52 protein-coding genes and 1 tRNA gene (1 of these 53 only partly in view) are annotated in these 55,875 nt (G+C 71.5%); 28 read left to right on the top strand and 25 right to left on the bottom strand.

What is annotated here, in order from left to right:
- A protein-coding gene (gene glgC, locus Vau01_RS51990; protein WP_204008852.1) for a glucose-1-phosphate adenylyltransferase crosses the window boundary here: on the bottom strand, positions 1–719 show its 5' portion. It extends 514 nt beyond the left edge of the window; only the first 719 of its 1,233 coding nucleotides appear in the window; the start codon lies at positions 717–719; its stop codon lies beyond the left edge, outside the window.
- 194 nt (positions 720–913) lie between these two features.
- On the opposite strand from glgC, the gene glgA reads away from it, so the two are divergent.
- Positions 914–2,098 (top strand): glycogen synthase, encoded by a 1,185-nt coding sequence (glgA, locus tag Vau01_RS51985; protein ID WP_204008910.1) that lies wholly within the window; start codon positions 914–916, stop codon positions 2,096–2,098.
- Between the two features lie 39 nt (positions 2,099–2,137).
- On the opposite strand, the gene Vau01_RS51980 is transcribed toward glgA, so the two are convergent.
- Both Vau01_RS51980 and Vau01_RS51975 read right to left on the bottom strand, forming a co-directional pair.
- Entirely contained in the window at positions 2,138–2,662 is a 525-nt protein-coding gene (locus Vau01_RS51980; protein ID WP_204008851.1) for a hypothetical protein, read from the bottom strand.
- 92 nt (positions 2,663–2,754) lie between these two features.
- Positions 2,755–3,741, bottom strand: coding sequence for a Kelch repeat-containing protein (locus tag Vau01_RS51975; protein ID WP_204008850.1), 987 nt, complete (start codon positions 3,739–3,741; stop codon positions 2,755–2,757).
- A 53-nt stretch (positions 3,742–3,794) separates the two neighbouring features.
- Between Vau01_RS51975 and ppgK the strand changes: the two genes are divergently transcribed.
- The gene (gene ppgK, locus Vau01_RS51970) at positions 3,795–4,532 is read left to right on the top strand and encodes a polyphosphate--glucose phosphotransferase (RefSeq protein WP_204008849.1); all 738 of its coding nucleotides are present in this window, start codon (positions 3,795–3,797) and stop codon (positions 4,530–4,532) included.
- Between the two features lie 21 nt (positions 4,533–4,553).
- On the opposite strand, the gene Vau01_RS51965 is transcribed toward ppgK, so the two are convergent.
- Together Vau01_RS51965 and Vau01_RS51960 are read right to left on the bottom strand one after the other, a co-directional pair.
- Positions 4,554–5,057 carry a hypothetical protein gene (locus tag Vau01_RS51965; RefSeq protein ID WP_204008848.1) on the bottom strand — a complete coding sequence of 168 codons (504 nt, stop codon included), beginning with the start codon at positions 5,055–5,057 and terminating at the stop codon, positions 4,554–4,556.
- The gene (locus Vau01_RS51960) at positions 5,042–6,325 is read right to left on the bottom strand and encodes an FAD-binding protein (protein WP_204008847.1); all 1,284 of its coding nucleotides are present in this window, start codon (positions 6,323–6,325) and stop codon (positions 5,042–5,044) included. The genes Vau01_RS51965 and Vau01_RS51960 overlap by 16 nt, the downstream gene beginning before the upstream one ends.
- A gap of 54 nt (positions 6,326–6,379) precedes the next feature.
- Here Vau01_RS51960 and Vau01_RS51955 point away from each other — a divergent pair, with 54 nt between their 5' ends.
- From Vau01_RS51955 to Vau01_RS51945, 3 genes are read left to right on the top strand one after another with little or no spacing between them, the layout of a single operon-like run.
- On the top strand, positions 6,380–6,814 hold the full coding sequence (locus Vau01_RS51955) for a hypothetical protein (protein WP_204008846.1): 435 nt from the start codon (positions 6,380–6,382) through the stop codon (positions 6,812–6,814).
- Positions 6,798–7,769: an ATP-binding cassette domain-containing protein gene (locus Vau01_RS51950; RefSeq protein WP_239152665.1), complete on the top strand. Its 972-nt coding sequence runs from the start codon at positions 6,798–6,800 to the stop codon at positions 7,767–7,769. Before Vau01_RS51955 ends, Vau01_RS51950 begins: the two co-directional genes overlap by 17 nt.
- Positions 7,766–8,617 (top strand): ABC transporter permease, encoded by an 852-nt coding sequence (locus tag Vau01_RS51945; protein ID WP_204008842.1) that lies wholly within the window; start codon positions 7,766–7,768, stop codon positions 8,615–8,617. The genes Vau01_RS51950 and Vau01_RS51945 overlap by 4 nt, the downstream gene beginning before the upstream one ends.
- Before the next feature lie 55 nt (positions 8,618–8,672).
- On the opposite strand, the gene Vau01_RS51940 is transcribed toward Vau01_RS51945, so the two are convergent.
- Both Vau01_RS51940 and Vau01_RS51935 read right to left on the bottom strand, forming a co-directional pair.
- Complete coding sequence (locus Vau01_RS51940; RefSeq protein WP_204008840.1) at positions 8,673–9,848, bottom strand: Fic family protein; 1,176 nt, start codon at positions 9,846–9,848, stop codon at positions 8,673–8,675.
- A gap of 132 nt (positions 9,849–9,980) precedes the next feature.
- Positions 9,981–10,592 carry a TetR/AcrR family transcriptional regulator gene (locus Vau01_RS51935; RefSeq protein ID WP_204008839.1) on the bottom strand — a complete coding sequence of 204 codons (612 nt, stop codon included), beginning with the start codon at positions 10,590–10,592 and terminating at the stop codon, positions 9,981–9,983.
- A gap of 104 nt (positions 10,593–10,696) precedes the next feature.
- On the opposite strand from Vau01_RS51935, the gene Vau01_RS51930 reads away from it, so the two are divergent.
- Entirely contained in the window at positions 10,697–11,671 is a 975-nt protein-coding gene (locus tag Vau01_RS51930) for a zinc-binding dehydrogenase (RefSeq protein WP_204008838.1), read from the top strand.
- Between the two features lie 82 nt (positions 11,672–11,753).
- A complete protein-coding gene (locus Vau01_RS51925) occupies positions 11,754–12,413 on the top strand; it encodes an HNH endonuclease family protein (protein WP_204008837.1) in 660 nt (219 codons plus the stop codon).
- On the opposite strand, the gene Vau01_RS51920 is transcribed toward Vau01_RS51925, so the two are convergent.
- Positions 12,360–13,436, bottom strand: a complete 1,077-nt coding sequence (locus Vau01_RS51920; RefSeq protein ID WP_204008836.1) for a DNA polymerase IV — start codon at positions 13,434–13,436, stop codon at positions 12,360–12,362. The genes Vau01_RS51925 and Vau01_RS51920 overlap by 54 nt on opposite strands.
- 30 nt (positions 13,437–13,466) lie before the next feature.
- Here Vau01_RS51920 and Vau01_RS51915 point away from each other — a divergent pair, with 30 nt between their 5' ends.
- Genes Vau01_RS51915 through Vau01_RS64090 form a run of 4 tightly spaced genes read left to right on the top strand, consistent with a single transcriptional unit; the run spans position 13,467 to position 20,460 of the window.
- Positions 13,467–15,191, top strand: coding sequence for an Hsp70 family protein (locus Vau01_RS51915; protein ID WP_204008835.1), 1,725 nt, complete (start codon positions 13,467–13,469; stop codon positions 15,189–15,191).
- A 19-nt stretch (positions 15,192–15,210) separates the two neighbouring features.
- Positions 15,211–15,969: a PIG-L deacetylase family protein gene (locus tag Vau01_RS51910; RefSeq protein ID WP_204008834.1), complete on the top strand. Its 759-nt coding sequence runs from the start codon at positions 15,211–15,213 to the stop codon at positions 15,967–15,969.
- 30 nt (positions 15,970–15,999) lie between these two features.
- On the top strand, positions 16,000–17,187 hold the full coding sequence (locus tag Vau01_RS51905) for an FAD-dependent oxidoreductase (protein ID WP_204008909.1): 1,188 nt from the start codon (positions 16,000–16,002) through the stop codon (positions 17,185–17,187).
- A 39-nt stretch (positions 17,188–17,226) separates the two neighbouring features.
- On the top strand, positions 17,227–20,460 hold the full coding sequence (locus Vau01_RS64090; RefSeq protein WP_275424043.1) for an ATP-binding protein: 3,234 nt from the start codon (positions 17,227–17,229) through the stop codon (positions 20,458–20,460).
- A 36-nt stretch (positions 20,461–20,496) separates the two neighbouring features.
- Here the strand turns inward: Vau01_RS64090 and Vau01_RS51895 are convergent.
- From Vau01_RS51895 to Vau01_RS51885, 3 genes are all read right to left on the bottom strand, one after another.
- Positions 20,497–20,571 (bottom strand) — tRNA-Lys (locus Vau01_RS51895).
- A 59-nt stretch (positions 20,572–20,630) separates the two neighbouring features.
- The gene (locus Vau01_RS51890) at positions 20,631–20,870 is read right to left on the bottom strand and encodes a glutaredoxin family protein (RefSeq protein WP_204008833.1); all 240 of its coding nucleotides are present in this window, start codon (positions 20,868–20,870) and stop codon (positions 20,631–20,633) included.
- A 14-nt stretch (positions 20,871–20,884) separates the two neighbouring features.
- A complete protein-coding gene (locus tag Vau01_RS51885; RefSeq protein WP_204008831.1) occupies positions 20,885–21,514 on the bottom strand; it encodes an SMI1/KNR4 family protein in 630 nt (209 codons plus the stop codon).
- A gap of 128 nt (positions 21,515–21,642) precedes the next feature.
- On the opposite strand from Vau01_RS51885, the gene Vau01_RS51880 reads away from it, so the two are divergent.
- From Vau01_RS51880 to Vau01_RS51850, 7 genes are read left to right on the top strand one after another with little or no spacing between them, the layout of a single operon-like run.
- Positions 21,643–21,930 carry an antibiotic biosynthesis monooxygenase family protein gene (locus Vau01_RS51880; RefSeq protein WP_204008830.1) on the top strand — a complete coding sequence of 96 codons (288 nt, stop codon included), beginning with the start codon at positions 21,643–21,645 and terminating at the stop codon, positions 21,928–21,930.
- 2 nt (positions 21,931–21,932) lie between these two features.
- The gene (locus tag Vau01_RS51875) at positions 21,933–22,700 is read left to right on the top strand and encodes an ABC transporter ATP-binding protein (protein ID WP_204008829.1); all 768 of its coding nucleotides are present in this window, start codon (positions 21,933–21,935) and stop codon (positions 22,698–22,700) included.
- Positions 22,697–25,795: an FtsX-like permease family protein gene (locus Vau01_RS51870; protein ID WP_204008828.1), complete on the top strand. Its 3,099-nt coding sequence runs from the start codon at positions 22,697–22,699 to the stop codon at positions 25,793–25,795. Before Vau01_RS51875 ends, Vau01_RS51870 begins: the two co-directional genes overlap by 4 nt.
- Entirely contained in the window at positions 25,792–28,779 is a 2,988-nt protein-coding gene (locus Vau01_RS51865; RefSeq protein ID WP_204008827.1) for an FtsX-like permease family protein, read from the top strand. Before Vau01_RS51870 ends, Vau01_RS51865 begins: the two co-directional genes overlap by 4 nt.
- Positions 28,776–29,618, top strand: a complete 843-nt coding sequence (locus tag Vau01_RS51860; protein WP_204008826.1) for an ABC transporter ATP-binding protein — start codon at positions 28,776–28,778, stop codon at positions 29,616–29,618. Before Vau01_RS51865 ends, Vau01_RS51860 begins: the two co-directional genes overlap by 4 nt.
- A gap of 10 nt (positions 29,619–29,628) precedes the next feature.
- The gene (locus tag Vau01_RS51855) at positions 29,629–30,054 is read left to right on the top strand and encodes a nitroreductase family deazaflavin-dependent oxidoreductase (protein WP_204008825.1); all 426 of its coding nucleotides are present in this window, start codon (positions 29,629–29,631) and stop codon (positions 30,052–30,054) included.
- A gap of 9 nt (positions 30,055–30,063) precedes the next feature.
- A complete protein-coding gene (locus Vau01_RS51850) occupies positions 30,064–30,783 on the top strand; it encodes a helical backbone metal receptor (RefSeq protein WP_204008824.1) in 720 nt (239 codons plus the stop codon).
- Here Vau01_RS51850 and Vau01_RS51845 read toward each other — a convergent pair.
- Together Vau01_RS51845 and Vau01_RS51840 are read right to left on the bottom strand one after the other, a co-directional pair.
- Positions 30,771–31,442: a response regulator gene (locus Vau01_RS51845; protein ID WP_204008822.1), complete on the bottom strand. Its 672-nt coding sequence runs from the start codon at positions 31,440–31,442 to the stop codon at positions 30,771–30,773. The two genes, Vau01_RS51850 and Vau01_RS51845, sit on opposite strands and share 13 nt — an antisense overlap.
- Complete coding sequence (locus Vau01_RS51840; RefSeq protein ID WP_204008820.1) at positions 31,439–33,934, bottom strand: sensor histidine kinase; 2,496 nt, start codon at positions 33,932–33,934, stop codon at positions 31,439–31,441. The genes Vau01_RS51845 and Vau01_RS51840 overlap by 4 nt, the downstream gene beginning before the upstream one ends.
- Before the next feature lie 101 nt (positions 33,935–34,035).
- On the opposite strand from Vau01_RS51840, the gene Vau01_RS51835 reads away from it, so the two are divergent.
- Positions 34,036–35,013: a cation diffusion facilitator family transporter gene (locus Vau01_RS51835; RefSeq protein ID WP_204008818.1), complete on the top strand. Its 978-nt coding sequence runs from the start codon at positions 34,036–34,038 to the stop codon at positions 35,011–35,013.
- Here the strand turns inward: Vau01_RS51835 and Vau01_RS51830 are convergent.
- Positions 35,010–36,782 (bottom strand): trypsin-like serine protease, encoded by a 1,773-nt coding sequence (locus Vau01_RS51830; RefSeq protein ID WP_204008817.1) that lies wholly within the window; start codon positions 36,780–36,782, stop codon positions 35,010–35,012. The two genes, Vau01_RS51835 and Vau01_RS51830, sit on opposite strands and share 4 nt — an antisense overlap.
- 161 nt (positions 36,783–36,943) lie before the next feature.
- Between Vau01_RS51830 and Vau01_RS51825 the strand changes: the two genes are divergently transcribed.
- On the top strand, positions 36,944–37,636 hold the full coding sequence (locus Vau01_RS51825; protein WP_204008815.1) for a YcnI family copper-binding membrane protein: 693 nt from the start codon (positions 36,944–36,946) through the stop codon (positions 37,634–37,636).
- A 76-nt stretch (positions 37,637–37,712) separates the two neighbouring features.
- On the opposite strand, the gene Vau01_RS51820 is transcribed toward Vau01_RS51825, so the two are convergent.
- Positions 37,713–38,552 (bottom strand): spermidine synthase, encoded by an 840-nt coding sequence (locus tag Vau01_RS51820; RefSeq protein ID WP_204008813.1) that lies wholly within the window; start codon positions 38,550–38,552, stop codon positions 37,713–37,715.
- Positions 38,553–38,662: 110 nt separating this feature from the next.
- On the opposite strand from Vau01_RS51820, the gene Vau01_RS51815 reads away from it, so the two are divergent.
- From Vau01_RS51815 to Vau01_RS51805, 3 genes are read left to right on the top strand one after another with little or no spacing between them, the layout of a single operon-like run.
- Positions 38,663–39,091 (top strand): GntR family transcriptional regulator, encoded by a 429-nt coding sequence (locus tag Vau01_RS51815; RefSeq protein WP_204008907.1) that lies wholly within the window; start codon positions 38,663–38,665, stop codon positions 39,089–39,091.
- The gene (locus Vau01_RS51810) at positions 39,088–39,966 is read left to right on the top strand and encodes an ABC transporter ATP-binding protein (protein ID WP_204008812.1); all 879 of its coding nucleotides are present in this window, start codon (positions 39,088–39,090) and stop codon (positions 39,964–39,966) included. Before Vau01_RS51815 ends, Vau01_RS51810 begins: the two co-directional genes overlap by 4 nt.
- Positions 39,963–40,946, top strand: a complete 984-nt coding sequence (locus Vau01_RS51805) for an ABC transporter permease (protein WP_204008810.1) — start codon at positions 39,963–39,965, stop codon at positions 40,944–40,946. Before Vau01_RS51810 ends, Vau01_RS51805 begins: the two co-directional genes overlap by 4 nt.
- Here Vau01_RS51805 and Vau01_RS51800 read toward each other — a convergent pair.
- The 6 genes from Vau01_RS51800 to Vau01_RS64080 all read right to left on the bottom strand — a co-directional run bounded on the left by Vau01_RS51800 (position 40,917) and on the right by Vau01_RS64080 (position 45,352).
- Positions 40,917–41,834: a phosphotransferase enzyme family protein gene (locus tag Vau01_RS51800; RefSeq protein ID WP_204008808.1), complete on the bottom strand. Its 918-nt coding sequence runs from the start codon at positions 41,832–41,834 to the stop codon at positions 40,917–40,919. The genes Vau01_RS51805 and Vau01_RS51800 overlap by 30 nt on opposite strands.
- The gene (locus Vau01_RS51795; protein WP_204008806.1) at positions 41,815–42,165 is read right to left on the bottom strand and encodes a hypothetical protein; all 351 of its coding nucleotides are present in this window, start codon (positions 42,163–42,165) and stop codon (positions 41,815–41,817) included. Before Vau01_RS51795 ends, Vau01_RS51800 begins: the two co-directional genes overlap by 20 nt.
- A gap of 48 nt (positions 42,166–42,213) precedes the next feature.
- On the bottom strand, positions 42,214–43,722 hold the full coding sequence (locus Vau01_RS51790) for a M28 family peptidase (protein WP_204008805.1): 1,509 nt from the start codon (positions 43,720–43,722) through the stop codon (positions 42,214–42,216).
- A 72-nt stretch (positions 43,723–43,794) separates the two neighbouring features.
- Entirely contained in the window at positions 43,795–44,055 is a 261-nt protein-coding gene (locus Vau01_RS51785; RefSeq protein WP_204008803.1) for a DUF6510 family protein, read from the bottom strand.
- Positions 44,055–44,783 (bottom strand): ferredoxin reductase, encoded by a 729-nt coding sequence (locus Vau01_RS64085; RefSeq protein WP_373320445.1) that lies wholly within the window; start codon positions 44,781–44,783, stop codon positions 44,055–44,057. The genes Vau01_RS51785 and Vau01_RS64085 overlap by 1 nt, the downstream gene beginning before the upstream one ends.
- Positions 44,753–45,352, bottom strand: a complete 600-nt coding sequence (locus tag Vau01_RS64080; RefSeq protein WP_239152660.1) for a sulfite oxidase-like oxidoreductase — start codon at positions 45,350–45,352, stop codon at positions 44,753–44,755. Before Vau01_RS64080 ends, Vau01_RS64085 begins: the two co-directional genes overlap by 31 nt.
- Before the next feature lie 96 nt (positions 45,353–45,448).
- Here Vau01_RS64080 and Vau01_RS51775 point away from each other — a divergent pair, with 96 nt between their 5' ends.
- A complete protein-coding gene (locus tag Vau01_RS51775) occupies positions 45,449–47,320 on the top strand; it encodes an ABC transporter ATP-binding protein (protein WP_204008799.1) in 1,872 nt (623 codons plus the stop codon).
- A gap of 32 nt (positions 47,321–47,352) precedes the next feature.
- Here Vau01_RS51775 and Vau01_RS51770 read toward each other — a convergent pair whose 3' ends face one another.
- A complete protein-coding gene (locus Vau01_RS51770) occupies positions 47,353–47,895 on the bottom strand; it encodes a TetR/AcrR family transcriptional regulator (protein ID WP_204008797.1) in 543 nt (180 codons plus the stop codon).
- A gap of 49 nt (positions 47,896–47,944) precedes the next feature.
- Here Vau01_RS51770 and Vau01_RS51765 point away from each other — a divergent pair, with 49 nt between their 5' ends.
- Entirely contained in the window at positions 47,945–49,048 is a 1,104-nt protein-coding gene (locus Vau01_RS51765) for an FAD-dependent monooxygenase (RefSeq protein WP_204008795.1), read from the top strand.
- Here Vau01_RS51765 and Vau01_RS51760 read toward each other — a convergent pair.
- Positions 49,025–49,987: a helix-turn-helix transcriptional regulator gene (locus Vau01_RS51760; RefSeq protein ID WP_204008794.1), complete on the bottom strand. Its 963-nt coding sequence runs from the start codon at positions 49,985–49,987 to the stop codon at positions 49,025–49,027. The two genes, Vau01_RS51765 and Vau01_RS51760, sit on opposite strands and share 24 nt — an antisense overlap.
- A gap of 63 nt (positions 49,988–50,050) precedes the next feature.
- Between Vau01_RS51760 and Vau01_RS51755 the strand changes: the two genes are divergently transcribed.
- The 3 genes from Vau01_RS51755 to Vau01_RS51745 all read left to right on the top strand — a co-directional run bounded on the left by Vau01_RS51755 (position 50,051) and on the right by Vau01_RS51745 (position 53,503).
- Entirely contained in the window at positions 50,051–50,794 is a 744-nt protein-coding gene (locus Vau01_RS51755) for a PP2C family protein-serine/threonine phosphatase (protein ID WP_204008793.1), read from the top strand.
- 10 nt (positions 50,795–50,804) lie between these two features.
- Positions 50,805–53,099: an accessory Sec system translocase SecA2 gene (secA2, locus tag Vau01_RS51750; RefSeq protein WP_204008792.1), complete on the top strand. Its 2,295-nt coding sequence runs from the start codon at positions 50,805–50,807 to the stop codon at positions 53,097–53,099.
- Positions 53,100–53,245: 146 nt separating this feature from the next.
- On the top strand, positions 53,246–53,503 hold the full coding sequence (locus Vau01_RS51745) for a hypothetical protein (RefSeq protein ID WP_204008791.1): 258 nt from the start codon (positions 53,246–53,248) through the stop codon (positions 53,501–53,503).
- A 36-nt stretch (positions 53,504–53,539) separates the two neighbouring features.
- On the opposite strand, the gene Vau01_RS51740 is transcribed toward Vau01_RS51745, so the two are convergent.
- Both Vau01_RS51740 and Vau01_RS65485 read right to left on the bottom strand, forming a co-directional pair.
- Positions 53,540–55,732: a putative bifunctional diguanylate cyclase/phosphodiesterase gene (locus tag Vau01_RS51740; protein WP_373320444.1), complete on the bottom strand. Its 2,193-nt coding sequence runs from the start codon at positions 55,730–55,732 to the stop codon at positions 53,540–53,542.
- Positions 55,733–55,736: 4 nt separating this feature from the next.
- Positions 55,737–55,875: SAM-dependent methyltransferase (locus Vau01_RS65485; RefSeq protein WP_204008903.1), on the bottom strand; the 139-nt coding region annotated here is incomplete at its 5' end.

Below are 55,875 nucleotides of genomic sequence, written 5' to 3'. Positions count from 1 at the left end.
ACGTTGGCCAGGCCGCGCTCGACCAGCATCGGAATGATGCTGCCGCCCATGTCGTGCTTGCTGTCGGAGTTCTTGGCGTCTTCGGTGATGACCTCGACCAGCAGGTCGGTGGAGAAGACGTAGTTGCCCATCGAGGCGTAGATCTCGTCGGGCGCGTCGGGCAGGCCCACGGCGTCGGTGGGCTTCTCGCGGAACGCGCGGATCTGCCGGCCGTCGGGCCCGACCTCGATGACGCCGAACTGGTCGGCCGTCGACAACGGCTGCCGGATGCCGGCGACGGTGACCCCGGCGCCGGACGCGATGTGGTCGGCCACCATCTGCGCCGGGTCCATGCGGTAGATGTGGTCGGCCCCGAACACGATGACGTAGTCGGGCTTCTCGTCGTTGATGAGGTTGAAGCTCTGGTAGATCGCGTCGGCCGACCCGGCGAACCAGCGGGGCCCGAGGCGCTGCTGCGCCGGCACCGGTGCCACGTAGTTGCCCAGCAACGTCGACATCCGCCAGGTCTTCGTGATGTGCCGGTCGAGCGAGTGCGACTTGTACTGGGTGAGCACGACTATCTTCAGGTACCCGGCGTTGGCCAGGTTGGACAGGACGAAGTCGATCATTCGGTAGATTCCGCCGAATGGGACTCCGGGCTTCGCCCGGTCTGCGGTGAGCGGCATCAAACGCTTGCCCTCGCCGCCGGCGAGCACGATCGACAGCACCTTCGGAGCCATGAAATGACGCTAACCACCTTCGGAGGTTGGCACCAGCGGGACGCCGCAACTTGCGGGCGAACCCTTTGCGAACCCCTACGGACCGGTCGGAGGTGGAACCTCGGGCGGACCGCGCGTCGGCGACCAGGTATGTTCGTGGCAACCCGCCCACTCGCCTCCCCCGTGGTAAGTGGGCGGGCCCTATTGTTTGCGTCATGCGTGTTGACCTGCTGACCCGTGAGTATCCGCCCGAGGTCTACGGCGGTGCCGGGGTCCACGTGGAGTACCTCGCCGAGCGGCTGCGGCCGCTGGCCGACGTCCGGGTGCACTGTTTCGGCGGCCCGCGCGACGAGCCCGGCGTGCTGGCGTACGGCGACCCGCCCGGCCTCAGTGGCGCCAACGCCGCCCTCCGCACCATGGGGGTCGACCTCGAGATGGTCGCCGGCTGCGCCGGAACCGACGTGGTGCACTCCCACACCTGGTACGCCAACTTCGCCGGGCACGTCGCGAAGCTGCTGCACGGTGTTCCACACATAGTCACCACGCACAGCCTGGAACCGCTCCGGCCGTGGAAGGCCGAACAGCTCGGCGGCGGCTACGCGCTGTCGTCATGGGTCGAGCGCACGGCGCTGGAGGCCGCCGACGCGGTGATCGCGGTTTCGGAGGGCATGAAGCGCGACGTGACGACCGCTTACCCGGCGGTGGATCCGGCCAGGATCCGGGTGGTGCACAACGGCATCGACACCGAACAGTACAAACCCGACCGGCAAACCGACGTCGTCACCCGGCTTGGAATCGATCCGGAAATACCCAGCGTGACGTTTGTCGGGCGAATCACGCGGCAGAAGGGACTGCCGTACCTGTTACGCGCTGCGAAGTCGCTTCCGCCGGAGGTGCAACTGGTGCTCCTTGCGGGCGCGCCCGACACACCGGAAATCGCGGCAGAAGTAGAGACATTGATCGATGAATTGCGAGCCACCCGGGAACGTGTGGTATGGGTCGCGGCGATGCTTCCCAAGCCCGAGGTCATCCAGGTGCTCACACACAGCACGGTGTTCGTGTGCCCGTCGATCTACGAGCCGATGGGCATCGTGAACCTCGAGGCGATGGCGTGTGAAACCGCCGTGGTGGCCACCGCCACCGGTGGCATTCCCGAAGTCGTCGCCGACGGCGAAACCGGCCTGCTGGTACCGATCGAACAGGTCGCCGACGGCACCGGCACACCGCTCGATCCAGACCGCTTCGTCGCGGATCTCGCGGCGGCGATCAACGAGTTGATCGCCGATCCGGCGAAGGCCACGGCCATGGGCGAGGCGGGGCGCCGCCGGGCGGTTGCGCATTTCTCGTGGACGGCCATTGCGGAGCAGACGATGGACGTGTATCGCTCCGCCGCGCGGTAGCGGTGATTCGCCCGGCCGAACCACCGCTACCGGAACGGGTCAGGACGACTCGATGACGCCCATCTGGCGCAGGCGCCGCAGCCAACCCGTGGCGGTGTGGCGCGGGACGCCGAAGTGGTTGGCCACCTGCGTGGCGCTGCGGGTTTCATTCCACGCGGCGAGCACTTCCTCCTGCGCGGGCATGCGGCGGTAGGCGCGGCCGGCCTTCGCCGGTGCCTCGGCGGCGGCAGCGCTACGACGACGGCCGCGGGTGGCCTTCTTCGGTGCCTCGGCGGCGGCTTTGCGTCCCCGCCGTCCCCGCGTGGCCGGTGCCGGTGCGGCCTGCGTGGCGACCGGTGCGCTCGGTGCGGCGGTGAGCGCCGGTGCGGCCGATCCCGGTGCGAGCGCGGCCACCAGAGCCGCGAGGTCGATCACCGGAAGTTCCTGCGGGGCGAGTCCGGAACCGCCGGCGCGAACGGTGAGTTCGGTGACCCGGGCGGCCCCGCTCGTGGTGTCGACCTGAATGGTCGTCTGCGGACCGGATTGCCCGCCGGACGGCGTGATAGTGACCGTGTATCCACTCATTGTTGCTCTCCGGTGTGTCGTGAGCGGTTCTCGATAATCGCCCGAAGTGTGTCATGGAATCTGTCTAAGTAAACCCCAGGGTGGTGGTGTTCTCACTGGCAGACCCCGCCGGTCTCAATCGCCTCCGTCGTATCCGCAACATGCAATCCTGGCTCCGGACCACCCGCTAGCGCATAAATGGTATTCCGAATCGCGACAATGCCAAGCCCGTGCCGGGGAGTGGGTAACGGCGGGAGTGCTTTCCAGGTAGCCGTTCCAATGTCGAACACCTCGGCTTCGCCGAACGTGGCGCGTGCTTCGCCGCCGACCGCGACGATCTGGCCGGCGCACGTGGCGGTGGCCGCGAGACCGCCGCGTGGGGTGGGCAGATCGGGCAGGCGGGTCCAGGCGCCGGAGCGTGGATCGTACGCCTCGAACGCGGCGAGATTCGTGTCGAGCCCGCCGGTGCGGCCGCCGACGGTGTAGACGAGCCCGCCGAATCCGGCACCACCGAGGTGTTCGCGGCGGGTGGGTGGGCCGGGGGCGGTGGTCCATCGGTCGGTGGCGGTGTCGTAGACGAGCATCTCGGCGGCCAGCCCCGACGGTCCGATGCCACCCGCCACATACACCGTGCCGCCGGCCGCCACCGCGGTCGCCGCGGCGCGCGGCCGGGGCATCGGGGCGAGCCGGCGCCACTCGGCACCGTCGAGCACGAATGTGGTGTCGGTGGGTCGGTTTTCGGGAAGGTACCCGCCGAACACGTAGACCCGGTTGTCGATCGCGACCGACATGGCGTGGTTCACCGGGAGCGGCAACGACGGGCCGGCTTCCCAGCGACCGGTGGCGGTGTCGAGGATCTCCACTGTGGACACCGTTGCCCCGTCGGCGCGGTAGCCGCCGGTCACCACGATTCTGCCGCCCATGGCGGCCGCCGCGACCTCCGTGCGTTGCGACGGCGCCGCGGCCAGCGTGCGCCAGGCGCCGGCGGCCACGGTGGGAAGATCGGTGGGACGATCGGCCGCCGGCTCGTCGTCCCCGCCCGTGCACCCGGACGCGACGAAAACCGTGAGAAGCGCCAACAGCGCATACCGGACCCGCATCCATTCAGTGTCCACCCATGTAAACGGGATGCCGACGGGGTAGAAGTAGAGCCATGACCACTGTGGGAATCGACGTCGGCGGCTCAGGGGTCAAGGGCGCGCCGGTCGACGTGTCGACGGGAACCTTGACCGGTGAACGCTACCGGCTCGACACACCGCGTCCGGCCGACGTGACGAACCTGGTGGAGACGATCGCCGCGGTTGCCGCCGAGGTCGGGCCGGCCGAGCACTGGGGCATCACGTTTCCCGGCGTGATCCTGCACGGCGACGTGCGCACCGCGGCGAACCTCGATCCGTCGTGGATCGGTGTGCGGGGGGAACACCTCCTGTCGGAGGCGGTCGGCGGGCCGGTGACGCTCCTCAACGACGCCGACGCGGCCGGCCTCGCCGAGGTGCGCTTCGGCGCCGGGCGCGGCCAGGACGGGGTGACGCTCATGCTGACGTTCGGCACCGGCATCGGCAGCGCGTTGTTTGTCGACGGCACACTGGTGCCCAACACCGAACTCGGGCACCTCGAACTCGACGGGTTCGACGCCGAGGAGCGGGCCTCCGATCGCGCGCGGGAGACCGAGGAACTCGACTGGGCCGACTGGGCGGAGCGCGTCCAGCGGTATTTGTCGCACGTGGAGAACCTGTTGTGGCCCGATCTCATCGTGATCGGCGGTGGGGTGAGCAAGAAGACCGACAAGTGGTTGCCGCACGTCGACATCCGCACGCCGATCGTTCCCGCGACCCTGCAGAACCACGCCGGAATCATCGGTGCCGCCGTGGCGGCGGCGGCCCGAACTTAGTGCACTATCTACTGTGGATGGTCAGGAACCGCCGCCCGGGTATCCGGGTGGCGTGTCCTGATCGCTGAAGGCCTCGCGCAGGTCGCGCAGCGACGCCTTGACCGCCTCGTCGACTCCGGCCGATGCCAGCACCGTGTCGAGCGCGGCGGCCCACCGGTCGATGGTCTCGAGCCGCACGTCGGTGTGACGGGAGCGGGTGCCCCAGTTGACCCCGATGAAGGCGCCGGATTCCCGCTCCCATCGCGGCACGCTGTGATGGCCGAAGCCGGGGGGCACGAACGGCCCGTGCTGGATCGGCCCGCCCGCCCGGCGCATCGGGGGGAGATTCGGAGGCCCCTGCGGTCCCGGATACGGATAGGCGGCCGGGCCGCGCCCGTCGTGGACCAGAACGTCGATGCGGTTCGGACCGGAGCTCTGCTCCAGCGGTTGCTCGGGTTGAGCGCCCGCGGCGCGTACCGCGTCGGCGAAGCGGAGCAGGTCGCCGCAGGTCGAGCCGATCACGTCGAAGGTCAGCCGGATTGCCATGCGTCATATTGTGACCGCAGCTTGCCACCGGGGTCGTAGGTCGCGGCGAGCCGCTGGAAGTCGTCCCAGCGCTCGTAGCGGGCGGCCACGGCATCGAGCGGCGTCGTGAAGATCTTGCCCCAGTGCGGCCGCGGCGCGAACGGCGCGAGCACCTCCTCGACGGCCGCCACCACCGGGAGCACCGCGGCGGTGTCGGGGATCCAGGTGAAGTGGATGCCGATCGTCTCGCGCCGGTAGCTCGGGCTCAGCCACAGCTCGTCGGCCGCGACGCTGCGGAGCTCGGAGATCTGCAGCACCGGCGCGATCCGGTCGCGGATCCCGTCGACGGCCGTGAGCGCCGCGACGGCGTGCTCGCGCGGAACGAGGAACTCCGACTGGAGCTCGTCGCCGGCGCTCGGGGTGAACTCGAGCCGGAAGTGCGGGAGCCGCTCGTGCCAGGGGCCGGGCGCGCCGAGTTGCGCGGTGCAGTTGTCGGCCGGCATCGAGCGGATCGGGTGCAGCGGCCCGGTTGCCGGAACCGCCCCGAACCAGTCGCCGCCGGGCGGCGCCGGCTCGTCGGTGCGCTTCTTGCGCCACACCTGGTCGACCACGGGGCCGGACCACGAGGTGAACAGGCTCGTGCTGTACGCGTCCCGGAGGATCTCGTCGAAGCTCTCGACGAGCCGCGACCACGGCAGCCGTTCGAAGACGAACTGGCGCACCTCGAACGCGGGCTCGATCGCGAGCGTCACGTCGACGACGACGCCGAGCAGGCCGAGCGCGACCACCGCGCCGTCGAACCCGGCCTCGCCGCGGCGCAGCGTCACCAGATCACCGTCGGCCGTGACCATCCGGAGCGCCCGGACGGCGGTAGCGAGGTTGCCGTTGCGGTCGCCCGAACCGTGCGTGCCGGTCGCGACCGCGCCGGCGATCGAGATGTGCGGCAGCGAACCCAGGTTGTGCAGGGCGTATCCGGCGGCGTACAGGTGGCTGGCGAGGTCGCCGTACCGCACCGCGCCACCGACGGTGACGGTCGCCGCTTTGGCATCGATCGCGATGGACGGCCGCAGGCCGGCGACGGACACCAGGTCGCCGGTGGAGTCGGCGATGCGGTTGAACGAGTGGGCGGTGCCGATCGCGCGAATGTGTTCGGCGTCGGCCATCACAGTGCGTAGTTCGTCGACCGTGGACGGGCGGTGCCGGCGGGCGGCCCGGAACGTGATGTTGCCGGCCCAGTTCCGGCCGGCGTCGTTGCTAGGGGCGGTCACGCGTCCAGTTTCGCAGGCCATCGCGGTTCGCGAGATCGCGTCTAGCGGGCGATCTAGCGCCCATCGGATGTGACGATGCAGCGCTTGCGGGTGGCGGTGGTGACGCAGGAGGGCCCGGTGGGCACCTGGGTCGCCGGCCAGGGTCGCCGGCGGACCGGGCTCGAGGTCGGCGTGATCGACCTCGCGGGCCCCGCGGTTGCCGCGCGACTGGCGGCGGCCGAGGCGTTCGTGCTGGTGACGCCGGAGGACGAGGCGTCGGAGGCGCTGCTGCGGCGGGCGGCCGGGTCCGGGTGCGTCGGGTGGCGGGCCAAGCCGGTCGCGTTCGTCGGTTCCGGCCGTGCGGTCGAGACGCTGCGCGCCGTGTTCGCGGGGCTTCACGTGGTGATCGTGACCGTGGTGGTGGCGGCGTTCGACGCGGCCGCCGCCACCGCGATGTTCGAGCAGCTCGAGTGGTGGGGTCGCGCACTGCGCGACCCGGTGAATGGAGGAACTCATGAATCTGGCCATTGAGGCAACCGGCCTCGTGAAGGTGTTCGGCAAGAACCGCGCGGTCGACGGGCTCGACCTGCGGGTGCCGGCCGGTTCGGTGTACGGCGTGCTCGGCCCGAACGGCGCCGGCAAGACGACGGCCGTGAAGATGCTGGCCACGCTGCTGCGGCCGGACGGCGGGCGGGCCACCGTGTTCGGGCACGACGTGCTGAAGCAGCCCAACGAGGTGCGGGCGCGGGTGAGCCTGACCGGGCAGTACGCGTCGGTCGACGAGGATCTCACCGGTCTGGAGAACCTGGTGCTGCTGGGGCGGCTGCTCGGTCACCGGAAGCGCCCGGCGCGGATCCGGGCCGACCAGTTGCTCGACGCGTTCGGCCTGACCGACGCCGGCAACCGGCAGGTCAAGACGTACTCCGGCGGCATGCGCCGGCGGCTCGACATCGCCGCGAGCATTCTCAACACGCCGGACCTGCTGTTCCTGGACGAGCCCACCACCGGTCTCGACCCGCGCAGCCGCAACCAGGTGTGGGAGATCGTGCGGGCCGTGGTGGCACAGGGCACCACCGTGCTGCTGACCACCCAGTACCTCGACGAGGCCGACCGGTTGGCCAGCCGGATCGCGGTGATCGACCACGGCAAGGTGATCGCCGAGGGCACGCCGGGCCAGCTCAAGTCGTCGGTCGGCGCGGGCACCGTGCACGTCCGGCTGCGCGACGCGGGCCGGCGCGAAGAGGCCGAGCGGGTGCTCGGCCGGGTGCTGGCGGCACCGGTGCAGCGCGACGCCGACGCGTTCGGCCTGACCGTGCGGGTCGGCACCGGCGGCAGCGAATCCGGTGCGGCCGAGCAGGCCTCGCGCACCCTGTCCGAACTGGCGGCGGCGGGCATCGTCGTCGACGACTTCTCCCTCGGCCAGCCGAGCCTCGACGAGGTCTTCATGGCCCTGACCGACACTGTTACGAAGGAGCCCGTGGCATGACCACCGCGACCGTCGACATCGAAACGGGCCGGGACTACAAGCCCGCGCCGGAGAGCCTTGCCGCCGTGATGGCGCCGGGCCAGCGTCCGAAGCGTCCCAATGCCCTGTCGGCATCGGTGACGTTCGGCTGGCGGGCGATGCTGAAGATCAAGCACGTCCCCGAGCAGCTGTTCGACGTCACCGCGTTCCCGATCATCATGACGCTGATGTTCACGTACCTCTTCGGCGGTGCGCTGGCCGGTTCGCCGCGGGAGTACCTGCAGTACCTGCTGCCGGGCATCATGGTCACCAGCGTCGTGATGATCACGATGTACACCGGGGTCGGCCTCAACACCGACATCGAGAAGGGCGTCTTCGACCGCTTCCGCACCCTGCCCGTGTGGCGACCGGCCGCCCTGGTCGGCATGATCTTCGGTGACCTGCTCCGCTACGTCCTGGCGGCGACCGTGATCACCGGCGTCGGGCTGGTGCTGGGCTACCGCCCCGGCGGTGGGCTGCCCGGCGTGGTGGCGGGGATCGTCCTGCTGGTGGTGTTCTCGTTCGCGTTCTCGTGGATCTGGACCCTGCTCGGCCTGATCCTGCGCACCGAGAAGTCGGTGATGGGAGTCAGCATGCTGGTGCTGTTCCCGCTGACGTTCCTGAGCAACGTGTTCGTGCAACCCACCACGATGCCGGGTTGGCTGCAGGCATTCGTCGACGTCAACCCGATCACCCACCTGGTGGCCGCCGTGCGGGCCATGATGGACGGCGACTGGGACAGCGGCGAGACGGTGTGGGTCCTGGTGGCCTCGGTCGTGATCACCGCCATCTTCGGGACCCTGACAATGCGCGCCTACAACCGCAAGTAACCGTCCCAGACGAACGTGGCCTCCCATCGCGGAGGCCACGTTTCGCTGTCCGTTGCTACGGGTTGTTGATGATGTTCAGCACGCTTCGTGCGGCGAACACCCGGCCGTATCGTCTCCCGGTCCGTTCCTCCAGGACACCTAGCTCCATGAGTCGTCCGATCGCCGTGTTGGCGGCCTGGTTGGAGACGTGGAAGCGTGCGGCGGCAATCTTCACGGTGATAAGGGGATATCCGATGAGGTCCTCGGTGATTCGCGCTGCCACGCCTCGGACACCCGCGTCCAGCAACCGGTTGAGTGCGCTGTCGCGCCAGTCGTGCAGAGCATCGATTTTCTCAACGCCGCGAATCGCCTGAGCCCGGACTGCCTCTGAGAAGAACCGGATCCACGGCTCGAAGTCGCCGGTGGCACTGATGGCCAGGAGGTGATCTTGATATTCGCGTCGACGGCTTTCCAGCCAGGGCGAGAGATTCAGGATCGGGACGCGCAACTCGCCCCGATGGGCCAACTGGAGGACGCAGACCAGGCGGCCGAGGCGGCCGTTGCCGTCGTTGAAGGGGTGCAGCGTCTCGAACTGATAGTGGCCGAGCGCCATTTTGATGACGAGGGGAATGGTGTCTTCGGCCATGAGCCAGTCGGCCCATGCGTCCACGCCGGCACGGAGTTGGTCGCCGGGTGGCGACGGAACGAACCGCGCATCACCCACGCGTCCACCGCTGCCACCGATGAAGACCTGACTCGTTCGGATGCGGCCGGAGTCATGCGAATCGCCGCGTGTGCCGCGAACGAGGATCTTCTGGAGGTGTTCCAGCAGGCCCACGGTGATCGGTTTGTCCTTGACCCATTCGAACGCCAACTCGGCTGCCTCGACATAGTTGTGGACCTCGGCCACCGATGCCGACAGCTGGTCGCGGTTGAGGAAGTCCGCTTCGAGCACGTCATCGAGGGCGGCGTAGGTTCCCTCCAGGGCGGACGTGCTCACGGCTTCCTGGCGGATCGCCGGGCGGGCCAGCAGCCCGGCGTTCGGAAGCCTGAATGCCGCCTGGTCAAGGCGGGCGACAGCGACGGCGGCCTCCGTCACCGCGTGATACGTCTCCTGGGCCAGTTCGAGCTTGCTGGGTAGCGGTTCGGGCAGATATGCCGAGCATTCGTAGGGCTCGTTGTAACGCGGGTCCCATCCACTGATGCGGACAAGTGACCCCACAGGTGACGATTGGAACGTTACGTCGTCCATGATCTCAAGTAGAGCATAGGAAACTTGAAAAGCTCGACCAAGATCTCAAGTTGGCGGAGATGGCGAGCCAAGATCGCAAATTTCTCGTCGAATGCTTGAAATTGCAGGGCTGAAATTCAAGTGCTGCGTGGGTCAGGGTGCGGACGTGAGGGTGTCCCAGGCGGCCATTGCACAGGTGATGACGGTTTCCAGATCGGCTCTCGTGGCGCCGTCACGGGCTTGGATCGACAGGCCCTGCACCACGGTGGTGTAGTAGCGGGCGACGGCGTCCAGGGTGTCGGGTGACGTGGTCAGGTCGCCGTCGGTTCGGGCCTGGGTCAGCCGGGCCTTGATTGTGGCGTGCATGTCGCGGCGGCGGTCGGCCAGGAACTCGCGGACCGGGTGGTTTTCCACGGCGCCGGTTGGTGCGGCGAGAATCAGCATGCAGTAGTGCGGCGTGTCCGGGCCGGTGATCTGGTCGGCGGTGGCGCGGAGCATGGCCTGGATCGCGGCGCGGGCGGTCGGGTGTTCGCGGAGCGCGCGCCGCGGTGGCTCGCCCGACGTCGCGCCGTAGAGCGCCATGACCTTGCGGAACAGGTCTTCCTTGCTGCCGAAGCAGGCGTAGATGCTGCCGGACGCGATTCCCATGGCCTGGGCCAGGTCGTTGAGCGACGTCCCCTCGTAGCCGCGCTCCCAGAACAGGTCCAGCGCCTGGCGCAGGGCGATGTCCGGGTCGAAGGTGCGCGGCCGGCCGCGAGTCGCCATCGGGATCCTCACTTGTTTGTCGATCGACCAACTTTACCTTGACCGGCGGCGAAGAGCCGTGACAGGGTTTGTTGGTCGTTCGATTAACAAAGGAGACAGAGACGATGCGTGCGCTGCAGCAGAGGTCCTTCGACGGCCCGCGGGATCTGGGCCTGGTCACCGACGTACCGGTGCCGAGCCCCGGCCCGGGCGAGGTCCTGGTCCGGGTCACCGCGGCCGGGGTCAACTTCGTCGACGTCGCCCAGTCGCGAGGCACGTTCGCGGGCGGCCCGCAGCCGCCGTATCTGGCCGGCATCGAGGGCGCCGGCGAGGTCGTCGCCGTCGGTGCGGGGGTGACCGGCCCGGAGCCCGGCGACCATGTCGTCGGTGCCGCGATCGCGGGCGGCGCGTTCGCCGAGTACATGGTGCTGCCCGCGGCGGCGGCGGTTCCCGTTCCGGCGGGCTGGGCCGACGAGCAGGCGCTGGGCCTGGTGGTGAACTGGCCGACCGCGCTCGCGGCGCTCAGACCACTGGGCGGCATCGCCGCCGGCCAGACCGTGCTGATCCACGCGGCGGCCGGCGGGACCGGACAGGCCGCGGTAACCATGGCCAAGCACTACGGCGCGACGGTGATCGCCGCGGCGTCGCCGGAGAAGCACGAGGTGGTGCGGGCGCTGGGCGCCGACCACGTCGTCGATTCCCGCGAAAGCGGAGCCGACCTCGCCGCCGAGGTCCTGCGGCTGACCGCCGGCGCGGGCGTCGACCTCGTGCTGGAGTCGGTCGGTGGCGCCACCTTCGACGCCAGCCTGGCCGCGACCAAGCGGGTCACCGGCCGGGTCGTCGTCTACGGCCTGGCCGGCGGCGAAGCCGCGATCACCAACTGGGACCTCGTCTACCGGCACCAGGTCCACGTGGTCGGCCTGAACATCGGCGTCCTGATCGGTGCGGCGCCGCAGATCTTCGGAGAGCTGTTCGGGCTCATCGCCGCCGGCGTGCTCGGCCCCGGCCGGCCGACCGGCTACGACCTGGCCCAGGGGCCGAAGGCGCTCGCGGAACTGGAGGCGCGGGCAACTGTCGGAAAGCTGGCCCTGAAACCATAACGTCTGCCAGAGTTCAGCTTTGGAATCTATCCAGCGCGATCCCCCCGTCGTTTGATCGATTGACACCGATGGAGGAGTAGCAATGGGATCACGAGTCCGGATACTGGGTGCCGCCGTCGTCTCGGCGGTGGCCGTCCTCGCGTTCACGCCGACCCCCGCGTTCGCCGCCACCTACTCCGCACCGCTGCGGACCGCCGTGGCCAACCTCGCCGTCGCCACCGAGGTGCGCACCGGCTACGACCGCGACCTGTTCCCGCACTGGATCGACGCCGACGGCGACGGCTGCAACACCCGCTACGAGGTACTGATCGCCGAGGCCACCACCAAGCCGACCGTCAGCGGCACCTGCACGCTCACCGGCGGCCGCTGGTTCTCGTACTACGACGGCGCCACCTGGACCCTGCCCGCCGACCTCGACATCGACCACATGGTGGCGCTCGCCGAGGCATGGGACAGCGGCGCCCGGACCTGGCCGACCAGCCGGCGGCAGGCGTACGCCAACGACCTCGGTGACGGCCGCTCGCTGGCCGCGGTGACCGACAACGTCAACCAGTCGAAGGGCGACAAGGACCCGGCCGAGTGGATGCCGTCGGTGACCTCGGTGCACTGCCGCTACATCACGGAGTGGGTCGCCACCAAGATCCGCTGGCGGCTGACCGTCAACACCGCGGAGAAGACGAAGTTGACGTCAGTCGCCGCCGGCTGCACCAACACCACCCTCACCATCACCTACGCCTGGTAACGCGAGAAGGTCGACCCGCACGCCGACCAGCCGCACCGGCCGGTTGAGCTCGATCTTTCCCAGCACCACGACGGCGGCCGCCGACACCACATCAGGGTCGGCGGTCGCCCCGTCGCGCAGTTTCATGCTCCGGAGGTTCGTGAAGAACGGCGTGAACCGCACCTTCACCGCCACATGCGTCACGAGCCGACCATCGGCAACAACGTCACGGGTCAGGGCCGACGCCATGGCGGAAACGTGCGACGCGACCTCGACGGGATCGGTGATGTCGACCTCGAACGTGGTCTCGCGGCTCTTCGAGCGCGCGATCCACGGTTCGGTGGTCAGGGAAACGTCGCCGTGCCCGGCCGCCGCGAGCGGCAGCCACGACGACATGCGCGGTCCGAACACGGGCAGCAGCACCGCGGCGTCGCACCCGGCCAGCTGACCCACGGTGGAAATGCTCAGCGCGTCCAATTTCTTTGTGGTTCTGGGCCCGACCCCCCATAGCGCCGACACCGGCCGCGCGAACATCAGCCCGGGCCAGGAATCAAAGGTGATCCGGAAGATCCCGCCCGGCTTCGCGTACTGCGCCGCGATCTTCGCCTGCAGCTTGTTCTCGCCGATGCCGATCGACGCCGACAGCCCGCTCGCCGCGAACACCGCCGCGCGTACCTCGCGCGCCAGCAGGAAAGGGTCGGCGACCGCGCCGCCGAAGTACGCCTCGTCCCAACCCCACACCTCCACCGGCACGTCGAAGGTGCGGAGCGCGGCCATCACCGTGACCGAGGCCGCGTCGTAGACCGCCGGGTCGGTCGGCAGGAAAACCGCGTCGGGACAGCGCCGGGCCGCGGTGCGCAGGGGCATTCCCGAGCGGACGCCGAAAGCGCGCGCCTCGTACGACGCGCTGGCCACCACCTGGCGCGGCCGGGCCGGGTCGCCGTTGCCGCCGACAACCACCGGCAGCCCGGTGAGTTCGGGGTGCCGCAACACCTCTACGGCCACAATGAACTGATCCATGTCGAGATGGAGCAGCCACGTCATGTGTACCAGTGTGGTCGTATTGTTGCGGCCGTGAGGACCGTTCGCCTCGGCGTCGATTTCGGGACATCGAACACCGTCGCCGTCCTCGAACTGCCGAATCGCGAGCCGCGGCCGTTGCTGTTCGACGGCTCGCCGCTGCTGCCCAGCGCGGTCGCGGCCGACGCCGGCGGCCATCTCGTGGTCGGGCGCGACGCGCTGCACACGGCCACCATCGATCCGGGCGCCTTCGAGCCGCACCCCAAACGGTGCATCGACGACGAGACCGTGCTGCTCGGCGACCGGTCGGTGCCGGTGGCCGACCTGATCGCGGCGGTGCTGCACCGGGTCGCCGGTGAGGCCGCGCGGGCCGCGGGCGGCGCACCGACCGACATCGTCCTCACCTGCCCCGCCGGGTGGGCGACCGGTCGCCGCGACCTGCTCCGCCACGCGGCCGCGACGGCGTTGCCCGACGCCCGCCTGGTCGAGGAGCCGGTGGCCGCCGCCAACCACTTCATCGCCGTCGGCGGTGACCTGGCGGTGGGCGACACGGCCGTGGTGTACGACTTCGGCGCCGGCACGTTCGACGCGTCGGTGATCCGCCGCACCGCCGCCGGCATCGAGGTGCTCGCCACCGAGGGTCTCAACGACTGCGGCGGGCTCGACATCGACGCCGCGATCGTCGAGAGCCTCGGTGCCGCCCTGGGGGAGAAGCCGGGCTGGAGTCGCCTCGTCGAGCCGAAGACCACCGCCGACCGGCGCGCCAGCCGCCAACTCTGGGACAACGTGCGCCAGGCCAAGGAGATGCTGTCGCGGGCGGCGACCACGCTGGTCCACGTGCCGCTGGTCGACGTCGAGGTGCCGATCGGCCGCGAGCAGCTCGACGCGGCCGCCGCGCCGGTGCTCGACCGGACCGTCACCGCGGTGCGGGCGGCGTTGCGCACCGCCGAGGTTCCGGCGGCCGGCGCGATCTTCCTGTGCGGCGGGTCGAGCCGGATGCCGGTCGTCACCACCGTGCTGCACCGCGCGTTCGGCATCGAGCCGACGGTCGTCGACCAGCCCGAACTCGCCGTGGCCGAGGGCAGCATCCAGAGCCCGGCCGCGGTCGCCGCACCCGAACCGGGCGACCCGTCGTGGCCGACCGTCGACCTCACCAAGCGCCCCGCCCCGTCGTCCCGGCCCTTCTGGGTGGACCCGCGGGTCCGGATCGGGGCCGCGGCCGCCGCCGTGCTGCTGGCCGCGGCGACGGTCACGGCCTTCGCGCTTCAAGGGCGATCGGACGACGAGCAGCACGGCGCCGCGTTCGCCGCCGCCTCGGCGTCGGGGCGGGCGTCGGTGTCGCCGTCGGTGAGCTACGCGGCCGGGATCGACCCGTGCCTGGTCGGCACCTGGGTGCAGGCAACCGACGTCCGCACCAACAAGATCGACGGCAAGGACGTGCAGTTCGTCCTGGTGAGCGGCCGGAAGACGGCCACCTTCGAGGCCGACGGCCGCACCGGTGTCGTGTTCGACCAGGTGATCGGGACGGCGACGGTCAACGGGAACAAATGGGAAGAGATCGTCAACGGGTGGGCGAGCGGGCGCTACCGGGCCGGCAACGGCACCCTGATCTACGACTCGTGGTCGGTCGGCGGCACCTGGGAACTGCGTCGCAACGGCCGGCGCAACACCGGCGGCGCCCTGAGCATCAGCAACGAGGCGGAGCGGTACGTGTGCGCCGGCGATTCGCTGAGCACCGGGTCGAGCTTCTCCTCGGAGACCATGACCAGGGTGAAGTAGTAGGTATACGTTCGGCGGCGTGACTGATCACTTACCGGCGCTGCCGGAGAACTGGGACCGCTGCCTCGCCGTGGCCGCGCACCCCGACGACATCGAGTACGGCACCGCGTCCGCCGTCGCGCGCTGGACGGCACAGGGCAAACAGGTGACCTATCTGCTCGCCACCCGGGGCGAGGCCGGCATCGACGGACTGCACCCGGACGAGGCCGCCCCGCTCCGCGAGGCCGAGGAACGGGCCGGCGCCCGCGAGGTCGGCGTCGACATCGTCGATTTCCTCGATCACCGCGACGGGGTGGTCGAGTACGGCAACGAACTCCGGCGCGACATCGTCCGGGTGATCCGGAAGTACAAGCCGGAGATCATCGTGTCGGGTGCGTTCAGCGTCAAAATGAGCGCCGGCATGGCGAACCAGGCCGACCACCGCGTGGTCGGGTTGGCCACGCTCGATGCGGCGCGCGACGCCGGCAACCGCTGGATCTTCCCGGAACTGGTCGACGAGGGGCTGGAGCCGTGGGGCGGGGTGCGGTTCGTCGCCTACGCGGGCGCCGAGCGGCCCACCCACGGGGTCGACGTCACCGGCGAGCCGTTGCGGAAGGGCATCCTGTCGCTGGCCGCGCATGACGAGTACACGAAGGGCCTGGGCGTGCGTGGGCCCGAACCGGGTCCGTTCCTCACCTGGATGGCCCAGCAGTCCGGCAAGGCGCTCGGTGTCGAGGCGGCCGTGCTGTTCGACGTCTTCGCGCTTACCTTCGACGGCCCGCCGCCCTGGGTGGCGTAATATTTCATCGGGCGTAGAATTCAACGCATGATGAGATCGGCAGACGTCTGTATCGCGGGCGGCGGTCCGGCTGGACTCATGCTCGCCCTGCTCCTGGCCCGACAGGGCCGCTCGGTGATCGTCCTGGAGAAACACGCCGACTTCCTGCGCGACTTCCGCGGCGACACCGTGCATCCGTCAACCCTCGACGTGTTGGCCGACCTCGGCCTCATGGACAAGCTGGCCGCGCTGCCGCACCGCCTGGTGCGGCAGCTGCGGTTCACGTTCGCCGACCGAACGGTGACCGTCGCCGACTTCAGCCGGCTGCGGTGCCGGCACCCGTACGTCATGTTCCTGCCGCAGTGGGACTTCCTGGAGCTGCTCGGCTCGGAGGGGACGTTCACGCTGCTGCGCGAGCACGAGGTCGTCGGGCTGGTCCGCACCGGCGGCGCCGTCGGCGGGGTCGTGGCCCGCACGCCGTCGGGCGAGGAGGTCGAGATCCGGGCGCCGCTCACGGTCGCGGCCGACGGGCGTCACTCGGCCGTGCGGCGGCTGCTGGACCTGCGGCCGAAGGAGTTCGGCGCGCCGATGGACGTCCTGTGGTTCCGCCTGCCGCGCGAATCCGGCGACCGGGACGGCGTCGACGTGCGCGTCGGGTCGGGCCACCTGCTCATCAGCATCGACCGCGGCGACTACTGGCAGTGCGGCCTCGTCGTTCCGAAGGGTGGCTACGAGGCGATCGGCGCGGCCGGGCTGCCGGCGTTCCGGGAAACGCTGGCCGGGCTGGCACCGTCGCTGCGCGGCCGGCTCCACGCCATCGGGCAATGGGACGACGTGCGCAAGCTGACCGTGCGCGTCAACCGGTTGCGCCGCTGGTACGCCGACGGGGTGCTGCTCATCGGCGACGCGGCGCACGCGATGTCGCCGGTCGGCGCCGTCGGCATCAACCTGGCCATCCAGGACGCGGTGGCGGCGGCCCGGCTGCTCGCCGGTCCGCTGGCCCGCGGCCGGGTGACCACGCGCGACCTCGCCCGGGTGCAGCGCCGCCGGGTCTGGCCGACCCGGGTGACGCAGCTGGGGCAGCGGGTGGCGCAGCGGGCCGTGGTGCGGCGGGCGCTCGCCACCAGCGGACCGGTGCGCAGCCCGGCACCGACCCGGCTGCTGGACCGGTTCCCGGCGCTCCAGGCGGTGCCGGCCCGGATCGTCGGGATCGGGGTGCGGCCCGAGCGGGTCTCCTGATTCCTCGTTCCTGTCACAGGGGTGACGTACGGTGCTCCGGTGGATCTGATCGGTCGTGAGCACCCGGTCTCGGTCCTGCGCGCGGAGATCACGCGGGTCACGCAGAGCCACGGCGGGCTGGTGTTCGTCACCGGCGAGGCCGGCATCGGCAAGACCACGCTCGTCACCGGCGCGGTCGACGCCGCGCGCGGCGAGGGCGCGCTGGTCCTCAACGGCTCGTGCTGGCAGTCCGACAGCGCGCCCGGCTACTGGCCGTGGATGCAGGTCGTGCGCGGGCTGCGCCGGGCGGTACCCGCCGACGAGTGGGCCGCGGTCGCCGATGCGGCCGGCGACGGGTTGCGGGTGCTGCTCGGCGAGGGGGTGGGCCAGTCCACCGACACGTTCGAGTTGTACGACGCGGTCACCACGGCGCTCGTCTCGGCGTCGCACGGCCGGCCGGTCGTGGTGGTGCTCGACGATCTGCACTGGGCTGATCCGGCGTCGGTGCGCCTGCTCGAGTTCGCCGCCCAGCACTCGTGGTTCGAGCGGCTCCTGGTCATCGGCACGTACCGCGACGTCGAGGTCGAGTCGCCCGACCACCCGTTGCGTCCGCTGCTCCTTCCGCTGCTCGGCCGCGCCACCACGGTGAGCCTCTCCGGGCTGGCGGAGGCCGAGGTCGGCGCGCTGATCCGGCGCACGGCCGGCCGCGAGCCCGAGCCCGATCTGGTCGCGGAGGTGCACCGGCGCACCGGCGGCAACCCGTTCTTCGTCGAGCAGTCGGCCCGGTTGTGGCACAGCGGCGGCTCGGCGACGGCATTGAGCCCGGGCGTCCGCGATGCCCTGCACCGGCGGCTGTCGATGCTGCCGCCGCCGGTGGTCGAGGTGCTCACCGGCGCGGCGGTGCTGGGCCGCGAGTTCCACCGGGAGGTGCTGTCGGCAACGGCGGGCCCGGCCGACGTCGACCGGCTGCTGGAACAGGCGGTCACCGCGCGGCTCGTCGTCGTCCTCGGGTCCGGTGGTTTCGCGTTCGTGCACGACCTCGTCCGCGAAACCCTGTACGACGACCTGGCCGCCGCCGACGCCCGCCGACGCCACGCGGAGGTCGTGCGGGCCGTCGACCGCACGCCCGGGATCGCCGGCCGGATCTTCCCCGCCGACCTGGCCCGGCACGCCTACCTCGCCGGTGCCGACCTCGACGCCGATCGCGCGGTCGCCCTCCTGCTCGCCGCCGCGCAGGACGCGGGCAACCGCATCGCGATCGAGGAGGAGATCACCCACCTGCGCCGCGCGATCGAGCGGGCCGAGAGCCTTCCGCGTCGCCTGGTCACCGTCAACCTCGACCTCGGCGCCGCGCTCATGATGTACGGCGACACCGAGGAGGCCTGGCGCCGGTACTACGACGCGGCCGCCGTCGCCCGCGACCTCGACGACGACCTGCTGGTCACCCGGGTCGCCCTCACGTTGTGCCGCAGCGAGCCCGAACGCGCGCCGTCCGGCGGTCGCGCGATGATCGCGGCGCTGGTGGCCGAGGCCTACCGGCGGTTGGTGGGCCCGGTGCCGGCGGCCGAGGAGGCCGAGCTCGCCGCGGCCGGTGCCGCGGCCGGTGCCGCGGCCGGTGCCGCGGTCGCCGCCTCGGCGCCCGGCGTCGCCGGGGTCCTGCCCAACGGCTCGCTGCTGTCCTTCGCACCCGGCCAGGCCGCGGTGGCGAAGCTGGCCGACGAGATCACCGACCGGTTCGTCGCGCTGGCCCGCGCCGGCACCGACGACGACGCGCTGCGCTTCGGCCTGTGGGCCCGGCACAACACGATCTGGGGCCTTGGCACCGCGCCCGAGCGGTGCCGGCTCACCGACGAACTCATCGCGCTCGCCCGGCGCACCGGCGACCCGGTGATGGAGCACCTGGCCACCTCGTTCCAGTGGGTGGCGCTGCTCGAACTGGGCGACCCGCGCTACCTCGACCGCTTCCACGCGCACTCGGCGATGGCCGAGCGGATCGGCATGCCCACCGCCGCGTTCGGCGCGCTGATCGACCAGAGCATCATCCTCACGATGCTCGGCCGGTTCGACGAGGCCGAGAAGTGCCTCAACCAGGCCGACGAGGCGTACTCACACCGCCACCCGTACTTCCAGTTCATGGCGCTGCACCTGCGCTGGGCGCTGCTGACGACGCAGGGCCGGTTCGTCGAGACCGCCGACCTGCTGGTGGCGCTCGCCGGCAGCGAACACCCGGCGCCGAACCTGCTCGCGGCGGTGGTGGCCCTCCAGCGGGGCGACGCGCCGTCCGACACCGGTACCGACAACCTCCAGCACACGCTCGACTTCCGTCCGCTGATCCTGCGGGTCGCGGCGCAGGCGGCGGCGGCCAACGGCGACGTCGCCCGGTGCGAGCGGGCGCACGAGGAGTTGCTGCCGTACTCCGGCCAGTGGCTGGTGTCGATGTACGGCTGCGACATCAGCGGGCCGGTCGACCTGTGGCTCGCGGTGGTCGAGGCCGCGCTGGAACGGTGGGAGCCGGCGTTCGAGCGGTTCGCGGCGGCGCTGGAGTCGGCCGAGCGGCTGGGGGCGCGTCCGTGGGTCGTCGAGGTCCGGGTGCGGTACGCGGCGGCGCTGCGGGCGCGCGGCGGCCCGGGCGACGCGGCGGCGGCAGCGGAGATGTACGCCGCGGCCACGGCCGAGGCGGCCGAGATCGGTCTGCGTCATATCGCCGTGTCGGCGCCGGCTTCTGTTTCGGTGGAGCCGCCCGGTGCTGTCGCTCATTTCCGCGCCGACGGTGCGGTGTGGAACCTCGGCTACGCCGGCCGCACCGTCCACTTCCCCGACGCCAAGGGCCTGCACGACCTCCACGCCCTGGTCTCCCGCCCCGGCGTCGCGGTGGCGGCGGTCGACCTCCTGAACCCCGCCGGCGGCGACGCGGTGCGGGCCGCAAGATCGATGGGCGGCGACCCGATCCTCGACGACGAGGCCAAGGCCCGCTACAAGTCCCGCCTGACCCAACTCGACGACGAGATCGACCGCGCCACCCTCCGCGGCGACGCCGCCCGCGCCGCCAAACTCGACCACGAACGCGACGCCCTCCTCACCGAACTACGGGCCGCCGCCGGCCTGGCCGGAAGAACCCGCCGCCTGGGCGACGAAGCCGAACGCGCGAGGAAGACGGTGACCGCCCGAATCCGCGACACCCTCCGCAAACTCGACGACCAGCACCCCGAACTGGCGGCCCATCTCCGGCAGTCGGTCTCGACGGGCGCGACGTGCGTGTACCAGCCGGGTTCACCGGTGCGCTGGACGCTCTAGATCCATGCCTTCCGCGAGCACAGTGCACCCGCGGACTGGTGGGCCGCCGGGGACTCGAACCCCGAACCTATGGATTAAAAGTCCACAGCTCTGCCATTGAGCTAGCAGCCCGAGCCTGTCAGGGTACCGGGCGAACCGCGTCCCCTTGTAACGGGTTTACATTCTGCCGCTCAGGCCGCCGCCAACTCGGCCACTTTGGCTGCTTTCGGGTTGACCAGCCACTGCCCGGCGACGTGCACGGTCGGCACCGTTTCGTTGCCGTCGGCGACGGCGCGGACCGCCGCCGCCGCGGCCGGGTCTTCCCAGATGTTCACCTCGGTGAACCGGATCTTCCGCTTGCGCAGCCCGCGCCGGAGCATGAAGCAGAAGGGGCAGCCCGGCCGGGTGTAGACCACGATCTCGCCAGCCATGCTTAGACGGTACGTCAGGTGGCCCAGGTCAGCTGGCCGGCCGGGGTCACCGTGGCCCGGCAGGTGAAGACCGGCACCTCGGGGTGGCCGGCGAAATGGCGCAGCCGCCCGGCGGCGTGGAACGTCAGGGCCGGCACACCGTAGACAAGGGCATCGGCGACGTCGCTGAGCATCTCGGCCACCGAGGGCCAGGAGACCACGTCGACGAAGCTGCCGGCGTCGTCCCATTCGCCCACGCACCCGTGGAGCGGGCCGCCGCGCAGGTCGACGAACAGGAAGCGGCCGTGCCCGTCGGCGGCGATGGGGAGGAACGCGCTCTGGAAGCCGCGGCTGGGATCGCCGCCCTCGCCGTCCACAATGGACTCTCCGCGCCGCAGGTGCAGATCGAGCCGGTACCGGCGGGCCTCCAGCGCGTCGGCGACGGACAGCGGCGTGTGTTCCATCGGGATCAGCCGCTCGGCGCCGCTCGCGTCGCCGGCGATCCGCCACCACTCGGCGAGGTCCGGCGGCAGCGGCCGGCCGATCGCGCGCTCGACCTCGTCGAGATCAAAGGAAGAGGACGCCGACAGCCCGGCAGCCGTTGCCGGGGCGGAGCCACCCAGCCAGTCCACGATCCGCTTCCACGACTCCTCCACCGGCGCCACGCCCCCGATTGTCGTCGCTAAACGCCCTTCATGGCGTAAAACGCACGATTCGCTCTGAGCCGAAAGGAGCCTTAACGAATCAGTCTCGGCCTTACGGGCCTTCCGCGCCGTGTGGAACGCTGTCCGCCATGGTCCTTGAGGTCGCTCAGTTCGATATCACCGCCGGGCAGGAAGAGGAGTTCGCGTCCGCCTACAAGACCGCCCGGCAACTGCTCGCCGACACGCCCGGCTGCCGGTCGGTCCGGATGACCCGGGGCATCGAGACGCCCACGCGCTTCATCCTTCTCGTTGAGTGGGACTCGGTGGAGGCGCACGAGGTCAACTTCCGGCAGTCGCCGAGCTTTCCCGAGTGGCGTCGGCTGATCGGGCCCTATTTCGCGAGCACCCCGCTGGTCGAGCACTACTCAGACATATAGCCATGGAACTTTCGCTCACGGGGGCGACACTCGGCTACGGGCGGGCCGATCCGGTGCTCGCCGAGGTGTCGTTTGAAATCCAGCCCGGGCGGCTGCTCGCGGTCACCGGACCGTCGGGAGCCGGCAAGACCACGCTGTTGTCGGCGCTCGCCGGCCTGCTCGCGCCGCGCAGCGGCAGCGTCACGGTCGACGGCGCGCCGCTCGCCGGCCGCGACCAGGCGGTGGCGGCGGGCATCGTGCTCATCCCGCAGGACAACGGGCTGGCACCGATCCTCACCGCGCAGGAGAACCTGCAGGTGGTGCTGATCGCCCGGGGACGCATACCGGCCGAGGCCCGCCGCGACACCGCGATCGCGCTCGACAAGCTCGGCCTCTCCGGTCAGGCCGATCAGCTGGTCGAGGAGCTGTCCGGCGGCCAGCAGCAGCGCACGGCGATCGCGCGCGGGCTGGCGCTCGGCGGCACGGTTCTGCTCGCCGACGAGGTCACCAGCGAACTCGACGCCGGGAACCGGCAACGGGTGCTCGAACTGCTCCGGGCCGAGGCCGATCGGGGTGCCGCCGTGGTGCTGGCCACCCACGACCCCGAGGCCGCGGCCGCGTGCGACACCGAGATCCGCCTGAGCGAGGGCCGCGCCGCCGAGCTCCGCAACGGCCGCGCCGCCGAGATGCGCGACGGCCGCGCCGCGGAGGGCCGCGCCGCGGAGGGCCGCGCCGCGGAGGGCCGCGCGGCCGCGCCGGGCCGTGACAACGGCACCAGCGCCCGGACATGATCCGCATCGTCCTCGCCGCACTCCGGCGACACCCCTCCCAGGCGGTCGCGGTGGCGGTGCTGGCGGCCCTCGCCGCCGCCATCGCCGCGGTCGTGCCGGCCTACCTGGTCGGCGCCGCCGAGGTGGGCACGGTCGCCGCGGTCGAGTCGGCGTCGCCCCGCCTGCGCCTGGTGATCGCGCAGAAGAAGGACGTCGCGGGCACCGACGTCGCCGGCGTGATCCGGTCCACCGCCGATCCGGTGCGGGCCACCCTCGACCGGCCCGGCCTGACGACAGTGGCGAGCGTGCGCACGTCCGGCACGGTCCGCACCGACAAGGATGTCAGCCTGGCGCGCGACATCGCCTACCGCGACGGCGTCTGCGAACACCTCCGGATCACCGGCGCCTGCCCGAAGGCCGACCGGGAGATCATGGTCAGCAACCGCGTCGCCGGCGATCTCGGCCTTGACGTCGGCGCCCAGGTCACCTTCACGCCCAACCGCGGACAACCGGCCCGGTTCACGATCAGCGGCCGCTACGAGGCCGGCGACACCGACGACCCGTACTGGGTCGGCGGCACGCTGATCCGCTCGGAGCCGGTGTTCGCCACCGCCGGCACGATCAGCCTGCTGGCGGTGTCCGACCTCATCGTCACCGTCGAGGGCATGGTCACCCCGGAGCTGTTCACGCACGTCGAGGCGGTGGCCGACGCGCGGGCGGTCACCGCGGACCTCGACCGGCTCATCGCCCGCGACGGGTTCGACGTCATCACGTCGATCGGCCCGCTCGCCGACCGCGTCACCGCCAACCGCCGGGTGATCGCCGCCGGTGTGCCGGTCGCCGGCCTGCAACTCCTGCTCCTGTGCTGGTTCGCGCTCGGGCTAGCGGTCCGCCACGCGGGCGCCGGCTGGCGTCCCGACGTCGGCCTGCTGAAGCTGCGCGGCGTGCCGCCGGGCCGCGTCACCGCGCTGGCCGTCGGCCGGTCGGCGGTGCCGATCGCGGCCGGGGCGGTGGTCGGCGCGATCGCGGCGCTCGCGCTCCGCGGTCCGGTCGAAAATGCTATTGGACGCGCGCAGGCGCGCCCGGCGCTCGTCGTCCCCGACGGTCTGGTGCTCCTCGGCGGGGCCGGCGCCGCTCTCCTGGCGGTGATCGGTTCGCTGGCGATCGCGTTCGTCGCCGAGCGCCGCATGCTCCGCGAGCCCGTGGTCGACCTGCTGCGCCAGGTACCGGCCCGGCAGGGCGGCTGGCGGGCCGGTGCCGCCGAGGTGCTGGTCGCCGCGCTCGCGGTCGCCGCCGTCTACCAGGTGCGCTCGGCCCCCGCCGACGATCCCGCGGCGGCCGGGCTCGCCCTGTTCGTGCCGGTGCTCGTCGCGCTGGTGGTGGCGCTCACCGGCACCCGGTTGCTGGTTCCCACGGCGGCCGGGGTGGCCCGGCGGGCGTTCGGCGCCGGCCGGCTGTCGACCGGTCTCGCCCTCCTCGACCTCGCCCGGCGTCCCGGCGCACGCCGGCTGGCGGCGCTGCTCGTCACCGCGTCCGCCCTGCTCGTGACCGCGACCACCGGATGGGCCACGGCGGCGTCCGCGCGGGCCGACCGCGCGGCCGTCGAACTCGGTGCGCACACGGTGCTGACGGTCGGCGCGGAGAGCGCGGCGCACCTGATCACCGCCGTCCGCGCGGCCGACCCCGGCGGCCGGAACGCGATGGCGGTGGTGGTCGGCCGGACGAGTGGCTCGTCCGACGCGTCGCCGGTGGTCGCCGTCGACTCGCCGCGCCTGGCGGCCGTCGCGGCGTGGCCGCACAGCGGGTCCGGGAAGGGCGCTGTGGCCGGCATTGGGGCCGATCCGCGCGACCTGGCGGCACGGCTCAGGCCGCCGGCCGGTCAGCCGGTGATCGCCGCGGGCGGCGCGGTCGAACTCGACCTCACCGTGCCCGCGGCCGACCCGCCGCCGCAGGTGACCGTCGAGGCGGCCCTGGTCGACAAGCGGGGCACGCGCATCACGGCGGCCCTCGGGCCGGTCGGGCCGGGCCGGCACACGGTCCGCGCCGACACGCCCGGGTGCGCCGACGGCGGCTGCCGGCTGGTCGGGTTCGTGCTGGTCGGCGACCGCGAGGGCAGCGAGCCGGTGGTCCTGCACCGGCTCGGCCAGGCCGATCCGCCGGCGACGCTGGTCGACGGGACGGGGTTCGCCGACCTCGGCCGCTGGCGGCAGCCGCTGACCTCCCGCAAGCCGTGGCTGCTGGTCAGCAACTCGGGCGACGGGCTGGCGCTGCGGATCGACCAGGTCGTTCCGATCCCGCTGACCGACAGCGTCACGCTTCCCGGCGGCACCGGACCGCCGGGCGTGCCCGACGCGTTGACCGTCGAGGTGGCCGACGCGCCCGTTCCGCTGCCCGCGGTGGTCAGCGGCGCGCTGGCCGAGACGCGCCGGGCCGGCGGCCAGCCGACCCCGCTGCTCGGTGGCGGCGGCATCCCGCTGCGGCAACTCGGTACACCGGCGGTGCTGCCCCGGGTCGGGCCGACGGGTCTCGTCGTCGACCTCGAGTACGCCGACCGGCTGCTGGTGGGCGTCGACGGCGCGCGCGAGGTGTGGTTGTCCGAGGCCGCGCCGGCCGGGATCCGCGACCGGCTGCGCGCGCAGGGCCTGCAGATCATCCGCACCGACACGGTCGCGGCGGCCACCGGGCGGTACGCCGCCGAGGGTGGCACCGCGGTGTTCCGGTTGAACCTGGTGGTCGCGGTGGCCGGCCTGCTGCTCGCCGCCGCGTCGGTGGTGCTGGTCGCCGCCGTCGACCGGCCGGTCCGCAACGCCGAACTGGTGCGGTTGCGGATGCAGGGGATGTCGCAGCGCACCGTGGTCCGGTCGGTGGTCGGCGGGTACGCGCTGGTGGCCGCCGTCGCCACCGGTCTCGGGGTGCTGGCCGCGGTCGCCGCGTTGCGGTTGTCGGGCGAGCGGCGGATCTTCGACGACGGCTGGGAACTGCTCACCCCCACCGGGCCGGGCTGGCTCGCGATCGTGCTGCTGGCCACCGGTCTCGTCGTGGTGAGCGCCGGCGCGGTCGCGCTGGCCTCGGCGCCGATGGTGCGCGGGAGTTCCGCACGTGGGGGTGACCGGTGACCTCGCTCATCCTGGCGTTGCTGAGCGCCCGCCGGGCGCAGGCGCTGATCGTCACGCTGCTCGCGCTGCTGGCCACGGCCGGCGCGGTGGCCGGACCGGCCTACCAGCGCACCGCCGAGCGGGCCGTCATCGGCGCCGAGGTGGCCACGTCGATGCCGCTGGAACGCAGCGTGCAGATCTCGAGCGGCCCCGGCCGGTGGGCGCCGCGCGAGTTCAGCGTGCGGATCGAGCCGCAGGTCGCCGTCCCCGGCTTCACCACCGTGTACGCGGCCGAGTTCAACGCCGCCGCCCAGTTCGGCAACCGCCAGGCCATTCCCCGGTTCTCGTACCGCGACGACGTGTGCGCGCACGTGATCATCCGGGCCGGGCGGTGCGCGTCCGGTGCCCGCGAGGTCATCCTGGGCCGGCGCACCGCGGAGGGGCTCGGTGTGGGCGTCGGTTCCGAGGTGCGGTTCGCGTCGGCGGTCCTGGTTCCCGACGGCTGGCGGGCCGGCGACTCCTGGACCGAGCTGACGCTGGTCGGCGTCTACGACCCCGGCGACCCCGACGAGCCGTACTGGGCCGGCCGCCGGTACTTCGGCGGCGCCGACCGGGCCGCACCCGAGCCGGCGTTCGTCGCCGAACCCACGCTCGAACTGGTGGCGCACGACGCGGTCGCGTACACGGCCGACCTCGTCGCCGGGCCCGACACGTTCAGCGTCGAGCGCATCGCGACCCTGCGGTTCGACCTCGACCAGTTGCGGCAGCGGATGAACGCGCTGCGCGCGAGCGTCAACACCGACCTGCCCGTGCTGCTCGACCGCATCGACGACAGCCGGGCACTGGTGGGCCGGGTGGTGCCGATCGCGGCCGTGCCGCTGATCCTGCTGTGCTGGTTCATCGTCTACCTGACCGTCGCCTACGCCACCGAGCAGCGGCGGCCGGAGTTCGGCCTGTTCGCGCTGCGCGGCCTGCCGCTCGGGCAGCGCTGGGCGCTGGCGTTGGGCCCGACCATGCTGCCGGTGCTGATCGGCGCGCCGATCGGGTACGTGCTGGGCCACGTCGCCGTGTCCGCGTTCGGCCGGGCGACGTTGCCGGTGAGCGTCCCGGTTCCGGTCGGCACCGACTACCTCGGGTACGCGGCGGTGGCGGTGGCCGGTGCCCTGCTCGCCGGCGCGTGGGCGCAGCGGCAACTGTTCCGCTCGTCGGTGGGCCCGCTGGTCCGGCGGGTCCCGCCGCGGGTCCGCACCGCCGGTTCGTTGACGGCGGTGCTGGTCGCCGCGGCGCTGGCGGCGGTCGCGGTGGCGCAGTTGCGCGTGTCGGGCGGCGAGTTGACGGGCGTGTCGCTGCTCGGGCCGGCCCTGGTGGTGCTGGCCGTGGCGCTGGCCGTGGCGCACCTGCTGGGGCCGATGAGCCGCCGCGCCGGCAGCCGGGCGCTGCGGAAGGGACGGCTCGGCCCGGCCCTCGCGGCGCTGCGGATGGCGCGCCGGCCGGGTACCCAGCGGCTGCTCGCGTTCGTCACGGTCGCGGTGGCGCTGCTCGGTTTCGCCGTGATCGCCGCGAGCGTGGCCGCCGACCGGCGGGCCGACCGCGCCGGTACCGAACTGGGCGCGTCGCGGGTGGTGCCGGTGGCGCCGGTGCCGGCCGCGACGCTGCTCGACGCCACCCGCCGGGCCGATCCCGACGGGCGGTTCGCGATGGCGGCGGTGACGATCGACCCGCCCGAGGGCCCCACGGCGCCGCGCGTCCTGGCCGTCGACAGTGGCCGGTTGGCGGCGGTGACGGCGTGGCCGGACGGCACCTCGATCCGGCCGGCCGACGTGGCCCGACGGCTGCGTCCCGCCGCCGCCGAACCGTTGGTCGTCTCCGGAACGGCGCTGCGCATCGACGTCACCGTGACGTTTCTGAACGGATCGCTGCCGTCCCTGCCGTTGCGCGCGTACCTGACCCCGGCCGACGGTCGCACCGAGAAGCGGGTCGAGCTGGGCCAGGCGCAGCCGGGCCGGGCGACCTACACCGGCGAGGTGACCGGCTGCGAGTCCGGCTGCCGCCTGGCGTCGATCGAGATCCGGCAGCCGGGCCAGGTCGACTTCACGGCGCGGCTGGTGGTGCACGGGATCACGCAGGGCGGCCCCGACCGCGAGCTCGTCACGGGCGAACAGCTCGGCGGCTGGGTGGCGAGCCGGCAGTCGCGGCCGGCCGACCGGCTCACGATCGCGCGGGCGGCCGACGGCCTGACCGTCGACGTCACCGCCGGAACCACCGGGACGCTCGACGCCCGGCTGCGCCCGCCCGACGCGCCCTACCCGGTGCCGATGGTGGCCGCCGGCCCGAAGCTGACCGACGTGGTCGGCGTCGACCAGCGGCGCGAGCCGGCGATCGAGGTCGGTCGCGTCGACCTGCTGCCCCGGCTCGGCTCCGCCGGCCGGCTCGTCGATCTCGAGTACCTGAACCGGTTGGCGCGCAGCGTCGGGGTGGCGACCAACGCCGAGGTGTGGCTGGGCCCGGCGGCGCCGGCCGACGCGGTCGAGCGGCTGCGCGCGGCCGGGCTCGTGCCGGGCACGGAACGCAGCCTCGACGGGCTGGTGACGGCGCTCGGCCAGCAGGGTCCGGCGTTGGCGTTGCGGTTCCACGTCGCCACCGGCGCGCTGGCGCTGCTGCTGGCGATCGGCGCGGTGCTGCTGGTCGCCGCGATCGACCGGGCCGACCGGTCGATCGAGCTGCGGGCGCTGCGCGCGCAGGGGTTGCGCCGGCGCGATGCCGCCGTGTACGCGCGCCGCGGTTACCTGTGGGTGGTGGCGGTCGCGGTGGTGGCCGGGATCGCCGCCGCGCTGGTGGCGTGGATCGCGGTCGGGCCGTTCGTGCCGCTGTTCGCCGACCGGGCTCCGGACGGCGCGCTGTTCTGGCCGCGTCCGCTGGCCTTGTTGTTGCCCGCGCTGGTGAGCGCGGCGGTGCTGGTGGTCGCCGCGTTCGCGGCGGCGGGCGGCCGGAGAGGATTCCGATGAACGGGTTGGCTGTGGCGTGCCGGCGGGTCGTGCACATCTACCGGGCCGAGGCCGGTGACGTGGTGGCGCTGGCCGGCGTCGACCTGTCCATCGGGCCGGGCGAGATGCTGGCCCTGGTGGGGCCGTCCGGCTCCGGGAAGTCGACGCTGGTGGCGCTGCTCTCCGGGCTGATGCGCGCCTCGGCCGGGCGGGTGAACGTCGGAACCTACGATCTCGGCAAGCTCACCGAGGCCGAACTGGCGCGGTTGCGCGGCACGCTGATCGGCGTGGTGCTGCAGGGCGCCGCCCGCAACCTGCTCTCGTACACGACGCTGCACCGCAACATCTGGCTGGCGCAGCGGCGGGCGGCGCGCACGGCCGGCATCGAACTCGACCATCCCGACCGCATCCTCGACCTGGTCGGCCTGCCCGGACAGGGCCGCGCCCGGATCGACGACCTGGCTCCGGGTGCCCGGCAACGCGCGGCGCTGGCGGTGGGCATCGCCGCCGGGCCGGGGCTGCTGCTGGTCGACGAGCCGACGAGCCAGCTGGACAGCACCGGCCGCGACGAGGTGCTGACGGCGCTGGAGACCGTGAACTCCGAACGGGGGACCACGATCGTGGTGGTCACCCACGACGCGGCGGTCGGCGCCCGGCTCGGCCGGGCGGTGACGATCCGGGACGGACGCGTGGGCGCGGAAGGCCGCGACGGCCAGGATTTCGCGGTGGTGGCCGGCGACGGGACGGTGCAACTGCCGCCCGACGTGCTCGGCGCGTTCCCGCCCGGAACCCTGTTCACGGTCGAACGGGAGGACGGCGCGGTGACCTTCGTCGTTGGTGGCACGCAGCCGCGCGAATAGGGTTCTGGGCATGACGGACGAGGTCTCTGACAGCCCCACCGCGTGGGTGGCCAAGCACATCAAGCGGTACGAGGCGTCCGACGGCACGTACATGGGCGTGCCCAGCCTGCTGCTCACCACGCGCGGCCGCCGCACCGGACAGCTGCGCCGCACGGCACTGATGTACGCCGAGGACGCCGGTCGCTACATCCTGGTGGCGTCGAACGGCGGCTCGGGCACCCATCCCGCCTGGTACCTGAACCTCGTCGCCGATCCCGACGTCGAGGTGCAGGTGCGCAGCGAGATCTTCCGGGCCCGCGCCCGCACGACCGACGGCGAAGAGCGCGACCGGCTGTGGAAGATCGCGGCCAAGGGCTTCCCCACCTACGACAAGTACGTGGTGACGGCCCGCGAAAAGGGCCGCGAGATCCCCCTGATCGTCCTCGATCGCGTGTAACGGGTCGGCATGGCTGACCGCCGGGTGGTTTCGCTGGTGCCGTCGTTGACCGAGGCGATCGCGGTCACGTTGCCCGGCGCGCTGGTGGGTGCGACCGACTACTGCACCCATCCGCCCGGCCTCGACGTGCCGCGGGTGGGCGGCAGCAAGTACCCGCGCGTCGACGAGGTGCTCGCCCTGCGGCCCGACGTCGTCGTCATGAACATGGAGGAGAACCGGCGCGTCGACGCCGAGGAACTCGAAGCGGCCGGTGTGACGGTGCACGTCACCTACCCGCGCACCGTCGCGACGGCGCTCGACGAGTTGGGCACGATGCTGCGGGCCCTGGGCGCGGCCGGGGAACCGGACTGGCTCCGGCAGGCGCGCGCCGCCTGGGCCGCGCCGGCACCCGCCGAGACCCGCACGGCGATCGTTCCCGTGTGGCGGCGGCCGTGGATCGTGGCCGGCGGCGACACGTTCACGTCGGACGTGCTGCGCCGCCTCGGCGTCCACAATCTTTTCGATGACCCCGACGACCGTTACCCGCGCCCGGGCCTTGAGGAGCTACGAGCGCTGGCGCCCGATCTCGTCGTCCTGCCCGACGAGCCGTACCTGTTCACCGCGAGCGACGGGCCCGAGGCGTTCGCGGGCCTGCGCTGCGTGCTGGTGTCGGGCCGCGACCTGACCTGGTACGGCCCGTCTCTCGCCGACGCGCGGACGCGTCTCGAACGGGCCCTTCACGGGGCGTAGCGGTAGCCCATCCCGGGCTCGGTGAGCAGGTGCCGCGGGTGCGCGGGGTCGGCTTCGAGCTTGGCCCGCAGCCGCGCCATGTACTGGCGCAGGTAGTTCGTCTCGGTGGAGTACTGCGGGCCCCACACCTCGTGCAGCAACTGGCGCTGGCTGATCAGCTTGCCGGGGTTGCGCAGCAACAGTTCCAGCAACTGCCACTCGGTCGGGGTGAGGCGCACGGCGCCGCCGTCGACCGAGTGCGCCGCGAGGTCGACCGTGAACCGGCCGATGCGCACGGTCGGCGTGTCGGCGGCCGCCCCGGCGACCCGCCTGGTCACCGCGCGGATGCGGGCCAGCAGTTCGTCGATGCCGAACGGCTTGGTGACGTAGTCGTCGGCGCCGGCGTCCAGCGCGCCGACCTTGTCGGAACTGTCGGCCCGGCCGGACAGCACGATGATCGGCACCGTGGTCCAGCCGCGCAGGCCGCGGATCACCTCGACGCCGTCCATGTCGGGGAGGCCGAGGTCGAGCACCACGAGGTCGGGGTGGAACGACGCGGCGACGCGCAGGGCCGCCGCGCCGTCGGCCGCCACCTCGACCTCGTACGAGCGCACCCGCAGGTTGATGCGTAACGCCCGCAGGATCTGCGGCTCGTCGTCGACCACCAGAACGCGCGTCACGCCAAGGCTCCGGGGAGGGTGAGCACCATCGTCAGGCCGCCGCCCGGGGTCGCCTCGGGCCGGAGGCCGCCGCCCATCGCCTCGGCCAGGCCGCGCGACAGCGCGAGCCCGAGCCCGACGCCGGACTCGTTGTCGCGGTCGCCGAGCCGCTGGAACGGTTGGAACATCCCGTCCCACAGCTCCTCGGCCACACCCGGGCCGTGGTCGATCACGCGAAGCTCCACTGTGGAGCCGAGCGCCGACCCCGTGATGACCGGTGGCGCCGACGGCGGGCTGAAGCGCAACGCGTTCCCGATCACGTTCACCAGAACGCGTTCGAGCAGCCCGGGATCCGCGCGAACGGCGGCCAGATCGGTGGGAATGTGCACGGTGACGCTGCGCGCCCGCTCGCCGAGTTCGTCGAGCGCCCGCGGCACCACCTCCTCGAGCCCCAAAACCACCGGCGTCATGCCGAGCGCGCCGGCCTGCAACCGGCTCATGTCCAGCAGGTTCGCCACCAGGCCGGCCAACCGGTCGAGCGACTCGTCGGCGGTCGCCAGCAGTTCGGCCCGGTCGGTCTCGTCGAACGCCACGTCGGGGCTGCGCAGGCTGGTGACCGCGGCCTTGGCCGACGCGAGCGGGGTGCGCAGGTCGTGGCTGACCGCGGCGAGCAGCGCGGTGCGCATCCGGTCGGCCGCCGCCAGCGGCCGGGCCGTCGCCGCCTCGTCGGCGAGCCGCTCCTGCCGCAGCGCCAACGCCGCCTGCGCCGCGAACGCCTCGACCACGCGCCGGTCACCGGCCGCCAGGCGCCGCCCGCGCAGCGCGATCGTCAGGGTCTCGTCGGCGGCCACCTCGGCGTCGGACTCGCCGGGCGTGCCGCACGGGGGATCGCCGACCGAGGCGACCACCCGCCACGACGCGCCGGGCACCCGTTCGAGCAGCGTCACCGAGGCGAGCGCGAACGTCTCGCGCATCCGTTCCAACAGGGCTTCGAGGGGACGCGCACCGCGCAGCACGCTTCCCGCGACCGTCGCCAGGGTCTGTGCGTCGGCGCTGGCCTGCGCCGCCTGCCTGGTGCGCCGGGCGGCGAGGTCCACCACCGCCGACACCGCGGCCGCGACCAGGAGGAACACGCCCAGCGCCAGCAGGTTGTCGACCTCGGCGATCGTGAACGTGTGGGTGGGCGGGGTGAAGAACCAGTTCAGCAGCAGCGACCCGAACACGGCCGCCACCAGCGCCGGGAACATGCCGCCGGCCAGCGCCACCCCGACCACGGCCACCAGGAAGATCAGGATGTCGTTGGTGAGCGACAGGTCGGGCACCACGTGCAGGATCAGCGTCAGGACCGGAAGTCCCAGCGCTGCGAGCGTCCACCCCAAAGCCCGGCGGCGGCGCGACAACGCCGCCGGAACCCGGGCCCCGCGCCGCCCGGCCGCGGCCCGTTCGTGCGCGACCAGATGGACGTCGATCGCGCCGGACCGGGCGGTCGTGGTGACGCCGACGCCCGGCGACAGCAACTGCGCGAGGCGACCGCGCCGGCTCGCCCCGAGCACGATCTGGGTGGCGTTGGTGCCGCGGGCGAACGCCAGCAGCGCCTCCGGCACGTCGGCGCCGATCACCTCGTGGTAGGTGCCGCCGAGGCTCTCGGCGAGAACCCGCTGGCGCGCCAGGTGCGCGGGGTCGGCGCCGGCGAGGCCGTCGCTGCGGGCAACGTGGACGGCCATCAGGTCGGCGCCCCTGGTGCGCGCGGCGATGCGGGCGGCCCGCCGGATCAGCGTGGCACCCTCCGGGCCACCGGTCAGCGCGACCACGACCCGTTCCCGCGTCTCCCAGGGCTCGTCGATCCGGTGCTCGGCCCGGTAGTCGTCGAGTTGGTCGTCGACCTTGTCGGCCAGCCACAGCAGTGCGAGTTCGCGCAGCGCGGTGAGGTTGCCCGACCGGAAGTAGTTGCCCAGCGCGGCGTCGATCTTCTCCGGCGCGTAGACGTTGCCGTGCGCCATCCGCCTGCGTAGCGCTTCGGGGGTCATGTCGACCAGTTCGACCTGTTCCGCGGCGCGCACCACCTCGTCGGGCACGGTCTCCCGCTGGGTGGTGCCGGTGATCTCCCGGACGACGTCGTTCAACGACTCCAGGTGCTGGACGTTCACCGTCGACAGGACGTCGATGCCGGCGTCGAGCAGGTCGCGCACGTCCTCCCAGCGCTTGGCATTGCGGCTGCCGGGGATGTTCGTGTGTGCCAGTTCGTCGACCACCGCGACCCGGGGACGGCGGGCCAGCACCGCGTCGAGGTCGAGTTCCTCGAACCCGCTGCCGCGGTACTCCAGCGTCCGGCGGGGGACGATCTCCAGCCCGTCGAGCATCGCGGCGGTGTGCCGGCGGCCGTGCGTCTCGACGTACCCGACCACGATGTCGGTTCCGCGTTCCGCCCGGCGGTGCGCCTCTTCGAGCATCGTGTACGTCTTGCCCACCCCGGGCGCCGCGCCGAGGTAGATCCGTAACTGTCCGCGTGCCACCGTGATCCTCCCGCACGCAAGCTTCGCTCATCCGTCGCTCCTGCGGCACCGTCGCAGATGCGAGATAGAGGCTTTGTACCTTTCTGTCCTATCCTGCGGCCATGGGCGCATGGCATCGGATCAGGCACGCGGTGACCCCGCACTCCCACTCCCATCGGGACGTCGACACCTCGGCCGCCGGCCTGCGGGCATTGTGGATCTCGCTGGCCGTGCTCGGCGTCACGGCTCTTCTGCAGGCCGGCGTGGTCGCGATGTCCGGTTCGGTGGCGCTGCTCGGCGACACGCTGCACAACGTCGCCGACGCGTTGACGGCGGTGCCGTTGGGCATCGCGTTCGTCGTCGGCCGGCGGGCCGCGACCCGCTCGTACACCTACGGGTTCGGGCGGGCCGAGGACCTGGCCGGGATCGCCGTCGTCCTGGTGATCGCGGCGTCGGCCGTCGCCGCCGGGTGGATCGCGCTCCGCCGCCTGGTGGACCCGGTCGACCTCGACCACCTGCCGGCCGTGGCCGTCGCCGGGGTGCTCGGGTTCGTCGGCAACGAGGTGGTGGCCCGCTACCGCATCCGGGTCGGCCGGCGGATCGGGTCGGCGGCGCTGGTCGCCGACGGCCTGCACGCCCGCACCGACGGCTTCACCTCGCTCGCGGTCGTGGCCGCGGCTCTTGGTGCGTGGGCCGGGTGGCGCTGGGCCGACCCGGTCGTCGGGCTCGCGATCACGGCGGCGATCGTCGTGGTGCTGCGGTCGGCCGCCCGCGAGGTCTACCGGCGGTTGATGGACGCGGTGGACCCGGACCTCGTCGACCGGGCCGAGCGGACGCTGCGCGACATCCCGGGCGTGCGCGACGTCACCGCCGTGCGCATGCGGTGGATCGGCCACCGGTTGCACGCCGAGGCCGACGTGGTGGTCGACGCCGACCTCACCGTGGTGGCCGCCCACGAGGTCGCGGCCGACGCGGAGCACCAGTTGACCCACGCCGTGCCGCGCCTCGTCGCGGTCACCGTCCACACCGACCCGGTCGGCCACGCCGGCGCGCACCATCACGTCGAGCTCTCGCATGCGCGCCGGCCAAGGGTCGGTTAGAAGACGGCGTTGAGGCTGTTCCAGCCGGAGCCGATCATGATGCCGAGACCGTTGTTCAGCCAGTTGCCGTGGCCGTCGCTCGGGTAGAGGTACATGCCGCCGGCCGGGTTCACGCCGATCATGTCGACCTGGTTGTCGCCGTTGAGGTCGCCGGGCGACATGAACCTCGTGAAGACGTTCCAGCCGGTGCCGATCAGCACGCCGTAGCCGTTGACCCAGCCGCCCGCGCCGTTGCTCTGGTACAGCCGTAGCTGGCCGTTCGGGGTGCGCCCGATCAACGCCTGCAAGCCGTCGCCGAGCCAGGTGCCCGGCGTGACGACGGTGTCGAACATGTTCCAGCCGGTGCCGATCTTGATGCCGATACCGCCGTTCATCCAGCCGCCACTGCCGTCGCTGGTGTACAGGTACAGGTCGCCGCCCGCGGTGCGGCCGAGCAGGTTGGGTCGCCCGTTGTTGGTCCAGTTCGAGGTGACCATGATGTCCCGGAACACGTTCCACCCCCACCCGATGCGTTCGGCCGAGCCGGTGGTGAAGTTGCCCTCGCCGTCGCTCCGGTACTGCACCAGGTTGCCGTCGCCCAGCATCCCGAAGATCGACTCGGTGCCGTCCCCGTTCCAGTTCCTGACCCGGAACAGCTTCGCGAAACTGCCCCACCCGGTGCCGATCGACGTCACCAGCCCGCCGAACGCCTGCATCGACGGCAGGTTGACCAGGCCGGTGCCGTAGTAGAGCAGCAGCTGGCCGCCCGGGGTGCGCGCGATCAGGTCGCTGTGCCCGTCACCCGTCCAGTCGAGGTTGTTCGGGTCGGGCCGGGTCAGGTCGGCGGTGATCAGCGAGTTGAACAGGCTGAGCTGCGCGTACGCGCCGTACGAGGCGCCGCACGTGGTCGGTCCCCAACTCGTCACGCCCACCTGCTTCTTCACGCCGGCGACGGTGGCGACGATCGGACCGCCGGAGTCGCCGCCGCACGTGTCGATCCCGGACCCCGGGCTACCGGCGCACAGCATCGTGGCGGCGTCGAACCCGGCGCCCAGCCCGGTCGAACAGGTGGAGTCGGACCTGATCGGCGTCGTCGCCGCCCGCAGGATCCCGGAGTCGCTCTGGCCGCTGGCGGTGATGCCGTAGCCGACGATCTGGGCCGAGGTCCCGTCGACCTCACCGGACGTGCTGCCCTGCGCGACCATCGGGATCGGCGTGTACTGGGACGGCAGCGGCTTCTTCAGCGTGAGCACCGCGACGTCGTTGCGCGGCACGTTGCTGCTCGACCCGTACGACGGGTGCACCCACGTCGACGCCACCGCCGCGACGAACCCGCCGTTGGTGTCCGCGAGGTTGTTGCGACCGGCGATCACGTACGTCGTGCCGAGCGGCAGGTCGACGGTGCAGTGGCCGGCGGTGAGAATCTTGGTGCTGCTGAGGATCGTGCCGGTGCAGGTGGACTGCCACCCGTCGAGCCCGCCGTTGCCGTTGTCCTCCCAGAAGATGCTGCGGATGCCCACGATGTACGGGTGGTCGACGGCGCTCGCCGGCGCACCGCCGGTGATCGAGCCGCCGGCGACGGGCTCCTGGAATGCCGGGCCGCTCGGGCCGAGCGGGTACGACGTCTTGCCGATCGGCTCCGTTCGCGGCGGTCTCCTGTCCTTGGTCTGCGCTTCCTTCTTTCCGACCGTCCGGTCGGGCCCGTTCTCTTCGGCTCCGGCCGCCGAACCCGGCCCGAGGGCCGCCCCACCCATCACGATCAACGCGGCCAGCACTCTGGCCCCCCGCATGCCTGTCGTCACTGGGATCGATCCCTTCCGCTACCCGACGTCGAGACGTCATCCCCATATCGGCGGCAGGGCCCGACCGGTTTACAAGATTGCCGGGAACTCACCGGCCCCACGGAGCGACTTGTCACCGGGACGGGCTCCACAGCAATCGAGGAGATGTGATGCGTACACGGACCGGGGTGCGGGTTCTGCTCGCCGTCACCATCGGCGCGCTGTCGACCGTGGTGGCCGGCGTCGGCACGGCGTCGGCGCACGTCACCGTGAACCCGAAGGAGGCGACGCAGGGCGGCTACGCCAAGCTCGCGTTCCGGGTGCCGAACGAGAAGGACAACGCCTCGACCACCAAACTCGAGGTCGTGATCCCCACCGACAAGACGCCCATCGCGTCGGTGTCGACGCGCCCGGTGCCGGGCTGGACGGTGACGGTCGAGAAGACCAAACTGGCCACCCCGTTGAAGATGCACGACAGCGAGGTCACCGAGGTCGTCTCCAAGATCACCTGGACGGCGGCCGAGGGCAGCGCCGTCGCGCCCGGCACGTTCCAGGAGTTCGAGGTGTCGGCCGGGCCGCTGCCCGAGGTCGACCAGATCGTCTTCAAGGCCCTACAGACCTACTCCGACGGCGATGTGGTCCGCTGGATCGACGAGGGCGCCGAGGCCGACAAGCCGGCGCCGATCCTCAAGCTCACCAAGGCCGCGGCCGCCGCCCCCACCCCGGTAAACGTGGCCGCACAGACCCCAGCCGACGACGATGACTCCGGCCTCGGCCTGACGTTCGGCATCGCCGGACTGATCGCCGGTGTGGCGGCACTGGTGGTCGCCCTGCTGGCGTACCGCCGCCGCCCAGCCGCGTAGCCCGCCCCCCGATTCAGCGGATCTTGGACTCCTGACGGGCCTCTGGCACCGCACGGAGTCCAAGATCGCGCGCAGCTCAGGTGAACAGCGTCGACGGGGGTTTGGGTGACTCGCGGGCGTCGGCGTCGGTCACCGGGCGGGCGCCGGCCACGAAGCGGTCCAGGTCGGCGCCGCTCAGCAGGCTGGCCGGGAACTGGTCCCGGCCGGCCTCCTTCGCCAGGGCCGCGAGCGGGAGCGCCGGGCCGGCGACCGCCACCAGGTTGGCGAAGTAGCGGCCCTTGAGTACGCCGGGCTCGGCGATCAGACACGTTTCCGGAAACACCTTCCGCAGCGTCGCGATCTGGCTGCGGGTGTAGGCGAGGTCGTGGCCGTCGGCCAGGTTGACGGCGTACCAACCCGGTGGACGCAGGACGCGGGCGATCTGGGCGGCGGCCTCCACGGTGCCGAGGCTCGCGGGTACCCGGGCGGCGCTGTAGACGTCTGCGATCACCAGGTCGAAGCGGGCGTCGGCGGTGGCCTCGACCGCCGTGCGGGCGTCGGCCGCGCGGACGCGGACGTTCGCGCCGCGCGGTAGCGGCAGGACCCGCCGCACCAGGTCGGTGAGCGCGGCGTCCTTCTCCACGACACGCTGCGGGGAGCCCGGCCGGGTGGCGGCGACGTACCGCGGGAGGGTGAGGGCGCCGCCGCCGAGATGCAGGATGTCGACGGGCCGGCCGGCTGGCGCGGCCGCGTCGACCACGTCGGCGAGGCGACGCATGTAGCGGTAGCGCAGATTCCTCGGGTCCTCGGTGTCCACATAGGACTGTGGCAGCCCGTCGACCGACAGTGTCCAGCAGGTGGTCCGGTCGGGGTCGGGCGCGAGCGTCGCCTCGCCGGAGTCGACCGGTTCGGTGATATTGCGGCTACGCCTGGCCATGGGCCAACAGTATGCGAGAACCCTGAGAGATCTCGGGGTTGACATCCCGGCCGCAGCGGCCGCAATCTTGCTCCATTGTCCTAGTGTCGTAGAACAATAGGGGAGTGGGATTGATCGAGTTCCACCTGGACGGCCACTCGAAGGTCGCCACCTACATGCAGCTCGTGCAACAGGTCAAGCAGTCACTGCGTACCGGGATGCTCGGCGCCGGCGACCAGTTGCCGAAGGTGCGTGACGTCGCGGAGGCGTTGGCGATCAACCCCAACACGGTGTCGAAGGCCTACCGCCAACTGGAGATCGAAGGGCTCGTGGAGGGCCGGCCGGGCGTCGGCACGTTCGTGAAGCGGTCGCTCGCCGGGCCGTCGCTCGCGAACCAGGCGTCGCTGCGGCGCGGGCTGGAGGCGTGGCTGCGCAAGGCCCGCGGCGCCGGCCTCGACCGCGAGGACATCGTCGCCATCGTGGAGACGACGATGCGTGCCACGTTTCAACAACCGGAGAACGAACAACGGCAACACGACGCCGGACGGGAGATAGCGTGACCGGAAACGCAGTGGAGACGGCCGGCCTCGGCAGGCGGTACGGGAAGAACTGGGCGCTGCGCGACTGCACGTTGCAGTTGCCGGCCGGGCGCATCGCCGCGCTCGTCGGCCCGAACGGAGCAGGCAAGAGCACGCTGCTCCACCTGATGGTCGGGCTGCTGCAACCGTCGGCCGGCACGGTGACGGTCTTCGGTGACTCGCCGGCCGGAAGCCTCGCGCACGTCGGCTTCGTCGCGCAGGACACGCCGTTGTACCGCGACTTCTCCCCGACCGAGCTCATCGAGCTGGGTCGCCGCCTCAACCGCTCGTTCGACGTCGCCCTGGCTAAGGAGCGGCTCGCGCACCTCGGCATCGCGATGGACCGCGCGGTCGGCAAGATGTCCGGCGGCCAGCGGGCCCAGGTCGCCCTGACGCTCGCGTTCGCCAAGCGGCCGCGGCTGCTCCTGCTCGACGAACCGGTCGCGAGCCTCGACCCGTTGGCGCGTCGGGAGTTCCTGCAGTCGCTGATGGGCGGCGTCGCCGACGAGGGCACCACGGTGCTGCTGTCGTCGCACCTGCTCGGCGACCTGGAACGGGTCTGCGACTACCTGATCGTGCTCAACCACAGCCAGGTGCAGGTGGTCGGCGGCGTCGACGAGCTGATCGCCGACCACCGGGTGCTGATCGGCCCGGCCGACATCGAGGCGCACGGTCTCACCGTGGTGCAGGAGCGCCGCACCAACCGGCAGGCGACGCTGCTGGTGCGCGGCTACGACCCGAACGTCACCCCGATCGATCCACAGTGGACGGTCCACGACGTGAACCTGGAGGACCTCGTGCTGGCGTACCTCGCCAACGAAGGAGCATTCTCGGGACCGGTGGGGGTGCGGCCGTGATCTGGTTGGTCTGGCGGCAGCACCGCAAGCAGTTGCTGGCCGGCGTCATCGGCCTGGCGGTGCTGGCCCTCGTTCTGGTCCCCACCGGCCGCTCGTCGCACAAGGCCAGCGCCGCCTACTCGAAGTGCCTCGACACGTTGGGGAACGCCGACTTCATCCCGATGGAGAAGGCGGAAACCTGCGAGAAGCTCGCCAACACCCTCAACGACAAGTACGAGTCCTGGGCGTTCGCCGGGATCCTGTTGCTGGTGCTACCACTGCTGATCGGCCTGTTCTGGGGCGCGCCACTGGTGGCCCGCGAGGTCGAGCAGGGCACCCACCGTCTCGTGTGGACACAGGGCATCACCCGTCGGCGGTGGGCGGTCACCAAGTTCGGGCTGATCACCGTGACGGTGGTGGCGCTGAGCGCCGTCTACACGTTGCTCGTCAACTGGTGGATGGAGCCGCTCAACAACACGGTCTCGGAGCGGTTCGGCTACATCTTCTTCGACCAGCAGGGCGTGGTGCCGATCGCGTACACGCTGTTCGCCGTCGCGATCGGGGTCTTCGCGGGCACGGTGCTGCCGAAGATGCTGTCGGCGATGACGACGACGCTCGTGGTGTTCCTGCTCGTGCGGATCGTGGTCGCGGTCCTCGTCCGGCCCAACATCCAGGGCGAGGAGACGAAGACCGCGCTCGTCGCCAGCACCGAGCGCATCGTGCCGAACCCGGGAGGGGGTAGCTGGATCACGACGACCGGCATGCACCGGGCCGACGGGACCCTGGCGCAGTCCGGCGGCATCGGATACTGCACTGCCGCCCCCGGCAGCCGGGGCGGCGGCCCGTGCGGCGACATGGGTGAGGGCGCCTACAACCAGTGGACGTACCAGCCCGGCGACCGGTTCTGGCCGTTCCAGTGGGTGGAGCTCGGCATCTTCGTGGTGCTGTCGGTCGCTCTGCTGTACGCCGCGCTACGCCGGGTGCGCCACCGTCTCTCCTAGGTTGCGGCGCAGCCAGTAGAGCGCCGTGCGCCGCGTCTCCTCGTCGGTGGCCGGGTCGAGGACGCTGAGCGCGAACTGGCCGAGGTCGTCGACGATGCGCTCGACGTGGTAGTAGTCCAGGGTCGGCCGGTGCACCTCGTACCGGCCGTAACCCTTGTGGAACAACGCTTTGCGGTGCTCCGTGACGGGTTGTTCGCCCCACGGGCCGGCCAGCAGGAACATGAGGTCGCGTTCGCGCGGGGCGAGCACCGGCGCATCCCAGTCCACAATGGACAGTGAACCGTCGGCTCCCGCCAGCACGTTGCCGGTGTGGATGTCGGCGTGACACAGCACGCGTTCGGTGCCACCGGCCGCGGCTCTCAACTCCTCCGCGCGTTCGAGCAAAGATCTTATGAGACGGTCGTGAGCGCGCCACAGTTCGCTGAGTTCATCGTCGGCAGCGACCCGTTCGTCGAGCGAACGAAGAAGGCCGATCGACGGTGGGTCGAACGTCTCCGCCGGTACGTCGGGCGGCGCGCCGGCCGCGTGGACGGCGGCCAGAATGCGGCCGTACGCCTCGTACTGCTCGTCGCTGAACCCGGTGGCCCAGCAGTCGGTGCCGTCGACGAACGGGTACAGCAGCACCTGGGTTCCGCCGTCGGTGGTGAATGGCGCGCCGATCGGCGCCACCACGGCGGCGATCCCGTTCCGGTGCAGATACTGGGGAACGGCGACCGACGTCGGCACCGACCGCAGCTTCACGAAGTAGCGCCCGCCGTCGCCGGCCGTGAGTTCGTAGGTGCTCGCGTTCGGGTCGAGGCCGCCGGTGCGCCGGCGCACGCCCGTCGCCTCGATTCCCCACCCTTGCGACACGAGGTCGCCCAGATCCTCAAGCAGTATGTTGGTCAAGATACTGGAGGAGTTCGTGGGCGGCCAGTTCGATGTCCTTGTGCCGCCACTCCGACGCCCGGTACACACAGGCGATCAGCCCGGTGCGGTGGATGCGCCGCAGGTCGCCGTACACGAACGCGTACCGCGCCTTGGTCTCGTCGTTGGCACCGTCGGTGAGGCCGAGGTGCCACTCCGCGTACTCGTCCCACGAGTGGTTCTTCAGGAACGCGTTCTGGGCCTCGGCGTCGGGTTGCACGTCGCCCCAGTCGCTGTTCAGAACGTACTGCCTGGCGTCGATCAGACGCCGGGCCTTGGCCACGGCCGCGTCGTTCAACAGATACTTCGCCATTCTGCCCGGTTACCCACCCGGTGCGGGCGGGTAACCGGGCAGCGCCGGTTACAGCCGGACGATGGTGACGTCGTCCACGGCGGCTTCGACCAGGCTGGCCGTGCCGGCGTCGGCGGCTTCCACCACCACGCGCACGGTCTGGCCCGCGAACGCGGAAATGTCCACACTGGACGATGTCCAGGCGGCGGACCGGTTCGAGGCCGCGCCGGTGACCGTCAGCACGGTGGTCGACGTCGACCCGACCACCCGCACGCGGACGAAGTCGGCGCTCGACGCGTTGTTCAGGTGCGCCAGGTAGTACTGGAACGACAGCCGCAGCGTCGCACCGGCCGGCAGCGCGATGGTGGGGCTCTGCACGGTCGTCGTTCCGCCGTCGAGGTCGTTCGCACCGGCTGACGCGCCGGCCGCGGCGCCCGTCACGAGCGCGTTCACGCCGCTCACCGTCGCGTCGAGTTGCGTGGTGGTGGTGCCCGACGAGGTGCCGCCCGGGTTGCCGCGTTCCCACATGCCCGTCGTGGCGGTGTCGGTGGACGCGGGGTTCACGGTCCAGCCGGTGGCCGTCTCGAACGTGTCGCTGTAGATGGTCGTGCCGGTCGGCGGTACCTCGCTCAGCGTCCACACGGCGTGGGCGATCGCGTCGGCGTTGCGGTCGAGCGCGGTGTCATTGATGTTCGACGAGGTGTCGCACGACCGGTGGTAGCAGACGTCGAACGCCTGCCCCGCCGTGCCGCCCCAGCGCGACGCCTGCGAACTGGACTTGATGCCCTCGGCACCGGTGAACGTGCCACCGGCGGGGATGCCGACCGCGATGAACGGGCCGTAGTCCGAGCGCCCGTCGAAGTCGGTGTCGTCCATGGTGACGCCGAGCGCCGTGAACTTGGCCCGGATCACCTGCTCGATCTGGGTCGACCCGGCCGGTCCCGGTCCCGCGCCGGTGCCGGCCGAGTTGTCGCCGTCGTAGACGAAGTAGCCCGGGTTCGGTGAGCCGACCATGTCGAAGTTCAGGTAGCCCTTGATCTTCGTCCGTTCGGCGGCGGGCAGGTTGTTGACGTAGAACTGCGACCCGCGCAGCCCCAGTTCCTCTGCGCCCCACCACGCGAACCGCAGGTGCTTGCCGGGCGCGAATCCGGTGGCGGCGACCGCCTGCGCCACCGCGAGGATCGAGGCCGACCCCGACCCGTTGTCGTTGATGCCCGGCCCGGCCGTGACGCTGTCGAGGTGCGCACCGGTCATCAGGACCTGGTTCGGGTCACCGCCGGGCCAGTCGGCGATGAGGTTGTAGCCGGTGGCCCCGCTCGTCGTGAAGCTCTGCACGACGGTGCTGAAGCCCGCGGCGTCCAATATGCCCTTGATGTAGTTGACCGACGCGAGGTAACCGGGCCTACCGTGCGCGCGGTTGCCGCCGTTGGCGGTGGCGATGCTCTGCAACTGGGTGAGGTGTGCCTTGACGCTGGCGAGCGAGATGTCCGGTGGCGCGGCGTTTGCCGGCGATGCGGCGACAAGGGTCGTTGTGACGACCGCTAAACCGACTGCGACTGTGGCTCTGGCAAGATTCATGGAGCCTCCTCGATGGACGCGGTGCGCGTACCGTAACCGCGCACGCACCCGCTGAGGAAGCTGTCGAACAGGTCATCCCATCGATATGCGCAAAGTGCTGGTGACCTCGAGCCACGCCGACTCCGGCCCGCGCACCAGTCGCAGCGCCACGTGCTCGCAGCCGGGGCAGCGGGCCACCAGCCCCGGCGCGTTCGGGCCGCCGTAGACCCGCAGTTCGGCCACCACGTTCACCTGCCGGCAGTTCGCGCACGGCGCCGTCGCGGTGCTCAGGTCGACCGCGAAGATCTCGGCGAGCCCGCCCAGCATGTCGTTGCCGTCGAGGTGGTCGCTCATCATCCGAACCTTTCGGTCTTTACCCGGCGGGGATCGTGGCCGAGTGCCACCAGCATGTCGGCCACCGTTTCGACGAAGCCCGTCGGCCCGCAGACGAAGCACATCGGCTGCAGGTCGGCCGGCCAGCCGTGCGAGTTGACGTCGGCGAGCGTGATGCGTTTCCGCTCCGGTTCCCGGGTGAAAACATAGGAGACATCGAGGCCGCGGTCGTCGCGGGCGCGCGTGCGCAGCTCGTCACCGAAGATCAGTTCGCTCTTCGATCGTGCGGAGTAGATCAGGCGGAACGGCGCCCGGCTGCCCGCCGCGGCGCGGGCCCGGATCATCGCCATCAGCGGCACGACGCCGGAGCCGCCCGCCACCAGCAGCACCGGTTCCGGCTGCGTCGGCCGCCAGACGAACCAGCCGCCGACCGGTCCGCGCACCTCCACCGGGTCGCCCACCGCGTAGGTCTTCGTGAGGTAGTCGCTGACCTCGCCGTCGTCGACGTGCTGCACGGTGAGTTCGAGGCGGTCGCCGTTCGCCGGCGCGGCGAGCGAGTAGCTCCGCTGCGCGCGGTAGCCGTCGGGCGCGGTGAGCCGGACGTCGACATGCTGGCCCGCGACGTGGCCGGGCCAGTCGGGGACGTCGAGCACGAGGGTCCGTGCCGTTGCGGTCTCATCGTGGACGGACGTCAGCGTGCCCACTCGCCATGACGTTCTCAATCGCCCTGGTACCTCTGCTCGCGCCACGGGTCGCCGTACTCGTGGTAGCCGACGCTCTCCCAGAACCCGGGTTCGTCCTCGAACGCCAGCCGGAGGCCCCGGATCCACTTCGCCGACTTCCAGAAGTACAGATGCGGGACGAGCAGCCGGACCGGCCCGCCGTGCTCGGGGGTGAGCGGCTCGCCCTCGAACTCCCAGGTGATCCAGGAGCGGTTGTCGAGCAGGTCGTCGAGCGGCAGGTTCGTGGTGTAGCCGCCGTACGAGTAGGCCAGCGCGTAGTCGGCGGCCGTGTCGATGTCTTCGAAGAACGTGTCGAGAGGCACGCCGCGCCAGGTGGTGCCGAGTTTCGACCACTTGGTGACGCAGTGGATGTCGGTGGTGATCTCTTCGCTGGTGAGGCTCATGAGATCGGACCATGACCAGCGGTGCGCCTGCCCGGCCTCGGTGGTGATGGTGAACTCCCACTGTGCGGTGGTGACCCGCTGCGTCGGGCCCGCCGACAGCACCGGGAAGTCGTGCGTCAGGTACTGGCCCGGTGGCAGCCTGTCGTCGGCCGACCGGCGGCGACCCGAGAACCCGGGCGAAACGATGCTCACGTCACTGTTCTTATCACGCCCCTTGACCTCAACCATTGTTGAGCTTGGAGGCTGTAGTCCGGCGAAAATGTCGGTGGCTGCTGATAGGACGTTCGCATGAGCATGGAGATGGCCGCGTGGAATTCGCTCTACAGTGCGATGACCGCGCAACAGGACAGGCGCCCGTTCTCGCGGGCCACGCTGCGGCGCATCGCGGCGTTCGCCCGGCCGCACAAGCGGTACCTGGCGCTGTTTCTCCTGCTCAGCATCGTCGGTGCGCTGCTCGCGGTGGCCACGCCGGTGCTCGCCGGCCGGGTGGTCGACGAGATCGTCAGTGGTGCGTCCAGCGACACGGTGGTGCTCCTCGCGGCGGTGATCGCGGTCATCGCGGTGGCCGAGGCCGCCGGCAGCGTGGCCAACCGGTGGCTGTCGGCGAGCATCGGTGAGGGGCTGATTCTCGACCTGCGCACCACCGTCTTCGATCACGTCCAGCGCATGCCGGTGGCATTTTTCACGCGGACGCGCACCGGCGCGCTGGTCAGCCGGCTCAACAACGACGTCATCGGTGCACAGCGTGCGTTCAGCGACACGCTGAGCGGCGTGGTCGGCAACCTGGTCATGCTCGCCCTCACGCTCGCGGTGATGCTGCGCATCTCGTGGCAGATCACGGTGCTCGCGCTGGTGCTGCTGCCGGTGTTCGTGCTGCCGGCGCGGCGCATCGGGTCCCGGCTGGCCGGGCTCGAGCGCGAGGCGGCCGACCACAACGCCGCGATGGGCACCCAGATGACCGAGCGGTTCTCCGCGCCCGGCGCCACGCTCGTCAAGTTGTACGGGCGGCCGGCGCAGGAGTCGGCCGAGTTCGCGGCGCGGGCCCGCCGAGTGCGCGACATCGGGGTGCGCACCGCGATGGTCCAGTGGATCTTCATCACGGCACTGACGCTCGTGTCGGCGCTCGCGCTGGCGCTCGTCTACGGGCTGGGCGGCTGGTTCGCGCTGCAGAACCGGCTCGACGCCGGCTCCGTGGTGGCGCTGGCGCTGCTGCTCACCCGCCTGTACGCACCGCTCACCGCGCTGGCCAGTGCGCGCGTCGAGGTGATGAGTGCGCTGGTCAGCTTCGAGCGGGTGTTCGAGATCCTCGACCTCAAGCCGCTCATCGAGGAGAAGCCCACGGCCGGGCCGGTGCCCGACGAGCCGGTGTCGGTCGAGTTCGACGACGTCTCGTTCAGCTACCCGGCCGCCGACAAGGTGTCGCTGGCCTCGCTGGAGGAGGTGGCCGTCCTCGACGCCCGGGGCGGCAGCCCGGTGCTGCACGACGTGTCGTTCACCGTCGAGCCGGGGCAGTTGGTGGCGCTGGTGGGCTCGTCCGGTGCCGGCAAGTCGACGATCGCCTCGCTGGTGCCGCGTCTCTACGACGCAGAGGCGGGCGCGATCCGCCTGGCCGGGGTCGACGTACGCGACCTCACCGGCGACTCGATCCGGGCCACGCTGGGCATGGTCACCCAGGACGGCCACCTGTTCCACGAGTCCGTGCGGTACAACCTGCTGTTCGCCAACCCCACCGCCTCCGAAACCGACCTGTGGGACGCGCTACGCCGATCCCGGCTCGACACCCTGATCAAGTCCCTCCCCGACGGCCTCGACACGGTGGTCGGCGAACGCGGCTACCGCCTCTCCGGCGGCGAACGCCAACGCCTCACGATCGCCCGCCTGCTCCTGGCCCGCCCGAAGGTCGTCATCCTCGACGAGGCCACCGCCCACCTCGACTCGACGTCCGAGGCGGCCGTGCAGGCCGCCCTGGGCGAAGCCCTCGCCGGTCGCACCGCCCTGGTGATCGCCCACCGCCTCTCCACCGTCCGCGCCGCCGACCAGATCCTGGTCATCGAGAACGGTCGCATCGCAGAACGCGGAACCCACGCCGACCTGCTCGCCGCCGGTGGTCGGTACGAAGAGCTCTACCGCACCCAGTTCGAACAACCCCTCCCGGTATAACCGCGCACGCCCCGGTGGGCCGTGCGCAGGGCTCAGGCCGCGGATACGGCGGTGAACACGGCCGCCACCCGGGCTCGTAGGTCTCCGGGGCTGGGCGGGTCATCCGTTCCGCGGATCAGGTCGTCCGCCACCACGCCGTCGAGCAGTGCTACCAGGAGACGGGCCTTTCGCGCGTCGCCGATCGTGGTGGTGGCTTCGGCGACGAAGTCGCCGGCCAGGCGGGCGGCTTCGTCGCCAAGATCGCGCCTTGCCTCGGCATCCAGCATCAGCACGAGCCTGGCCCGCGTGCGTACCCGGCCCGGCCCCAGCCACCTGCCCAGCACCGCGACAGCCTGGTCGAGCACATCGCCCGCCGGGGCCGGAGCCGTGTCGGCGCGGTCCAGGTCCGCTATTCGGTTCAAGGCCGCCGCCAGCAGTGACCTGCGCGTCCGGTGGTGATAGCTGCACGTGCCCTGCGGCAGCCCCGCCCGTGCGTCGACCGCGCGGTGGGTCAGCGACCGCAAGCCGTCGCGGCCGAGGACATCGATCGCGGCGTCGGCGATCAGCACCTTGCGATCCGCGTCACCAATGCTCATTCGATCATGCTACAGGTGTAGCGTTCCGGCCAAGAAGGAGGGCAGAGGCATGCATGCGGTGATCGTCGGAGGAGGGATCGGTGGGCTGGCTGCGGCGATCGGCTTCGGTCGGGCGGGGTGGCGGGTCACCGTCTACGAGCGTCAACCGCAGTTGACCGCGGCCGGCGCCGGCATTTTGCTGTGGCCCAACGCGGTTCACGCTCTCGGCGCGCTCGGGCTCGGCGAGGAGATCCGGAAGAACAGCGTCCCGGGTGACGGCGGCGTGCGGCGTAGCGATGGGACCTGGCTTTCGCGGATCCGTGCCGCGGATATCGAGGAACGGCTCGGCGTCCCCGCGATGACGATCCACCGGGCCACCCTGCACCGCGCGCTCGAGAACGCGCTCGACCCGCAGACCGAGGTGCACACCGGCACCGAGGTCACAACGATCCCCGACGAGGGCGATCTGATCGTCGTCGCCGATGGCATCAACAGCGTTCTGCGCAGGGAACTCGCCCCGCAGGTCGCCGTGCGCGACAGCGGGCAGGTCGCCTGGCGGGCGATCGTGCCCGTCGACACCGTCGGGCAGCCGGGTGGGGAGACGCTCGGCCGGGGGTGGCGGTTCGGCACGGCGCCGGTCGGCCACGGCCAGACCTACTGGTACGCCGCCGGGCCGGGCCCGCTGCGAACCACCCCGAGCGAAGATCAACTAGAAGAGCTGACGAAGCGTTTCCAGAACTGGCACGACCCGATCTCCGCCCTGATCGCCGCCACGCGACCCGGGCAACTCCTGCACCACCAGCTTGCCGACCTCGACCCCGTGCCGCCGATGGCCTACGGGAACCGCATCGCCCTGCTCGGCGACGCCGCCCACGCGATGACCCCGAACCTCGGGCAGGGCGCGGCGCAGGCCCTGGAAGACGCGGTCACCCTGGTCGCGGAGGCCGGCGCACAGGACGGGCTCGCCCGATACGACGCCGCGCGGCGGCCGCGCGCGGCACGCTACGTCCGCAACTCGCGGCGCGCCGGGGTCGTGCTCAATGCGAGGGGACGCGTGACCAGCACGCTGCGCGACGCCATTCTCCGCGCGACGCCTCACCGGGTGGCGCTGGCGAACGCCGTGAAGACCGCCGACTGGCGTCCGCCGACGTTACCGGTGGCGGAGCGCCCATAGTGCCGCCTCGGTGCGCGAGGTCGACCGGGTCTTGCGCAGCAGGTTCGACACGTGCACCGTCACCGTGCGGATCGAGATGCCGAGCGAGCGCGCCACCTGCTTGTTCGACATGCCTTCGGCCAGGCACGACAGCACCTCGAGTTCGCGGGCGGTCAGCTCGGGCAGCTCGGCGGTGACCGTCTCGGCGGCGGCCCCACCGGCGGCCAGCCACTCCAGCAGCCGGTACGGGTTGCCGTCGCTGTGCCGCATCCCGGCCGCCACCACCTCCGGCGCCACCGCCCGACCGACCCGGTCGGCCAGCACCGTGGCCACCTCGTCGGGGCCGAGCGGGCCGAGGTGTTGCCGTACGGCGCCGGGCGTGCCGGCCAGCCGCGCGATGGTGCGGGCGACCATGTCGGGGGAGACCGCCGCGTCCGGCGGCTGGCTGGTCACCACGAGCAGGGCGGGCAGATCGGGGACGACGGCCAGCTCGCCGATCAGGTTGAGGCTCGCCGGGTCGAGGGCGTGCAGGTCCTCCACGACGAGCACGCCCGGCCCGGATCCGACCAGGGCCCGCACCACCGTGACGGCGAGTCGCAGCAGGGCACCGGGCGCGTACCGCTCCCGTGGCGCGTCGGGGTGCTGGGCCAACCAGGCCAGCGCGTCGTCCGGAACCGGCAGGTCACCGGTCTCGCGTCCGGTGAGAACGGCGGCGAGCCAGTCGTACGGTGCCGGCGTGTGCACCCGGGCGGTGCCGCTGAGCACCACCGAGGGCGCCGGGGCGAACGCGTCGAGGGCGGCCGCGACCAGGGCACTCTTGCCCACCCCGGTGGCACCGGTGATCATCACGGTGCGCGGGCCGCGGTGACCGCGGCCGTTCACCCGGGTGCCGTCGGACGACCATGCGTCGACGAACTCGCCCAACTGGGCGGCCCGCCCAACCATGGTTCCCGGCCTCATGCGTTCACGATACGTAGTAGTTCGTAGAGACAACTCGGCCCGCCGTTTGGCAAGGTGTTGCCCATGGGCGTCACTCTGCACGCGGCCGCGGTCACCGACCTTGGGCTGGTCCGTTCGAACAACGAGGACTCTTTTCACGTCGGGCCACGCGTGATCGCGATCGCCGACGGCATGGGAGGCCTGCCGGCGGGTGAACTCGCCAGCGACGTTGTGGTGAAGGCGCTGGCCAAACTCGATCGCAAGCCGGCCGACGTCGACCCCCTCGAGGCCCTCACCGAGGCGGTCAAGGAGGGCAACAACAAGGTCGCCGAGATGGTCGACGACCACCCCGAGCGGGAGGGCATGGGCACCACGGTCACCGCGCTCATGCTCGTCGCCGACAAGCTCGGCCTGGTGCACGTCGGTGACTCACGGTGCTACCTGCTGCACGACAACACCCTCGAACAGGTGACCCGCGACGACACGTTGGTGCAGTCGCTGGTCGACCGCGGCGCGCTCACGCCGCTGCAGGCCCGGTCGCACCCGCAGCGGTCGCTGGTGACCCAGGCGGTGCAGGGCCGGCCGATGACGATCTCCGGCGGCACGCTCGACGCCCGCGACGGCGACCGGTTCATGCTGTGCAGCGACGGCCTCAGCGACGTCGTCACCGACGAGGCGATCGCGCTCGCGATGGCGTCGTACCCCGAGCCGCAGGAGTGCGCCGAACAGCTGGTGAAGCTCGCGGTGCAGGCCGGCGGGCCCGACAACATCACGGTTATCGTCGCCGATGTGACAGCCGGTCCGCGGGAACGGCCGCCGGGGCGCTAGCGTTGCGGGCATGGGTCTGTCCTCACGCCTGAAAATCCGCATGCGCCGGTTCCTCCAGCGGCCGGGTCACACCGTCGACCTGACGCCGTTGGAGAAGCACCTGCCGAAGATCGACGCGCTCGAGGACGAGCTCCAGGAGCTCACCGACGAGGAGCTCACGGAGCGGGCCGGCGAGGCCGACGGCTACGTGGAGATCTGCGCGATCGGCCGGGAGGCGTCGCGGCGCGCGCTCGACCAGCGGCCGTACGACGTCCAGCTGATCGGCGCGATGGCGATGCTCGACGGCCGGGTCGCCGAGATGGCCACCGGTGAGGGCAAGACCCTGGCGGCGACGATCGCCGCGTACGGGCACGTGCGGGCCGGTCACGGCCCGGTGCACGTGATCACCGTCAACGACTACCTGGCCCGTCGTGACGCCCAGTGGATGGAGCCGGTCTACACGCTGCTCGGCCTCACCGTCGGGTGGGTGAACGAGAGCTCGTCCCACGACGAGCGCAAGGCGGCCTACGACTGCGACGTCACCTACGTGTCGGTCAGCGAGGGCGGTTTCGACTTCCTGCGCGACCAGCTGGTCACCGACATCGACGAGCGGGTGCAGCGTCCGCTGGCCACCGCGATCGTCGACGAGGCCGACTCGATCCTCATCGACGAGGCCCGGGTGCCGATGGTGCTCGCCGGCGGCGTGGCGCAGGCCCGGAACACCCGGCACGCTGCCGCCGCGAAGCTCGTCCAGATGCTGCGGCCCGGTCGCGATTACGAGATCGCCGACGACAACCGCAGCGTCGCGCTCACCGACACGGGCCTGGCCCGCATCGAGAAGAAGCTGGGCGGCGTCGACCTCTACGACGGCGCCAACGCCGAGCAGCTGTCCCTGATCAACGTGTCGCTGCACGCCAACGTGCTGCTCAAGCGCGATGTCGACTACATCGTCCGGGGCGACAAGGTCGAACTCGTCGACGAGATGCGCGGCCGGGTGGCGCAGCGCCGCCGCTGGCCCGACGGCCTGCAGGCGGCGGTCGAGGCCAAGGAGGGCATCACCGCCACCGCCGAGGGCGAGATCCTGAACACGATCACGGTGCAGGCGTACGTGGCGCTCTACAGCGTCGTGTGCGGCATGACGGCCACCGCGGTGATCGTCGGCGACCAGCTGCGCGAGTTCTTCAAGCTCGAAGTGGCCATGATCCCGCCGAACACGCCGTGCATCCGCGACGACGAGGCCGACCGCATCTACGCGGCACAGGCCGAGCGCGACGAGGCGCTCGTCGCCGAGATCAAGGCCTGCAACGACGTCGGCCGGCCGGTGCTGGTCGGCACGCTCGACGTGAAGCAGTCCGAGGAGCTCGCCGAGCTGCTGCGGGCGCAGGGCATCACGGCGAGCGTCCTCAACGCGAAGAACGACGACGAGGAAGCCGCGATCATCGCCGAGGCCGGCGCGCTCCACGCGGTCACCGTCTCGACCCAGATGGCCGGCCGCGGTGTCGACATCCGGCTCGGTGGCAGCAAGCAGGTCGACTACGACGCGGTCGCCGAACTGGGCGGCCTGCTCGTGCTCGGTGCCGGGCGGCACGACAGCCGCCGGGTCGACAACCAGCTCCGCGGGCGGTCCGGCCGGCAGGGCGACCCGGGCGGCTCGGTGTTCTTCGTGAGCCTCGAAGACGACCTGATCGTGCGGCACGCACCCGAGGCGATCCCGCCGATGCCGAAGATGAGCATGGAGGGCCTGGTCGAAGACGATCAGGTCGACTTCGCGGTCGAGCACGCGCAGCGGGTCGCGGAGGGCGTGGCCCACGAGATCCACCGCAACACCTGGCGCTACAGCGTGGTGATCGAGGAGCAGCGGCAGCAGATCGCCGACCTGCGCGAGCGGCTGCTGAGCACCGAAGACGCCGCCGACCTGCTGATGGACCAGTGCGTCAAGGCCGACGACATCGATCGCGACGTCCTCGTGCAGGCCGGCCGGTCGATCGCGCTGTACCACCTCGACCGGTCCTGGACCGACCATCTGGCCGAGCTCGCCGACGTCCGCGAGGGCGTGCATCTGCGTGCGCTGGGCCGCCTCGACCCGCTCGACGAGTTCCACCGGGCCGCGGTGCCGCTCTTCAACGACCTGATCCCGGCCGTCGAGCAGAAGACGATCGAGACGTTCGAAGAGGCCGAGATCGACGAGGCCGGCTGGCACCCGGAGGAGTCCGAAATGGTCCGGCCGAGCGCCACGTGGACGTACCTGGTGCACGAGAACCCGTTCGGCTCCGAGCTCGACCGCCTCATCGCGGCCGTGGGCCGGCGCTTGAGTTCTTCACGCTAGGTAGCGATTGTTAGGCTCCCGGTCGAACATCTATACCGATTTGCGACCACTTCACGCCGTGCCGGAGATTTCAGTGGCGTTAACTGGACTACATCGTGTAATTCTTGTTGTGTGATACACCACAGCTCAGTCACGGGGGTCGCGCCATGATCGGGGCGGTTGATGATCTGGTGATCGAAGCACTGTTCGTTTCGTACCTTCAGCCGTCCCAGACGCCGACGGCTGATCTGATCGAGGCCGCGGTCACCCAGACGCTGCTGCGGCTCGGCAGCGACGGATGCGCCGCCGCCGTCGCCACCGAGTTCGGTGACCACCCGGAGATCGCCGTGCTGCGCATGTGCTGGGTCCGCCGCACGCTGGCCGCGATCGCCGCGCTGCCGGAAGTAACGGCCGTGCGCCAGTAGCTTGACCCGCGCTCCGCCAGGTTAGGCCGTCAAGGCCTAACCTCCGTTTTCCAACACCGCCGACATCTCGTCGGCGGGCAACGGCATCGACAGGTGCCAGCCCTGCAGCACGTCACAGTTCATCGCCTTGAGCTGCGCGAGCTGGTCGGGCGTCTCGACGCCCTCGGCGGTCACCGCCAGGTCGAGCACGTGGGCCAGCTCTATCAGCGTCTTCACGATGTGCGTGTCGACCGGCCGGCCCAGGCCGTCGGTGAACTGGCGGGCCAGCTTCAGCCCGGCCACCGGCAACGTCCGCAGGTAGGCCAGGTTCGAGTAGCCGGTGCCGAAGTCGTCGATCGCGATCCGGATCCCGGCCGCCGCGAGCTCCCGCAGCGCCTCCACCGGTTCGCCGCCACCGGAGAGCATCGCGCTCTCGGTGAGCTCCAACTGCAGCAACGTCGCCGGCAGGCCGCTCTCGTCGAGAATCGAGAGGACGTCGCCGACCAGCGCCGGGTCGTACGTCTGCGCGGTGGCCACGTTGACGCTGACGTAGAACGACCGCTCCGGGAACCGCCGCCACCACTTCGCGCCCTGCCGGCACGCCTCGCGCAGCACCCAGGTGCCGATCGCGCTGATGATGCCGGTCTCCTCGGCCAGGTCGATGAACTCGTCGGGCGAGAGCGTGCCGCGCTCCGGGTGGTCCCAGCGCAGCAGTGCCTCGACCCCGCAGGCCCGGCCGGTCGCCGTCGACACCAGCGGCTGGTAGAGCAGGCTGAACTCGCCCCGTTGCACCGCGTCGGGCAGCTTCTCCACCAACGCGTACCGCGCCACCTGCGCCTCGTTCAGTTTGGCGTCGTAGCAGGCCCAGCGGCTGCGGCCGGCGGCCTTCGCCCGGTACAGCGTCAGGTCGGCGGCCTTGAGGATCTCGGCCGGCCCGCTCGACCCCACCGACTGCACCACGATGCCGATGCTCGCCGAGACGCGCATGCCGTGCGGCCCGGAGCGGACCGGCAGGTCGAGGCTGTACAGCACCTGGTCGGCGAGCGCGGTCAACTCGTCGAGGGTGGCCTTCTCGGCGAGGATCACGAACTCGTCGCCGCCCATGCGGGCCACCTGGTAGCCCCGGTTCGACACCGTGCGCTCCAACCGGCGCGACACCGCCACCAGCAGCTTGTCGCCCACGTCGTGGCCGAGGCTGTCGTTGATGCGCTTGAAGCCGTCGAGGTCGAGGTAGCAGAGGCCGACCTGCGCGTCCAGGTCCGGGTTCGCGAACGCCTCGGCGAGCCGCTCGGCGAAGTGGGTGCGGTTGGGCAGCCCGGTGAGCGGGTCGTGCAGCGCCTGGTGGCGCAGCCGCTCCTCCAACTCGTGCCGGTCGGTGACGTCCTCGATCATCGCGACGGTGTTGGTGGGGTTGCCGTCGGTGCCGCGCAGCAGCGTGATCGTCAGGTCGGTCCAGACGACCGTGCCGTCCTTGCGGAAGTAGGCCTTCTCCATGCGGAGGTGGTCGCGGTCGCCGCGCACGAGGTCGGCGTACAGGTCGCGGTCGCTCTGCAGGTCGGCCGGGTGCAGGAAGTCGGGCGTTTCGAGCCGGTACAGCTCCTCGAGCGGGTAGCCGAGCAGCCGGGCCAGCGCGATGTTGGCCTGGATGATGCGCCCTTCCAGGTCGGTGAGGACGATGCCCATCGCGGCACCCTCGAACAGCGCCCGGAACCGCGACTCGCTGGTCCACAACTGGTGCTCGACCTGGGCGTGCGCCGCGGTGATCGCGTGCGCCAGGTGCTCCTGTTCGCGCAGCGTACGGCGGCGCAGCGCGGCCGCGTAGCCACCGGCGAGGCCGGCGTGCAGGTCGGCGATCCGGCTGGCCCGGCGTTCCACGGAGCCGAGCCGCGGCGGGTTGCGCAGCACCGACAGCGACGCGGTGAGCACGCCGGGATCGGTGAGACCGGCCTCGGCGAGCGCGGCACCGATCCGGGTCGCGGCCGCCGGATCGAACGGGTCGTCGTGCACGGCCCGCACGAACGCCGCGGCCAGGTCGCGGAGCAGCGCGTAGAGGCCGTCGGGACCCATCGGCGCGAAACCGATGCGGCGGACCGCCTTCAGCCACCGCTGGGCGAACTTCGCGACGGCCGGATCGAGCTGGTCGGCCGGTGCCCCGTTCACCGGCTTCGCCGCCGGCACCGCGCCGTCGATCGCCACGGCCTCGGCCGGCTTGCGTCGCTGTGCCTTCGTCACGTTGTCGGTTCGCCCCACCCGGCTAGACCTTGCGACCTACGCCGGCGTAGCCGGCGAGCCGTTCCGGATGTGGATCGGGCTCGTCGGCGTGCTCGGGACGCCATTGGCCGACGAAGACCAGGCCCGGCTCGGCCAGCTCGAACGACCCGAAGTACGCGGCG

The organism is Virgisporangium aurantiacum (assembly GCF_016863635.1).
GTDB lineage: Bacteria > Actinomycetota > Actinomycetes > Mycobacteriales > Micromonosporaceae > Virgisporangium > Virgisporangium aurantiacum.
The sequence above is the reverse complement of the archived record's forward strand: the minus strand, read 5'-3'. Positions and strand labels throughout refer to the sequence as shown.

Excerpts from the sequence above, each read along its gene's own strand:
- Vau01_RS51760 (WP_204008794.1), bottom strand. The coding sequence starts at position 49,987 with ATGAGGCCGGGAACCATGGTTGGGCGGGCCGCCCAGTTGGGCGAGTTC.
- Vau01_RS51925 (WP_204008837.1), top strand. The coding sequence starts at position 11,754 with ATGGGATCACGAGTCCGGATACTGGGTGCCGCCGTCGTCTCGGCGGTG.
- Vau01_RS51875 (WP_204008829.1), top strand. The coding sequence starts at position 21,933 with ATGGAACTTTCGCTCACGGGGGCGACACTCGGCTACGGGCGGGCCGAT.
- ppgK (WP_204008849.1), top strand. The coding sequence starts at position 3,795 with ATGACCACTGTGGGAATCGACGTCGGCGGCTCAGGGGTCAAGGGCGCG.
- Vau01_RS51980 (WP_204008851.1), bottom strand. The coding sequence starts at position 2,662 with ATGAGTGGATACACGGTCACTATCACGCCGTCCGGCGGGCAATCCGGT.
- Vau01_RS51795 (WP_204008806.1), bottom strand. The coding sequence starts at position 42,165 with ATGGCGAAGTATCTGTTGAACGACGCGGCCGTGGCCAAGGCCCGGCGT.
- glgA (WP_204008910.1), top strand. The coding sequence starts at position 914 with ATGCGTGTTGACCTGCTGACCCGTGAGTATCCGCCCGAGGTCTACGGC.
- Vau01_RS51955 (WP_204008846.1), top strand. The coding sequence starts at position 6,380 with ATGCAGCGCTTGCGGGTGGCGGTGGTGACGCAGGAGGGCCCGGTGGGC.
- Vau01_RS51775 (WP_204008799.1), top strand. The coding sequence starts at position 45,449 with ATGAGCATGGAGATGGCCGCGTGGAATTCGCTCTACAGTGCGATGACC.
- Vau01_RS51940 (WP_204008840.1), bottom strand. The coding sequence starts at position 9,848 with ATGGACGACGTAACGTTCCAATCGTCACCTGTGGGGTCACTTGTCCGC.
- Vau01_RS51790 (WP_204008805.1), bottom strand. The coding sequence starts at position 43,722 with ATGAATCTTGCCAGAGCCACAGTCGCAGTCGGTTTAGCGGTCGTCACA.
- Vau01_RS51820 (WP_204008813.1), bottom strand. The coding sequence starts at position 38,552 with ATGGCCAGGCGTAGCCGCAATATCACCGAACCGGTCGACTCCGGCGAG.
- Vau01_RS51835 (WP_204008818.1), top strand. The coding sequence starts at position 34,036 with ATGGGCGCATGGCATCGGATCAGGCACGCGGTGACCCCGCACTCCCAC.
- Vau01_RS51945 (WP_204008842.1), top strand. The coding sequence starts at position 7,766 with ATGACCACCGCGACCGTCGACATCGAAACGGGCCGGGACTACAAGCCC.
- Vau01_RS51965 (WP_204008848.1), bottom strand. The coding sequence starts at position 5,057 with ATGGCAATCCGGCTGACCTTCGACGTGATCGGCTCGACCTGCGGCGAC.
- Vau01_RS51770 (WP_204008797.1), bottom strand. The coding sequence starts at position 47,895 with ATGAGCATTGGTGACGCGGATCGCAAGGTGCTGATCGCCGACGCCGCG.
- Vau01_RS51935 (WP_204008839.1), bottom strand. The coding sequence starts at position 10,592 with ATGGCGACTCGCGGCCGGCCGCGCACCTTCGACCCGGACATCGCCCTG.
- Vau01_RS51920 (WP_204008836.1), bottom strand. The coding sequence starts at position 13,436 with ATGACGTGGCTGCTCCATCTCGACATGGATCAGTTCATTGTGGCCGTA.
- Vau01_RS51890 (WP_204008833.1), bottom strand. The coding sequence starts at position 20,870 with ATGGCTGGCGAGATCGTGGTCTACACCCGGCCGGGCTGCCCCTTCTGC.
- Vau01_RS51825 (WP_204008815.1), top strand. The coding sequence starts at position 36,944 with ATGCGTACACGGACCGGGGTGCGGGTTCTGCTCGCCGTCACCATCGGC.
- Vau01_RS51905 (WP_204008909.1), top strand. The coding sequence starts at position 16,000 with ATGAGATCGGCAGACGTCTGTATCGCGGGCGGCGGTCCGGCTGGACTC.
- secA2 (WP_204008792.1), top strand. The coding sequence starts at position 50,805 with ATGGGTCTGTCCTCACGCCTGAAAATCCGCATGCGCCGGTTCCTCCAG.
- Vau01_RS51785 (WP_204008803.1), bottom strand. The coding sequence starts at position 44,055 with ATGAGCGACCACCTCGACGGCAACGACATGCTGGGCGGGCTCGCCGAG.
- Vau01_RS51765 (WP_204008795.1), top strand. The coding sequence starts at position 47,945 with ATGCATGCGGTGATCGTCGGAGGAGGGATCGGTGGGCTGGCTGCGGCG.
- Vau01_RS51830 (WP_204008817.1), bottom strand. The coding sequence starts at position 36,782 with ATGCGGGGGGCCAGAGTGCTGGCCGCGTTGATCGTGATGGGTGGGGCG.
- Vau01_RS51975 (WP_204008850.1), bottom strand. The coding sequence starts at position 3,741 with ATGCGGGTCCGGTATGCGCTGTTGGCGCTTCTCACGGTTTTCGTCGCG.
- Vau01_RS51930 (WP_204008838.1), top strand. The coding sequence starts at position 10,697 with ATGCGTGCGCTGCAGCAGAGGTCCTTCGACGGCCCGCGGGATCTGGGC.
- Vau01_RS51745 (WP_204008791.1), top strand. The coding sequence starts at position 53,246 with ATGATCGGGGCGGTTGATGATCTGGTGATCGAAGCACTGTTCGTTTCG.
- Vau01_RS51870 (WP_204008828.1), top strand. The coding sequence starts at position 22,697 with ATGATCCGCATCGTCCTCGCCGCACTCCGGCGACACCCCTCCCAGGCG.
- Vau01_RS51880 (WP_204008830.1), top strand. The coding sequence starts at position 21,643 with ATGGTCCTTGAGGTCGCTCAGTTCGATATCACCGCCGGGCAGGAAGAG.
- Vau01_RS51860 (WP_204008826.1), top strand. The coding sequence starts at position 28,776 with ATGAACGGGTTGGCTGTGGCGTGCCGGCGGGTCGTGCACATCTACCGG.
- Vau01_RS51950 (WP_239152665.1), top strand. The coding sequence starts at position 6,798 with ATGAATCTGGCCATTGAGGCAACCGGCCTCGTGAAGGTGTTCGGCAAG.
- Vau01_RS51755 (WP_204008793.1), top strand. The coding sequence starts at position 50,051 with ATGGGCGTCACTCTGCACGCGGCCGCGGTCACCGACCTTGGGCTGGTC.
- Vau01_RS51855 (WP_204008825.1), top strand. The coding sequence starts at position 29,629 with ATGACGGACGAGGTCTCTGACAGCCCCACCGCGTGGGTGGCCAAGCAC.
- Vau01_RS51850 (WP_204008824.1), top strand. The coding sequence starts at position 30,064 with ATGGCTGACCGCCGGGTGGTTTCGCTGGTGCCGTCGTTGACCGAGGCG.
- Vau01_RS51960 (WP_204008847.1), bottom strand. The coding sequence starts at position 6,325 with ATGGCCTGCGAAACTGGACGCGTGACCGCCCCTAGCAACGACGCCGGC.